This window comes from Acidobacteriota bacterium (assembly GCA_016716905.1).
Classification (GTDB): domain Bacteria; phylum Acidobacteriota; class Vicinamibacteria; order Vicinamibacterales; family SCN-69-37; genus SYFT01.
Genome location: JADJUS010000022.1, coordinates 229,829 through 287,499 on the forward strand (window position 1 = coordinate 229,829; position 57,671 = coordinate 287,499).

The 57,671-nt window shown below is 65.0% G+C and carries 44 protein-coding genes (2 of these 44 running past the window's edge); 18 read left to right on the forward strand and 26 right to left on the reverse strand.

The window, feature by feature from the left end; translation table 11 throughout:
* A protein-coding gene (locus IPL75_17210; protein MBK9241936.1) for a hypothetical protein crosses the window boundary here: on the forward strand, window positions 1-48 show its end. Its footprint begins 1,686 nt before the window's first position; the window shows 48 of its 1,734 coding nt (coding positions 1,687-1,734); its start codon lies beyond the left edge, outside the window; the stop codon is at window positions 46-48.
* 67 nt (window positions 49-115) lie between these two features.
* A complete protein-coding gene (locus IPL75_17215; GenBank protein MBK9241937.1) occupies window positions 116-550 on the forward strand; it encodes a heme-binding protein in 435 nt (144 codons plus the stop codon).
* Between the two features lie 8 nt (window positions 551-558).
* Here the strand turns inward: IPL75_17215 and IPL75_17220 are convergent, their stop codons facing one another.
* The 13 genes from IPL75_17220 to IPL75_17280 all read right to left on the reverse strand — a co-directional run bounded on the left by IPL75_17220 (window position 559) and on the right by IPL75_17280 (window position 19,617).
* Window positions 559-1,821, reverse strand: a complete 1,263-nt coding sequence (locus IPL75_17220; protein ID MBK9241938.1) for a M20/M25/M40 family metallo-hydrolase — start codon at window positions 1,819-1,821, stop codon at window positions 559-561.
* Between the two features lie 35 nt (window positions 1,822-1,856).
* A complete protein-coding gene (locus IPL75_17225) occupies window positions 1,857-3,104 on the reverse strand; it encodes an O-antigen ligase family protein (protein MBK9241939.1) in 1,248 nt (415 codons plus the stop codon).
* The gene (locus IPL75_17230; protein MBK9241940.1) at window positions 3,101-4,303 is read right to left on the reverse strand and encodes a glycosyltransferase; all 1,203 of its coding nucleotides are present in this window, start codon (window positions 4,301-4,303) and stop codon (window positions 3,101-3,103) included. Before IPL75_17230 ends, IPL75_17225 begins: the two co-directional genes overlap by 4 nt.
* On the reverse strand, window positions 4,294-5,211 hold the full coding sequence (locus IPL75_17235; GenBank protein ID MBK9241941.1) for an FkbM family methyltransferase: 918 nt from the start codon (window positions 5,209-5,211) through the stop codon (window positions 4,294-4,296). The genes IPL75_17230 and IPL75_17235 overlap by 10 nt, the downstream gene beginning before the upstream one ends.
* On the reverse strand, window positions 5,208-6,272 hold the full coding sequence (locus tag IPL75_17240) for a glycosyltransferase family 1 protein (GenBank protein MBK9241942.1): 1,065 nt from the start codon (window positions 6,270-6,272) through the stop codon (window positions 5,208-5,210). Before IPL75_17240 ends, IPL75_17235 begins: the two co-directional genes overlap by 4 nt.
* Complete coding sequence (locus IPL75_17245; protein ID MBK9241943.1) at window positions 6,269-7,735, reverse strand: hypothetical protein; 1,467 nt, start codon at window positions 7,733-7,735, stop codon at window positions 6,269-6,271. Before IPL75_17245 ends, IPL75_17240 begins: the two co-directional genes overlap by 4 nt.
* Window positions 7,732-8,880, reverse strand: coding sequence for a glycosyltransferase family 4 protein (locus tag IPL75_17250; protein ID MBK9241944.1), 1,149 nt, complete (start codon window positions 8,878-8,880; stop codon window positions 7,732-7,734). Before IPL75_17250 ends, IPL75_17245 begins: the two co-directional genes overlap by 4 nt.
* Entirely contained in the window at window positions 8,868-10,124 is a 1,257-nt protein-coding gene (locus IPL75_17255; GenBank protein ID MBK9241945.1) for a hypothetical protein, read from the reverse strand. The genes IPL75_17250 and IPL75_17255 overlap by 13 nt, the downstream gene beginning before the upstream one ends.
* Window positions 10,121-12,022 (reverse strand): asparagine synthase (glutamine-hydrolyzing), encoded by a 1,902-nt coding sequence (gene asnB / locus IPL75_17260; GenBank protein ID MBK9241946.1) that lies wholly within the window; start codon window positions 12,020-12,022, stop codon window positions 10,121-10,123. The genes IPL75_17255 and asnB overlap by 4 nt, the downstream gene beginning before the upstream one ends.
* A 19-nt stretch (window positions 12,023-12,041) precedes the next feature.
* On the reverse strand, window positions 12,042-13,040 hold the full coding sequence (locus IPL75_17265; GenBank protein MBK9241947.1) for an FkbM family methyltransferase: 999 nt from the start codon (window positions 13,038-13,040) through the stop codon (window positions 12,042-12,044).
* A 4-nt stretch (window positions 13,041-13,044) separates the two neighbouring features.
* The gene (locus tag IPL75_17270) at window positions 13,045-15,420 is read right to left on the reverse strand and encodes a radical SAM protein (GenBank protein ID MBK9241948.1); all 2,376 of its coding nucleotides are present in this window, start codon (window positions 15,418-15,420) and stop codon (window positions 13,045-13,047) included.
* 124 nt (window positions 15,421-15,544) lie between these two features.
* Entirely contained in the window at window positions 15,545-16,996 is a 1,452-nt protein-coding gene (locus IPL75_17275) for a DUF1501 domain-containing protein (protein MBK9241949.1), read from the reverse strand.
* Window positions 16,993-19,617, reverse strand: a complete 2,625-nt coding sequence (locus tag IPL75_17280) for a PSD1 domain-containing protein (protein ID MBK9241950.1) — start codon at window positions 19,615-19,617, stop codon at window positions 16,993-16,995. Before IPL75_17280 ends, IPL75_17275 begins: the two co-directional genes overlap by 4 nt.
* An 85-nt stretch (window positions 19,618-19,702) precedes the next feature.
* Between IPL75_17280 and IPL75_17285 the strand changes: the two genes are divergently transcribed.
* Window positions 19,703-20,155: a c-type cytochrome gene (locus tag IPL75_17285; GenBank protein MBK9241951.1), complete on the forward strand. Its 453-nt coding sequence runs from the start codon at window positions 19,703-19,705 to the stop codon at window positions 20,153-20,155.
* A gap of 61 nt (window positions 20,156-20,216) precedes the next feature.
* Window positions 20,217-20,711 carry an SRPBCC domain-containing protein gene (locus IPL75_17290; protein ID MBK9241952.1) on the forward strand — a complete coding sequence of 165 codons (495 nt, stop codon included), beginning with the start codon at window positions 20,217-20,219 and terminating at the stop codon, window positions 20,709-20,711.
* Here the strand turns inward: IPL75_17290 and IPL75_17295 are convergent.
* Both IPL75_17295 and pyk read right to left on the reverse strand, forming a co-directional pair.
* Entirely contained in the window at window positions 20,700-21,857 is a 1,158-nt protein-coding gene (locus IPL75_17295) for a Na+/H+ antiporter NhaA (GenBank protein MBK9241953.1), read from the reverse strand. The genes IPL75_17290 and IPL75_17295 overlap by 12 nt on opposite strands.
* A 4-nt stretch (window positions 21,858-21,861) precedes the next feature.
* Window positions 21,862-23,271, reverse strand: coding sequence for a pyruvate kinase (gene pyk / locus IPL75_17300; protein ID MBK9241954.1), 1,410 nt, complete (start codon window positions 23,269-23,271; stop codon window positions 21,862-21,864).
* A gap of 72 nt (window positions 23,272-23,343) precedes the next feature.
* On the opposite strand from pyk, the gene IPL75_17305 reads away from it, so the two are divergent.
* Entirely contained in the window at window positions 23,344-24,066 is a 723-nt protein-coding gene (locus tag IPL75_17305; protein MBK9241955.1) for a thioredoxin domain-containing protein, read from the forward strand.
* A gap of 111 nt (window positions 24,067-24,177) precedes the next feature.
* Here IPL75_17305 and IPL75_17310 read toward each other — a convergent pair whose 3' ends face one another.
* The 4 genes from IPL75_17310 to IPL75_17325 form a co-directional block, all read right to left on the reverse strand.
* Window positions 24,178-24,717 carry a PorT family protein gene (locus IPL75_17310; protein ID MBK9241956.1) on the reverse strand — a complete coding sequence of 180 codons (540 nt, stop codon included), beginning with the start codon at window positions 24,715-24,717 and terminating at the stop codon, window positions 24,178-24,180.
* 54 nt (window positions 24,718-24,771) lie between these two features.
* Window positions 24,772-27,375: an ABC transporter permease gene (locus IPL75_17315; GenBank protein MBK9241957.1), complete on the reverse strand. Its 2,604-nt coding sequence runs from the start codon at window positions 27,373-27,375 to the stop codon at window positions 24,772-24,774.
* Window positions 27,372-27,704, reverse strand: coding sequence for a helix-turn-helix transcriptional regulator (locus IPL75_17320; GenBank protein MBK9241958.1), 333 nt, complete (start codon window positions 27,702-27,704; stop codon window positions 27,372-27,374). Before IPL75_17320 ends, IPL75_17315 begins: the two co-directional genes overlap by 4 nt.
* A gap of 67 nt (window positions 27,705-27,771) precedes the next feature.
* A complete protein-coding gene (locus IPL75_17325; protein ID MBK9241959.1) occupies window positions 27,772-30,255 on the reverse strand; it encodes an AMP-binding protein in 2,484 nt (827 codons plus the stop codon).
* A 44-nt stretch (window positions 30,256-30,299) separates the two neighbouring features.
* Here IPL75_17325 and IPL75_17330 point away from each other — a divergent pair, with 44 nt between their 5' ends.
* The 8 genes from IPL75_17330 to IPL75_17365 are packed head-to-tail and all read left to right on the forward strand — an operon-like array spanning window position 30,300 to window position 38,124.
* Window positions 30,300-31,334, forward strand: coding sequence for an SMP-30/gluconolactonase/LRE family protein (locus IPL75_17330; protein ID MBK9241960.1), 1,035 nt, complete (start codon window positions 30,300-30,302; stop codon window positions 31,332-31,334).
* Window positions 31,328-32,281: a Gfo/Idh/MocA family oxidoreductase gene (locus IPL75_17335; protein MBK9241961.1), complete on the forward strand. Its 954-nt coding sequence runs from the start codon at window positions 31,328-31,330 to the stop codon at window positions 32,279-32,281. The genes IPL75_17330 and IPL75_17335 overlap by 7 nt, the downstream gene beginning before the upstream one ends.
* Window positions 32,278-33,393, forward strand: coding sequence for a DegT/DnrJ/EryC1/StrS family aminotransferase (locus IPL75_17340; protein MBK9241962.1), 1,116 nt, complete (start codon window positions 32,278-32,280; stop codon window positions 33,391-33,393). The genes IPL75_17335 and IPL75_17340 overlap by 4 nt, the downstream gene beginning before the upstream one ends.
* Entirely contained in the window at window positions 33,371-34,378 is a 1,008-nt protein-coding gene (locus IPL75_17345) for an SDR family NAD(P)-dependent oxidoreductase (protein MBK9241963.1), read from the forward strand. The genes IPL75_17340 and IPL75_17345 overlap by 23 nt, the downstream gene beginning before the upstream one ends.
* Window positions 34,375-35,211 (forward strand): phytanoyl-CoA dioxygenase family protein, encoded by an 837-nt coding sequence (locus tag IPL75_17350; protein ID MBK9241964.1) that lies wholly within the window; start codon window positions 34,375-34,377, stop codon window positions 35,209-35,211. Before IPL75_17345 ends, IPL75_17350 begins: the two co-directional genes overlap by 4 nt.
* Before the next feature lie 14 nt (window positions 35,212-35,225).
* Window positions 35,226-36,242 carry a GNAT family N-acetyltransferase gene (locus tag IPL75_17355; GenBank protein MBK9241965.1) on the forward strand — a complete coding sequence of 339 codons (1,017 nt, stop codon included), beginning with the start codon at window positions 35,226-35,228 and terminating at the stop codon, window positions 36,240-36,242.
* Entirely contained in the window at window positions 36,239-37,171 is a 933-nt protein-coding gene (locus IPL75_17360; GenBank protein MBK9241966.1) for an NAD-dependent epimerase/dehydratase family protein, read from the forward strand. The genes IPL75_17355 and IPL75_17360 overlap by 4 nt, the downstream gene beginning before the upstream one ends.
* Entirely contained in the window at window positions 37,168-38,124 is a 957-nt protein-coding gene (locus IPL75_17365; protein MBK9241967.1) for a glycosyltransferase family 2 protein, read from the forward strand. Before IPL75_17360 ends, IPL75_17365 begins: the two co-directional genes overlap by 4 nt.
* On the opposite strand, the gene IPL75_17370 is transcribed toward IPL75_17365, so the two are convergent.
* Entirely contained in the window at window positions 38,121-40,088 is a 1,968-nt protein-coding gene (locus IPL75_17370) for a hypothetical protein (protein MBK9241968.1), read from the reverse strand. The genes IPL75_17365 and IPL75_17370 overlap by 4 nt on opposite strands.
* Before the next feature lie 76 nt (window positions 40,089-40,164).
* Here IPL75_17370 and IPL75_17375 point away from each other — a divergent pair, with 76 nt between their 5' ends.
* Window positions 40,165-45,972, forward strand: coding sequence for a hypothetical protein (locus tag IPL75_17375; GenBank protein MBK9241969.1), 5,808 nt, complete (start codon window positions 40,165-40,167; stop codon window positions 45,970-45,972).
* A 152-nt stretch (window positions 45,973-46,124) separates the two neighbouring features.
* Window positions 46,125-48,461, forward strand: a complete 2,337-nt coding sequence (pbpC, locus tag IPL75_17380; GenBank protein ID MBK9241970.1) for a penicillin-binding protein 1C — start codon at window positions 46,125-46,127, stop codon at window positions 48,459-48,461.
* 314 nt (window positions 48,462-48,775) lie between these two features.
* Here the strand turns inward: pbpC and IPL75_17385 are convergent, their stop codons facing one another.
* Window positions 48,776-49,879, reverse strand: a complete 1,104-nt coding sequence (locus IPL75_17385; GenBank protein ID MBK9241971.1) for a zinc-binding dehydrogenase — start codon at window positions 49,877-49,879, stop codon at window positions 48,776-48,778.
* Window positions 49,880-49,914: 35 nt separating this feature from the next.
* On the opposite strand from IPL75_17385, the gene IPL75_17390 reads away from it, so the two are divergent.
* Both IPL75_17390 and IPL75_17395 read left to right on the forward strand, forming a co-directional pair.
* Complete coding sequence (locus tag IPL75_17390) at window positions 49,915-51,255, forward strand: amidase (GenBank protein MBK9241972.1); 1,341 nt, start codon at window positions 49,915-49,917, stop codon at window positions 51,253-51,255.
* Window positions 51,237-51,656, forward strand: a complete 420-nt coding sequence (locus tag IPL75_17395; GenBank protein ID MBK9241973.1) for a rhodanese-like domain-containing protein — start codon at window positions 51,237-51,239, stop codon at window positions 51,654-51,656. The genes IPL75_17390 and IPL75_17395 overlap by 19 nt, the downstream gene beginning before the upstream one ends.
* Before the next feature lie 69 nt (window positions 51,657-51,725).
* Here the strand turns inward: IPL75_17395 and IPL75_17400 are convergent, their stop codons facing one another.
* A complete protein-coding gene (locus IPL75_17400) occupies window positions 51,726-51,938 on the reverse strand; it encodes a hypothetical protein (GenBank protein MBK9241974.1) in 213 nt (70 codons plus the stop codon).
* Window positions 51,939-51,944: 6 nt separating this feature from the next.
* Window positions 51,945-52,976 (reverse strand): zinc-binding dehydrogenase, encoded by a 1,032-nt coding sequence (locus tag IPL75_17405; protein ID MBK9241975.1) that lies wholly within the window; start codon window positions 52,974-52,976, stop codon window positions 51,945-51,947.
* Window positions 52,977-53,074: 98 nt separating this feature from the next.
* Here IPL75_17405 and IPL75_17410 point away from each other — a divergent pair, with 98 nt between their 5' ends.
* A complete protein-coding gene (locus IPL75_17410) occupies window positions 53,075-54,715 on the forward strand; it encodes a hypothetical protein (protein MBK9241976.1) in 1,641 nt (546 codons plus the stop codon).
* Here the strand turns inward: IPL75_17410 and IPL75_17415 are convergent.
* The 3 genes in view from IPL75_17415 to IPL75_17425 are tightly spaced (at most 10 nt apart) and all read right to left on the reverse strand, a layout consistent with a single transcriptional unit that may run on beyond the window.
* Entirely contained in the window at window positions 54,690-56,366 is a 1,677-nt protein-coding gene (locus IPL75_17415; GenBank protein MBK9241977.1) for a hypothetical protein, read from the reverse strand. The two genes, IPL75_17410 and IPL75_17415, sit on opposite strands and share 26 nt — an antisense overlap.
* Before the next feature lie 10 nt (window positions 56,367-56,376).
* Window positions 56,377-57,414, reverse strand: a complete 1,038-nt coding sequence (locus IPL75_17420) for a hypothetical protein (protein MBK9241978.1) — start codon at window positions 57,412-57,414, stop codon at window positions 56,377-56,379.
* Window positions 57,414-57,671, reverse strand: the end of a protein-coding gene (locus IPL75_17425) for a carbamoyltransferase (protein ID MBK9241979.1). The gene runs 1,491 nt beyond the window's last position; 258 of the gene's 1,749 nt are visible here — the last part of the coding sequence; the start codon falls outside the window, past its right edge; the stop codon is at window positions 57,414-57,416. Before IPL75_17425 ends, IPL75_17420 begins: the two co-directional genes overlap by 1 nt.

Consider the following 57,671-nt stretch of genomic DNA (forward strand, 5'->3'; position numbering starts at 1 on the left):
CTTGGTCCGCGGCTCGCTGCACGAGACAGCGGGACATCCGCCGGCTGAACACGCCCGGGAATCTGCTAGGCTTTCGGCCATGTTGCGAACCCTGATGATGTGTGGAGGCCTCTTGATGTTGGCGATTCCGCTGGCTGCGCAAACCCAGCTGCCCACCAAACGTGTGCTGACGCTGGAAGCGGCGCGACGCGTGGTGGCGGCGGCCGAAGCCGAGGCCCGCAAGAACAACTGGGCCGTATCGATCGCGGTGCTCGACGACAGCGGACACATGATCCTGTTCCAACGCATGGACGGCGCCAAGCTCGTGGCCACCGACATTGCGATACGCAAGGCGCGCACGGCCGTCTACTTCCAGGGCCCGACCAAGGATTTGGAGGCCGAAGTGGCCGGTGGCCGAACGGCCCTGCTGCCCATCGAGGGCTTCATGCCGCTCGAAGGCGGCGTGCCGTTGATGTCAGGCGGCCAACTGGTCGGCGCGGTCGGCGTGAGCGGAGTCAGTGGCGCGCAAGACGCGCAGTGTGCGCTCGCGGGCGCCGCGACAATCAAATAGGAACGCCCCTACCGCGCGAGCGCGAGTATCGTTGCGAGCGCGATCTCGATTCCGCGAAGGCTCGGGACCTTGTCGACCGCGATCCACTCGTCAAGCGCGTGTGCACGGCCGCCGCGGCCACCTGAATCCACGGTGATCGCGGGGATGCCGAGGCTGATGGGGATGTTGGAGTCGGTGCTGCTCCAGCTGAATGTCGGCCGCCCGCCCGCCGCCCGGATCGACGCCGCGGCGGTCTGGACGATCGGCGAGTCTATCGGTGTCTCTCCTGACGGCCGATCGCCGATCAACTTCAGTTCGGCCGTCACCGGGCCCTGGGCCGTGGAACGGGCCGCGTTTTCTTCGCGCACGGCGTCGGCAATCAGTGCCATCAGGCTTTCATCAAGCTTCTGCAGTTCTGCGCGTGACTCCGAACGCATGTCGAGTTCCATCCATGACTCGAAGGGAATCGAGTTCACTGATGTGCCGCCGCCGACCACGCCGACGCTGTACGTCGTTTTGGGTTTCTCGGGCACGGTCAGTTTGCCAAAACGCTGCATCGCACCGGCCATCGCGAATGCGGGGCTCACGAGTCCAAACGCCCCATAACTGTGTCCGCCCGGTCCCTTGAAGATGACGCGATACCGGCGGCTGCCGACGCCGCCGTGAGTAATGTTGGCCCCCCCACCGGCGCCGTCCACGGAAATGAACATCTTGATGCGATCCTTGTACTTGCCCTTGTTGAACAAGTACTTCACACCGCGCAAGTCGCCCTGGCCCTCTTCACCCACATTGCCGATAAACAGGAGGTCACTCTCCGTACGGATGCCCGCCTCGTTCATGGCGCGGATCATCGCCAGCAGCACCGCCAGCGAACGGGTGTCGTCGCCGATGCCAGGCGCAGACAGCCGATCGCCGTCACGCTTGACCTTCACGTCGGTGCCCTCCGGGAACACAGTGTCGAGGTGTGCCGCAATAGCGATGAGCGGCGCCGTGTCTCGCCCCGCACCGGCGCCCCGGCGCAACCCCATCACGTTGCCTTCTTCGTCCTGCTCAAGATCGGTCAAGCCGGACGCGCGCAGCATCTCAAGGTAGGCAGCAGCACGCGCGGTTTCCTTGAAGGGGGGCGCGGGAATCTCGGTCAGCGTGATGATCTCTGCCACCAGTCGATCGTGATCGCGATCGAGCACGGCCATCGCCTTCTTGAAGCCATCGCTCGATCGAACCGTGGCGATGGTGGCATCAAACGGACTGGTCTGCGCCGTGACGGCCGCGCTGAGCAGGCCCACGGCCATGGCAATTCTTTGCAGTCGTGACAACATGCCGACGATCATACGGCTATTGCGCCAGGCTTCTGCAGGCGCCAGGCGGCCAGCACAAGGCCACAGGCGAGCCACTGAAAGATGCCCACCTTGGCGCCAAGCGCAACGGCATCCAGCAGTCCGAAAATGTGCACCGACAGCAGGGACAACCCGGCGGCGATCCCGACAGACCGCACCCAGCCGTCTCCCCCGATGGTGACGGCCATGTCGTAGGCGCGCCGCAGGATGAAGGCCGTCACCGCCACGTACGCGGCCAGCCCAATCAGGCCAACATCGAGTGCTGTCTGCAGAAACATATTGTGCGCATGCGGACGGCCGACGATGAGGTCAGGCCAGACTGGCACGGGTGAGTACCCACTGTGCCGGAAGTAGTCGAATCCGATGCCGGTCCAAGGTGATGTTCGCAGGGCGTCAAACCCCTGCGCCCAGATGTCCAATCGTGTCTGCACCGATGCCATCAACTCGACGACCCGGGGATGGTCGCCCCAGAAGGCGTAGGTCACAGCCGGCATCACAAGGAAAACGGCAGCGGCCGCCGACCACCATGCCGCCGGCTTCAGGAATCGGCGCGTCATCAGCCAGGCGATGAACGCCGCCGCCAACCAGACCGATCTGGATTGCATGATGACGACCACGGCCAGCGTCCACAACGCCGCCAGGAGCCCAACGACCTGCAGTGGCACGCGCAAACCACTTCCTGCGAGTCGCGAGCCGGCGACCGCAGCCGCCACCGGCAGCACCATCATCGCCACCGCAGCCAGAGGGTTCCGATTGACCGACGTGCGGGAATGCAGGCCGCTCATCGGCAGTGCTGGTGGCTCTGTCACTGGGGACGCCTTCCCGAAGATGGTCTTCGCTGTGTGCACCGGCAACGCGCTGCGGACTCCGATGGCCACGACAACCGCACCGCACGCGACAAACGCAAAGGCGGCCAGCGCGAAACGCTCGCGCGTCCGGCACCAGACCGCCACCGTGCCCATCGCGAAGAGCCCGAGCGCAAGGCCGGCGAAGTGGTTGATGGTCTCGGGTTGTTCGGCGACGTCGATTCCGGCGAAGATCGCGGCCACAACGAGCACGGCCACGTACCACGGAAGGCGGCCGAAGTCGCTCACAAGGCCGACGGCACCCAGCATCACCACCGCCGCGAACACGGCGACCGTTGCCAGAGCGGAAGGTCCCAGCGCTGCGGGAAACGCCAGCACGGGAGCCGCCACCAGCAATAGCGCTGCCGCACCCCATCCCACGCCGCGGATCATTGCGGTACGAGGTCCCGGAACAGGCTGTAGGCCCGGGCTATGGCGCCGGCTCTGTCAACGCGGGCGGAGGCATAGGCCATGGATCGCTCCGCGTACACATCATGGTCGGCCGGCAGGCGCGCACTCAGCGCTTCGATGGCCATGCCGAACGCCGACATCGAACTGAGCGGAAGACTCCAGCCGACCTCATGTGTTTCCACATCGCTCCAGGGCGTCTGATCGCTGATGAGGACGGGCACGCCCGCCGCAAGCGACTCGAAGATCACGTGCCCGAAGTTCTCTCCGCGAGTCGGAAAGAAGAACAAGTCGTGTCTGGCGAGTGTGCGTTTCACCTGATCGGGAGGCACCTCGCCCTTGTAGACGGCTCGTATATTCGAGGGCAGCCGCACCAGCAACCGCTCGCACTCTGCCCAGTAGGCCACATCCTCGATCGGTCCAAAAATCGCGAACTCCACGGGCACCTTCACGCCGGCCAATACGCGAAGCGCAAAGTCGAGGTTCTTCTTCGGGGAAATCCGCGACAGGAAACACAGGCGCAACGGTCCGGGCACCCGGCGCTCAATCGGGGCGCGCACTTCGGGCGACACCTCCTCTGTGAGGTCAGAAGCCACACGCACTTCGTCCCTGCGTACAGTCTTCACGATCTGCACAATTTCTTCTTTTTCCAATTCATTTGAGGCCTGCCACGTGATGTCCCGATACAGGCCACTCACGCGCGCCAGTTGGAGAAATGCCGACTTCTTCGCCGCCTTGAGTCCGAGAGCGCCGGTGGACAGTTCGCCCTGGGGCGCGAGCAGCGTGGGCACCGTCGGGACGAGGCCGAGTTTTCGTGCCGCCAGGACCTTCAGGGTAAATATGGGGTCGAAAAAACTATTGAGGTAGATCACTTGCGGCGAGATCCTCGCCACCTCACGTGAAAGCCGCCGAACCGTCGCGGCCCGGCGCGACAGGTACAGCACTTCCGCTCCGTGCAGGACCTGCCAGCTGCCGTGGCGGACCGATGGGTAGGGGGGATCGCTCGCGAGATCGCGGTCCAGGGTAATGATGCGGAAATCCACCTGGGTCCCGAGCGCCTGCACCAGATTGACCAGCGAACGGACCGGTCCGCCACCGCGGAACCCCGGAGGGTAACAACGGCTGAAGGCCAATACTCGGAGCCGCGGCGGGTCGCCGTTTCCCGGCCCCATTCCTACAGCCATACGCGACCCACTTTGAGCGGCGGCGATGACTTCAACAGACGCTCCGCCAGCGGAATGTCGCGCACAAACACGGTGTTGTTGGATTTGGACCTGGCGTCGCCCAGCGGCGTCAGCGTCCTCGAAAACGGCTCATAGCCACAGGCCTCAAATCCGTGTCCGGCCATCGTCTTGAGAATAGCGTGTTCGCCAAGGCCGTAGCGTGCGACGCTTCCGTTCAACTCCATGATTACGGAGTGTAATGTCGGCTGACTCAGCGTTGCGTTAGCGCCGGCCAGCACAAACGTCTCGAATCCCTCAACGTCGATCTTCAGTACGGCCGGGCGCCGATTCGCCAGCACCGCGTCCAGAGGCAGGACCTTGACCTGGACGGCTCCGTCACGCGGTTCACCCTCCGGCACCACATGATTCGTGCAGTTTTCATCGGACGTGAACCACAGCTCGCCCTCGGCGTCCGACGCGCCGACGTTCAGCGCCTCGACCCTGCCAGACAGCCGGTTGATGCTGAGCGTGTCGAGGAGCCGCGCGAATGTGGACGGCACCGGTTCCAGGCAGCACCCGCGCGCCCCCTTCGCGGCGCAGGCCAGAATCGTATACGCACCCACATTGGCGCCGACATCGACAAACAGATCATCTGGCGTGATGACGTGCAGCAGATACGCCATCTCGGCGAATTCATGCAGGCCGCAGTAGATATTTCCGGTCAGGCCGTCCTCCCCGGAGTGGACGATCATTCGCGAGCCGTTCACCCAGGGGTACACCACCGGCCCCGAAACCAGGCGGCTGCCCACCTGCCATCTCACGAATTCGACCAGCGCCCGTACTTTTCGGCCGCGGTTGAGCGGGTGTTCGACGATGAATCCGAGCGTCTCGGCAAGCTTGCCGATCACAAGGGCGGGGCTGCGGTTCATGACCCGGTGTCCCACGCGCGGCGAGCGGCTGCGATCTGCTCAATCACCTGACGCGCCCTGGCGGGAATCGAGTACGCCGGCACGGCTCTCGCGTGTGCCCGCCTGGCCATGTCGGCGCGTTCACCGGCGCGGGGCAAATAGTGACGTACGACCTCCGCCAGTTCGTCTGCGTCGTCCCACATCGGGACCTCGGTTTGCTCGTCGTAGACGGTCTGCGCGTAGGGAGTCCGCCGGTGCAGAAAGAAGCAGCCCATTGCCGCCAGTTCGTAGGTGCGGATTGTATCTTCGTCGCCGGGTTGGCGCACACCCCGGATGACGACGTCGTGATGCACGGGCGCAATGACAATGCGGCCGCGGCGTAGCCATTCGCCATAGGCGCGCCCGGTCAGCGCCGGTGCCACCTCCCATCCTGGCTCAGATCCGTCACGGCGTTCGCGCCAGCCACTGCCGACGATGCCGACCTTCAGGCGCAGGTCTTGACAGAGGCCGGCGAGTTGCTGCATCACGACCTGGTACTGATGGCGCCACGTCGCGGCCAGCACGAGATCGAAATCGGGATCGCCTGGGGGATCCGGCCAGAAGTGCAGGGCCGGATCGTAACCGTGCGGCACGCAGACACAGGGATTGTCGTAGCCGTAGATGGACTTCCATCCCGCAGGGTGGAACGGCTTGGTCGACACCACGAGATCGTATTCGCCCATGCTGGACTTCAACACCGCGCCGAACGCGTGTGGCGAGTAGTCCGGGAACACATTAGCGGTAAAGACACCCATCCGTCGAATGTGGCGAACGAACTCGGCGCACACGCCGCCGCCTCTGTACACCAGGAGGCAGTCAGGCCGGCGAGCGGCGATCTTGGCCAGAATCGCCGCCTCCAACTCTGTGCGGTGCCACGGTCTCAGCAGGCGATTCGTGCCCCGGACGACGAGCGACTTGCCGACTGGGAAGTAGTGATCTTCTCCCAGGTCATCCAGGCGGATATCTGGAAAGACGGCCATCGCCTCGCGCATGGAACGCGCGGTGGAGCCCTGCCAGGAGTCCCCGACAAACAGGATGTTCACGACACCGCCCTCTCACGGGATCGATAACGAGCCCGGTTCTCGGCGACCGACAGCATCAACATCGCCGCCAGCAGCGGATAGAGAATGAAGACGAATACTCCCAGGTACTCCGTGATGAAGTCACCGTCAATTCGAAACGCGATAAACATGCCGAGCAAAGACAGCGGCATCAGCAGGGGCGCCTGGTGCGCGTGGATGGCGCGGGCGATGGCCGACGTCTGTGCCACGATCCAGCCGCAGAGGGCGCTCGCGAGCCAGAGTCCCCACCAGCCGGCGTGATAGTAGCCACTGACAAAGATTCCTGGAGCCGTCGATGAACCGTCGCTGCCGGTGATCTTCCTGTGGAGTTCGCCATGCATCGCCGTGATCTGGGGCTTGTCTGGTGCCAGGACTCTCGGCACAAACAGCCAGGGGATCAGGGCCAGGCCATTGCCGCCTCGACCCCCATCGCGCAGATCGATGCTGGCAGCCTGGGTGGGCACGTAGCAGAGCCGGCTCCAATAGTCATATTCACGAGCGCCCGGCTCGTCGCGAGTACTGGCCCAGCCCTGGCGGAGGTAGGTGAGGCGATCGCCCAGAGTCGAACTACTGCCGGCCGAGAGTACGGCGACGCGTCCGCGACTCACCAGGCCTCCAAGGAACAGGTAGGCCAGAACCAGCGCCGACAGGCCAATGGGCAGTACGCGACGCGAGCCGAATCGAAGCGCCAGCCCCGCGGTCAGCACGGCAAGCGGCAGGAGTGCCTCTGTTTTCATCAACTGCAGGGCGCCGACCAACACCAGCAACACGGTCTGTGCCACCGCCAGCAGGCGGAACATGCGCTCGTGTGGACCGCGCGCCGATGCCGACAGGAGAATGGCCACAAGCGACAACTGGCCGATGATTCGTACACTGCCTGGGATCCCGCCCTCACGAAGGCCAATGTCAAAGGGGATGCGATAAAAGGTCGCCGCCGCGCCCAGAATCAGGAACGTCGCAATCACTGCCGTCGCTGAGAGGCGGCCCATCCTTGCGGCAACCCTGCCGGTCTGGGCACCAAGCCAGCGCCCGCGCGCGAACACCGATATCAGCAGCGCCATGCCGAAACCAAGCCCGTTCATGGCATCCACGCGCAGGGCATCTCCGGCACCAATGCGATAGAGGTTGAGGGCGTTGCGGACTTCCTCCTGCGGCCCGACAGCCAGCAAGGCGGCGCCAAACACAAAGTAGAGACAATACGCACCGAGAAACACAACACGATGGTCGGTCAACACCACCGAAAAACTCCGCCGAAACACGCTGAGCAGTATGGGTAGCGCGCACAGGAATGCGACCGCGCACCAGAGCCCATGGATCCACCATTCCTCAGGCTCGACTCGAGGCGCGAAAAACGCCGCCGCCGCGCCCAACACGAGGAACACCACTGAGAGGCGCAGCCACCGGCGCGGGGAAATGCCTGTCTCGGTCCTGGCTCGGGCCCTCACGCCTCGCCTCCAACTACTCGGTCAAGCTCGCGGGCGTATCGGTCACCATACGCGGCCCAGGACAGCTGGTCCCGCCGTGGCCCTAACAATCGGCGTGGCCCCGTCAGGTTCATGGCGCTGTTGAGCATCGCACGAATTGCGGCAGCAAGAACGTCGGCGTCGTCGCTCGGCACCACCGTGACCCACTCGGGCAGGTCCAGAAGGTCGCGGAGATCGGCCCCGCCCGTGCGGTCGGTGCACACCACAGGCACGCCGCACGCCAGGGCCTGCGCCTGGACGAGGGAGAGTCCCTCCTGGCGCGATGCCGACACAAAGACGTGGGCCTGTGCGTACTGCGCGGGGAGGCTGTCCTGAGGCACCGCATCCACATGGGTGAACCCGGGCTCCAGCGGCAACGGGGCATCACCCACGGCTCCGACGTGCCGCAGATGCACGCCGTCGAGTTTGCGCCACGCCGCCAGAAGCAGATCCACTCCCTTCTGATATGACCAGAGCCCCACGAACAAGATGGTCGGCGGACGGTCCTGCGGCGCCGGCGTCGGCCCAAACATGGCCACATCAACGCCGTAGGGATTGCAGAACAGCCGTTCGGCTGGAAATCCCTCATCGACGAAACTCTGCTTCGCATGCGCCGACGGCACGACCACCCGATCTGCCAGCGCATATCCCGCGCACTCGCGCGCGACGTCCGACTCGGGCACCGTACGCGCAGCGAACCCACGGCGCAGAAGGTCGTCGAGAATCGCTTTTTGGGAGAGAATGTGGCGGCTGCCGCGTTCGATGAACACCTTCGCGCCATAGGCTGCGCGAGCCTTGCGGGCACTCTGAACCGCGAGCCCCGACATCCCGATGAACACGTCACACGGCTCCAGCCGTCGCGCGATCAGCCGGTCGGTCGCCTCCAGCAGGCTGCGACTCGAGGCCGCCGCCAGCCGCGCACCGCCATATCGCTGCGCGGCCAGCATTGGCAGGAGCCACGGCAACAATCCACGGTGGGCGCGCGCCGGCAACCCGTATCGGCGGGTCTGGCGTGTCGTCATGGCACACCAGAACGACACGTCGTGGCCGAGCCGATCCAACTCTCGAGCGAGATCAAGGACATGAAACCGTCCCACCGTGGCGATCGCCACTTTCAGCGGGCGCATGTCGCCTCCATGCCCGCTGCCCGTCGCAGGACGCGCTCCAGCGTGCCGGCCTGCGCAGTCCAGGTCAGTTGTTGGAGTCGCTCCGGGTCGGCCACCGGCACTGCCCCGCCGTTCCACACCCGAGCCAGGGCCGCGCGCACCTGCGACTCGTCGGCACAGACCAGCAATGTCCCGCCCGCGAGTTCCGCCAGCTTCAAAGACTCGGCGCGTTCTCCGGGAAAACTGAGGATGGGGCGTTGGCAGGCCAGCAACTCGACGACCTTGTGGTGGAACGTCGCCGGCGACCACAGGTACGCATTCAACGCCGACTCGCCGCACAACGCGGCGAACTCCGGCAAGGGCAGCTGGTTCCTGATGTCGAGATGTACAACGGACTCCAGACCTGTCACTGCGGCCTCGACCAGCGCTGCGTCTGATCCGGCGTAGCCGAGCGTGATGCGTTGCCGTTCTGAAGAGGGCAGGCTCTGCACCCAATCGGAAAATGCGCGAACGAACCGCGAGAGATTCTCAGCGGCGTATGTGGCTCCGACCAGTGTGACGCGAAAACGCCCGGAGTGCTGAGGCCGCGGCCGCATGAACTCCGGGGCAACTCCGCTGTACACGACTGAAGGCCGCGCCGGGAACCAGCGTGCCATCGCTCCGGCGTGGAACTCCGCATTGGACGTGCCGGCCGACATGTCGCGAAACCGCCGCGCCACGAGCGTCTTCAGCCCACGGGGTATCCACTCATCCCACGAATCCTTCATATCGGCCACCCACTTGCAGCGTGCCAGCCGGGCCAACCGCTGGGCGATCAGCCAGCAGTCCGTGTTACCAAACATTCCCCAGACGATCTGGGGCTGGAAGACTGAGGCGATCGTGGGCAGGAATGGCGCGGCGCCTGCACTGAAGTCAGTGAACATCCCGGAATGACGCACATACGACCAGACGACCAATGACTTGCGGTGCAGCGATCCCGTGCGAGGTGATCGCACGCGGTTCAGTGCCGCAAAGGGCGTCGGCGTCACGGCAATCACCAGAGGCGTCCGCCAATCGTGCGCGTTGATGTGATCCTGCAGCTGGCTCGGGTCCGGCGACCCTGGACCGCGATCATCCTGCTCACAGACCAGGATCACCTGGTGTCCGCGCACTGCGAGCTCCTGAGCGAAGTGCCAGGCTCGCATGCCTGAGACATGCGGCACCGACGGATGCACATGGTTGACCACCACCACCCGCATCAGCGCGTCGCCGGCCGTGTTGTTCACGAAAGCCCCCGCTTGCGGGTGTCAGCGAGCGGCTGCAGGAAGTGCTGACGCCATTGTTCGATGATGAAGGGCTGCCAGACCACCCAACTCAGCGACGGCTCTCCGGCGCGCACCCGTGCAAGCGCTCTGCCCCACCACTGCGGCAACCACGGCGATCCCACGCGGCCACACGCCGCGTCGAGTGATTCCCGCACACGATCCGCAAACGCCGGGGCCTGGAACCACAGGTCCTGCGGCGGCCGGAATCCCTGCTTGTTCCATCGGGTGCGAATCGACTCCGGGAGAATGCCGCACATCGATTCGCGAAGCAGGCGCTTGGTCTGCACCTCACCCATCAGCAGGTGAGGAGGCAGCCGAAATACAAACTCCGCGATCCGGTGGTCGCAGAACGGAAGGCGCACTTCCCGGGAGTGGGCCATCGAATTGCGATCACCGTAGCGCAGCAGCGTGGTCAGGAACCTCCCGAAACTCTCCTGCAGCAGGACGCTTCCCAACGGATCAAATCCGTCGCGACGCGGGGCGTCGTTCTCGCGCGCCACGCGTTGTGCCGCGCCAGGCCGCAACCCGTACAACAGGCTGGTGCCTGTGGAGGTGTGATTGGACAACCAATGCCGGAGCGTGAATGGCAGCCTGTCGCGCAGGCCGCGCCCGGCGGGAGCCAACGCGAGCGGATACCGCTGGCGAATCAACGGAAGCTCACGATGGAGGCGGTCGATGTCGCCGCACTCCCGCAGCGCCTCCAGGTACACCGCAAAATACTGCTCGTACCCACCCAATGATTCGTCGGCGCCCTGGCCGTCCAGCAGCACCGTCACACCCTGCGCCCTGGCAAGATCGAACACACACCACTGCGCGAACTGGCTGGAACTGCTCACCGGCAGTTCGTTGAGCCACATGAACCGCGGGAGTTCTTCAAGAAAGCGATCCACCGTTGGCGTCACGGTGTGACTCGTGACTCCGGCCGCGTCAATGATTTGCTGTGCGTACGTCCACTCATCCGCAGACGTGCCAGGAAACCGGCCGGTAAATGTGTTGTACGGGGCGTCCTCCCCCAACAGGTTCCGCACGATGCAGACAATGGCCGAGGAGTCCAGGCCCCCGGACAAACAGGACCCGACCGGTACATCACTGCGCAGGCGGAGCCGGACTGAGTCAATCAGGAGATCGCGAAACTCGGCGAACACTTCCCGCTCATCTGTCACGATTCGTGCGGCACCAGGCTTCACCTGCCAGTAGGTCCAGACCCGCTGCTGCAGCGTGTGGACATCGACCAGCATCGCCTCACCAGGCAGCAACTGCTGCACATCATTGAACACCGTCTGCCGATCCGCATCCAGCCCCGTGCTGGCGTTGTACGCCGCCCGCAGCAGTCGCCACTCATCGATGTCCATGGACAGCGCGGGGTGCTGCAGCACGGCCTTGTACTCGGACGCGAACACGAAACAGTCGCGACCCCATCCAAAGAGAAAAGGCTTCTCGCCATACCGATCGCGAGCGCAGAACAGCATGCCGGTGGTGCTGTCGTACAACGCAAACGCGAACATGCCGTTAAACCGGCTGAGGCAGTCGGTCCCCCACTGGCGGTACGCCTCCAGGATGACCTCGGTGTCGGACTGCGTCCGAAACGTCGCTCCCAACCGCTGGAGTTCTGCGCGCACTTCCAGGAAGTTATAGATTTCGCCGTTGTGGGTCAGGTGCAGGCGACGGGTGGCATCTGCCATCGGCTGCGCGCCGGCCGGCGACAAATCCAGAATCGAGAGCCGACGATGTCCGAGCACCAGTGTGCGTTGGGATGTGACCGGACCTGTCCACAGGCCCGAACCATCCGGGCCGCGATGGCCCATGACCTGCAACATGTTGCGCACCACGGCCTCGGACGCACCCGGTTGGCCGATCACGCCCGCAATCCCGCACATGTCAGTCGGGCCGTGGGAACTGAAAGCGACCGGCCCACGCGCGCAGGAGTGGCACGAGTCCCCGGACCTGCGCCCGGAGTGCGCCTCTCACCACGCGACTGCCCACAGTGGCAGACCATTGTCTGAGCTCCGCGTCAATGTCGAAGCCGTGCGTCTCGCGGACCCAGGCGGCCCACTCGGGGTTGCCCGCGAGCACGGTGCGCGCGTGATCAAAAAAGCCGAGCGCGGCGCTGAGCACCACGAGCCGCATCGCCTGCTCGGGGCCTTCCAGGCGGCCCGCCGTCTTGAGCAGCACAAGGTCACACTGAGCCACCTGCCCCTTCGAGTACTGCATGTCGCTGCGGACCCGATAGGGGTGCGCCGGCAGGTTGCGGCGCCTCCAGCGGTGAAAGTCCTGGAGGTCCATGACCTCGAATCCCGCCTCGGCAAGAAACTGCGCCACCGCCCACACCAGGGGCTGATCAATCCGTTGCGGCAGGAACGAACACTCCACTTTCAGCGCCACACACTCGCGCAGCAACGTGTGGCCGGCCTTCAGGATGTCGAGCTCTGCGCCTTCAACGTCCACCTTGAGGTAATCCACACGTTCGAGCCTGCCTGTGCTGCGAAGCTCGTCCAGCGTGCAGGTCTCAACCGGTAGCACCGTGCGAACGGCATGCAGGCTCGGGTTGTCGAATCGCTCGATCATGGCCGGGTTGTGCCGCAGCAGCGACGCCCCAGTCATGTCCTCAGGCACGTACAAATTCTGAATCCCTGACGCGCCGCCTACCGCACTTGGTATGACGGTGAACTGGCGCCACCGGGAGTCACCCGCCCGCGCAAGTTGATCCGCGGCGTGCTGCTCGGGCTCGAAGCAGTAGATGCTGGACGCCCAGGCGATGGCCAGCAGTTCCGGATCGGCACCGCCGCGCGCGCCCAGGTCCACGATACACGGCGACAATGTCTCGATCAGTGTCCCGATGGCGCTGTGTGCAAGGTCTGGCATGCCGGTGTGTGCCACGTCGTCAGCTCCTGGTGGCTTCGTCAAGCGTGGTCACCCGGCTCGGGTCGCCACCGCGCGTCCATCGATGGTCCCGGATGCTGCGATACATGCCGCAGGACTGGCACACGTTGGGAAACGCGCCCCGATTCATGCCGTCAATCAGTGCGCGCCACCGTGGGTTGCCCGACGAGAGGATGTCTTCCAGCGGCTCGGTCTTCGTGTCCCCCAGAAAGAGGCCGGAATCGTAACCCCGGCAGCCGCAGCCGACCACTTCGCCGGTCGAGGTCACCATCGTGGACTGAAACATATGAATGCAGGCGCCCTGATGGTACAGGCTTTCGCCCGGCGTCAGTGCGATGTCGAGCCCCACCACATGATCATCTGTGATGAGCCCTCCCCAGTTGTCGTACTCGGTGGCAGTTCCGACCGACGCGCGGTGGTCGCGAACCAGCCGCTGCACCACGTCGTACAGCGGGCCGGTCCAGCGGGTCGGGTCGAATGAGCTGCCCTCACGAACGTCAATGATGATCGCGGGAGCCGCCGGCCACTCGTGCAACGCATCGGCCAGCCACCCCAGATTGCGCACAAGCCTGCGAAACTGCTGTGGCGGCTTCGCGGTGATCGCGGCAAACCGCTCTTCGGTGGCTCCGTAGAGGCTGATGTGCAGCTCCCGTAACTTCGTGAAGGTCTTGAGCCGCATGATGGCTTCCAGGTCCGGCGTCACAAAATTGGTATAGAACGCGACCTGCCGGACGCTCGACTGTTGCACCGCTTCGAGCTTCCGGAAGATGCCTTTGTCCATGAAGACGTCGCCGGTCATCGGCGTCAACCAGAGTCGCTCGATTCCCACTCGGTCGGCCGCATCAAGCAGTGCCTGGAAGGTATCTCCAGTCAGCTCCGTGCGCGGGCGGACTTCCAGTGGATAGGCACAAAAACGACAGGCCAGATTGCAGCGGCTCGTGGGTTCGACAAACAGCTGTTTCCATGGCACCGGAACAAAGCTGCGGCCCATCAACTGATTCCACGAGATGATCAGCCGCCAGCCGAGCTGGCGCCGCGCGGCCGCGGCCAGCCGGCGCACACCCGCACTGTCGGCGACCACGAATTGCAGGAGGAACACCACGGACCCGATCAACAGGGCCGACGCGTACCCCGCCGCGTGATAGCCGGGCACCAGCACGGTAAAGCTGATCAACAGCGCAGCGAGGTACGGTACGTGCAGCCACAGTTGCCGCCACATGCGCGCTGACCCCACCAGTTCATGCACGTACACATTGGCGACGACCGTGGGAATTGTGGAAAGCGCAATCAGGCAGAAGGCCATTCGCCCCCGCGCGAAGGCCTCACCATACATTGCCATGATCAGCCCGGACGCCACGACCATCGCGAGCGCCCCGGCCGAGGCGGTCAGGGCATTCGTCACGGCAAGCTTGCGGCGAAGCCGTCGCGTCCCTGCGGCGTCCCCCGCCACCGATAACCGGCCGAACGCGGGGACCGCGACGCCGCCGATCGACGCTGCGAGCAGCAACATGGGGCCGCGCCACTGCAAACCGGTGCTCACAATAGCAACCTCGTCGAAGCCACTCTGCTGCCTCGACAACATGAAGAGGCCACCCCACGTCACGCCGCCGAGCACCAGATTCAACACTGTGGACGGCAGGGCGAAATCGCCAATCAGCTGCCGAAACGACGCCGGCGCCCCATGGTGGGGAATGCCGGCATCGAGACGGCTGCGCCGGATCACACGGTGAAGGATCAACCCCTTGAGAACCACGCCGGCAAGGATGGCAATCAGGACCCCGTCCAGGCCAAAGGTCCGTGCCGCCGGATAGATGCCCAGGAGCACGGCGAGAGTGACGCCAATCTTGATCTTGGAAAGCTCGGCAAATTTCTCAAACCCCTGCGCCACTCCGTCCTGCACGCCGCTGACTATGGTGGCGGCGACAAACAGAATCATGACGATGACCGCGGCCTGATACCCGGTCGAGCCGACGAGTGCCTCCGCAAGGGTGCGGCTGAACGGCAGGGCCGCTGCCACGAGCATCACCGAAATCACCCACGCGAACCTGCCGACCAGCGAGATGACACCAGCGACTTTCTGCTTCTCAGACTCACGGTAGCGCGAGACAAACACCGTCGCCGTCAGTCCCATCTGGAACCCGGCGGTGGACGCCACAAAACCGACAGCGCCGAACAACAGCCCATACACGCCGTATTCGGTGATGCCGAGAGCCCGTGAGATCAGCACCGCCTGGGCCATGGCGCCCACACGCTCGAATCCCCCCAGGGCTGCCACCCACAGGGTGTTCTTCCGGAATTCAGATTGGGTCAAGGAGTGGACCCACTGCCGTGCCTGAGCCATCAGGCGGCCGGGGCGATGCGCGGCGACCTCAGCCATGCGCACCTACAGCCATCTCACGCCTTCTCCACGCCCCGGTACACGTCACTTGAATACATCCGAGACCACAGGCGCGCCGAAGAACTCGGGTCCCCGAGAAATTGTATCCGATGCCCTCGGGCGGCTAGGCCAGAATCTCCCGAATCACCTTGCCGTGCACGTCGGTCAACCGCATGTCGCGGCCGTTGAACCGGTAGGTGAGTTTCTCGTAGTCGAGTCCGAGCAGGTGCAGGATGGTGGCGTGGAGTTCGTACACCGACTTCGCGTTCTCCACCGCCTGGTAGCCGTAGTGGTCGGTCGCGCCAACCACCGTGCCGCCCTTCACGCCACCGCCGGCCAGCCACACGCTGAAGCCCTTGTTGTTGTGGTCGCGGCCATCCATCCGCTCTGAAATCGGCAACCGCCCGAACTCGCCGTGCCAGACGATGAGCGTGTCCTCAAACATGCCACGGCTCTTGAGGTCCTTGATCAGCCCGGCCAGCGGCTTGTCGGTCTCGGCGCAGTGCAGCCCGTGGTTGCCCTTCAAGTCCCAATGCGCGTCCCAGCTCGGCTCGAAGTTGCCGCCGCCGGAAAAAATCTGCACATACCGCACGCCGCGTTCCACCATGCGGCGGGCCATCAACGCCTGGCGGCCGAAGTAGTCGGTGGGTTCAACCCCAATGCCGTAGAGGTTCCGGGTGGCAGCCGATTCCTGCCCCAGGTCAATCGCTTCCGGCGCGTGCGTCTGCATACGGAACGCCAGCTCGTACGAAAACACACGTGCCGACAACTCGCTGTCGAGCGGATGCAGGTCGCCATGTCTTTCGTTCAACTCGGCCAGCATGCGCAGCCACCGCTGCTGCTCTTCCGGCGTGCGGCCCGCCGGAGGTTTGAGGTCCACGATCGGCGACCCCTTATCGCGGATCTGGGTGCCTTGATACGCCGCGGGCAGGTAGCCATTGGACCAGTTCGGCGGCCCGTTGATGGGCCCGCCGCGATGATCGGTAAAGACGATGAACCCCGGGAGGTTCTGGTTTTCGCTACCCAGGCCGTAGGTCACCCAGCTGCCCACGCTCGGGCTGCCCGCCAGGATCGTGCCGGTGTTCATCTGGAACAACGCGGGGCCGTGCGCCGGACTGACGCCGTACATCGATCGAATCAGCGCGATGTCGTCCACATGCTGCGCCATGTGGGGAAACAACTCGGACACTTCCATGCCGGACTGGCCGTATTTCTTGAACGTCCACGGCGACGGCATCAATCCGCCCGGATTGCCCATCACCGTCCGCACCTCGCCCACATCCTTCATCGTCTCGCCCTGCCACTTCACGAGATCGGGCTTGGGGTCCCAGGTGTCGATATGGCTGACGCCGCCGTAACAGAAGATCGAGATGACGGCCTTGGCCTTCGCAGGAAGCGGCGCCGGTTTGGGCGTGAGGGGATTGCGCGCCTGGGCACCCACCACGTTTTGCGAGAGCAGGTCCGCGAAGGCGAGACCGGCAATGCCCCCACCGAGCCGCCCGAGCAGTTCACGCCGCGTGTACTGCAGCTTCTCGAAATGCCCGCAGCCGTGATGGTGGTGATGGTGGTGCTTCATGGCCGGTACAGGAATTCGTTGAGATTGAGCAGGACGTGACAGAACTCGGCCAGCCCCTTCGGGCTCTCCGCGATGAACGCCGCGCCGCGTTTCAGGTCGATCGCGTCCGCCGGGCGGCCCAGCGCGAGCCACACGGCGCGCTTCACCTGCGCCGCCGGGTCTGAGCCCGCCTCGCGAGCGACACGCTCGGCGAATTTCTCTGCCTGAAAGAGCACCATCTGGTTGTTCATCAGGATCAGGGCCTGAGGCGCAATGGTGGTGCGGTTGCGGCGGTCGATGGAATTGATCAGGTTCGGCTGATCAAACGTCTCGAACATGGGATACCGGATGCTGCGCTTCGAAAACACATACAGGCTCCGGCGCCACGTGGCAGGGTCGCTGTCGGGCTTGCCCTTCCAATCGCGGTTTGAACTCTTTTCGAACAGGTCCGGATCGATGAACGGGAAGATCGACGGTCCACCGATCGCCGGATCGAGCGTGCCGGCGGCCGACAGGATGCTGTCGCGGATCACTTCGGCTTCGAGCCGCACCCGCGGCATGCGCCAGAACATCCGATTCTCGGGATCGACGCTGTAGTTGGCCGTCGTATCGCTGGCCGCCATGCGGTACGTCATCGACGTGAGCATCAGGCGATGCATCGCCTTCATGCTCCAGCCCTGGCCCATGAACTCGGCCGCCAGCCAGTCCAGCAACTGCGGATGAGACGGCGCCTCGCCCATTTTTCCAAAGCTGCTCGGTGTGCGGACGATGCCTTCGCCGAAATGGTGTTGCCAGAGGCGATTGACCATCACGCGCGCGGTCAGGGGATTGTCTTTTGATACCAGCCACTCGGCAAACCCGCGGCGGCGCCAGCTCGATTTGGCGTCTGGAGGCGGCTCAGGGAAGGTCCACTCATCGCGCCTGGCCACCGACAACACACCAGGCGTCATCGCGGACCCAGGCGCATCCGGGCTGCCGCGGTGAAGGAAAAATACCGACGCGGGTACCCGGCCCCGTTCGCCGATGGCCCGTGCGGTGGGCAGGCGTCGCGGCTTCTGATCGTCGAGCGCGTCAATCTCGGCCTTGACCGCCGCGTGTTTCGCCTGCACGTCGGCGGGCATCAGGGCGACCACATCCTTCTCGGTGATGAGCTTGCGAAGCGACGTGATCCCGACGGTGTCTTCGATCTGTTTGGCGTTGAGTCGCTGCCCTTCGGTGCGCTGGTCGGCGGGGGTCTTCCACGCCTCCTGCATGTAGGGCGACAGCTTCGCGATTTCGCGGTCGATCAGAATCTGATGATAGGGCTTCTCGATGGCCGTCTTCGCCGCGCGCAGCGGCTTCTGCAACGCCTCGATGCGCTGCGTCTCGGCGCGGTTGGCCGCCACCTCGTGGGCCGGGACGAGGGGATGCTCCACATTGGTCGTGGGATAAAAAATCGACTGGATGCGGTAGTAGTCCTTCTGCGGAATGGGATCGAACTTGTGGTTGTGGCAACGTGCACAACCCACGGTCATCCCCATGAACGTCAGCGAGGTCGTGGTCACGAGGTCGTCCACCGCGTCAAGCCGATTGCCGCCGCCCTCCGGCCCCAGGCGAAGATACCCGGTGGCGATCATCGCCTCGTCGGAACCGGGCGCATATTCGTCTCCTGCCAACTGCTCCTTGACGAACGTGTCGTAGGGCTTGTCACTGTTGAACGCGTTCACCACGTAGTCGCGATACCGGTACATCTCGGCACGGTCGGTATCGAACTCATAGCCGCCCGAGTCTGCGTACCGGACGAGGTCCATCCAGTGACGCGCCCAGCGCTCGCCGTAGTGGGGAGAGGCGAGCAAGCGGTCGACCAGCGCGGGCCACGCGTTCGGAGACGAGTCGTTGACGAAGGCGTCCGATTCGGCCGGTGTCGGGGGCAGGCCCAGCACGTCCAGATACGCTCGTCGAACGAGGGTGCGTTTGTCGGCGGCCGACACGGGGGTCAGGCCCTTGCGCGACATCGCATCAAGAATGAAGGCGTCGATGGGGTTGGCAGACCAGCCCTCTCGCGTGACCACCGGGACCGCGGGCCGCGCGACCGGCGTAAACGCCCAGTACTGCCGCTCACTTTCCGTGATCGGGCGCTCTTCACGCTTGCGAAGCTCCTCGAGGTCTGTGCCGCCCCCGCCGCTGGCGCCGGGCACGGTCGCCCACGAGGCACCCGCTTCGATCCACAGGCGGATGGTGCGTCGCTGCGCTTCGCTCAAGGGCGGGGCGTCTTCAGGCATCTGCAGATCGCCGTCGTGCATGATGGCCTTGTAGAGCAGGCTCGCGGCAGGCTGGTGGGCCACCACGGCGCGTCCGGACCGCCCACCTTTTTGCAGGCCCGCCTCCGTCCGCAGATCGAGTCCGCCGTCTTTGGCCTCTCCGTGGCACTCGATACAGGTCTTCTGCACGAGCTGGAAGACTTCTGTCGCCAGTTGATCAGGCGTGCGCGTATCCTGCGGCGCTTCCTGCCACGGGACACGCGGCAGGGCCGCGCGTTCCGCACGCGCCGTCACCACCACACCCCAGGCGAGCGCCGTCGCAAGGCCTGCGGCCGTCACGGCGGCCGAACCACACATCCGTCGTCTCAGCATCAACACCTGCCCCTGGCTACGAGTGCTCAAATGGTCGCTCAGCCCCGGCCGGCAGTCAATGACCACATCGCCCACGTTGCGCCGTGATTCGTGGCGTCAGTATATGATCCGGCCCATGTCGCAGACGCCTCGTACCTCGCTCGTGTTGTCACTCGCCGGACTCGCAATCATGGCCACCGCCATCTCTGCCAAAACCGTCGTGACGCCTCCCGCCCAGGCCGCCCGCTGGACCATTCCCACCGGTGGCGCTGCGGAAACAAACCCGCTGCCGATCAACGCGGCCACGCTCGCCGGGGGCAAGAAGTTGTTTGCCGCCAAGTGTGAACGCTGCCACGGACCTGCGGGCAAGGGCGATGGTCCGGACGCTGATGCGAAGTACGCGGCGGAGATGGACCTGACCAACGTGGCGCGCGCGCCGCGTAATTCCGACGGCACGGTGTTCTACAAGATCTGGAACGGGCGCTCGAACCCGAAGATGCCCGCCTTCTCGGAAGACACCTCCAAGGAACAGGTCTGGGCCATCGTCGCCTACGCACAGTCGTTGAGGAAACCACCGTCGGGGTCCTGAAGTCCCGGGGTCCTGGAGTCCCAGTTCCCCAGCTCCTAATTTCCTAAGTTCCTCATTTCCAATGTCCTCTTCCGATCCCGCGGGCCGGTTTGAACAGCGACTCTTCATCGCTGCCAAGCCGGCTGACGTGTTCGCATGTTTTTTCGATCATGCCGCGCTGCAGGTCTGGTGGCAGGTGACTCACGCGGTGGTCACGCCGGTGCCGTTTGGCGTGTATGCCATCGAGTGGGCGCCGACCAATTATCGCGACGACCTGCTGGGGCCGCTCGGTGGCGTCTTCCACGGGACAGTGGTGGACGTGCGTCCGGGCCAGCAGTTTCTCGTCGCCGACTGCTGGTGGGTGCCGCCCGAGGGGGACGCGCTTGGGCCGATGGCGCTGCACGTCAGTTGCCAGCCTGAAGGTACGGGATGCCGATTGGTGGTGCGTCAGGACGGCTACGAACCGTCGCCGCGCTGGCGGCGATACTATGCGGTCGCGTCGCGCGGATGGCAACTCTCACTGACCGCACTTCGGCGCCGGGCCGAAGAGCGGCACTCGGCGCACTCAGCCCGCTGACGGGGCGGCGGTGCCCACCTTGAGGGCCTTCGCCAGGCCGACGGCGATGGGGGCGGCCAGAAAACTCAACAGGGCCCCCATCTTGGCTTGATCGAGGTGCGGCGACGTGATCGGAAACGCCGCGGTGGTGAAAAACAGCGCGACGGTGAAGCCAATGCCGGCGGCCACTCCAATCACGACCATCGATCGTTTTTCCAGACCGGCGGCCCTGGGAAAGCCGACGGCGCCTGCAATCATCGCAAACGCGAAGATACCGATCGGCTTGCCGAAAAGCAGGCTGCCCAACACCATCCACGTCACCTCACCCACCGACGAAAGTGGCACTCCGGCATTGACGAGCCCGAACAGCAGCAGGACAAACTGCACCGGTGTCTGCCACCAATGTTCGAACTCGTTCATGGTGTCGTGCCGCTTCCCTTCCTTCGGGGCAAACAAACCGAGGTCGAACTTCGCGTGCGGCATGAACGGCACGATCGGCACCAGCGCCAGAGCGGGGTGCAGTCCGCCCACATAGAGCCCAATCCACGACATCACACCCGGGCCCATCACATAGACCCAGAAGTTGCCGACACGGAAACGGCGCAGGACCCAGGCCAGGACGATCGCGCCCGACAGCCAAAGTCCGAGCCATCCGAGAGCGAGAGGGGCACTCGGGTAAAACACTGCGAGGATCACCAACCCCATCGCGTCGTCTGCAATCGCCAGCAGCAAGAGAAATGGGATCGCCGGGTGGCCTGTTGGAAAGATCATCCTCGCCACGAGGTAGGAAAATGCAATGTCGGTGGCGCAGGGGATGGCCCAGCCGCGCACCACCTCCATGTCGTTGACGGCGTAGGCCGACAGCACGTACAGGGTGGCCGGCATCGCCATGCCCCCGATCGCCGCGAAGACGGGAACCGCCGCCTGCTTGGGCGACGCCAATGGCCCGCCAGGCAACATGGCCTCCACCACTTCCTTGGTGGCCAGCGCAAAAAAGAACACCATGCCGACGTCGTTGACGCCGAAGTGCAACAGATGCGCGAACGACTCGTAGGCTGGGTAATTCAGGTTGGCCCAGACAAGCGCAATCAGGCTGCCGCCAATGAGCAGCAGTGAATTGTCCAGGATGAACTGAATGACCCCGTTCTGAGTTGGCTGCTGTGTCATTCGCTCACATCCGCTCGACGACGAGAAAGTTATCGGCCTCTTGACCCAGCCCGGCGTGCATGGCCACAAACACGAGGGTCTCGCCCACAGGCACAAGCGCCCGGGCCAGCAACATTTCACGGACGGCCGGGAGTGTGGCGGCCGGCGTCAGCATCGGGGTCACACCCCACACCAGCTCGAGCCTCGCGGCGGTCTGCGGGTTCGGTGTGGCCGCGATGATCCGGGATGCCGGGCGCAGCGCCGCCAGCACGCGGGGCGTCATGCCCTTCTTGGTGACGGCCACGATCGCCGTGGCGCCGGCGCGTCGGGCCAGAGTCACCGCCGCTTCGCACAGGGCCAGGCCATGGCGGCTTGAGATCACCGCGCCGGGCGGCACCACAATCCCGCCGTGCCCGCCGGCCAGGGCCATGTCACGTTCGGCCTGCTCAATGATGGCGGCGAGCGTTGCCACCACGCGCACCGGATGGCGGCCGACGGCGGTTTCTCCCGACAGCATGATGGCGTCTGCGCCCTCGTCCACGGCATGTGTCGCGTCGGTCACTTCCGCCCGCGTGGGACGCGATGAGAGTCGCATCGACTCCAGGACTTCCGTCGCCACGATCACCGGCACGCCGCGCCGCCGCGCGGCCAGCAGGATGCGCCGCTGGACGGCAGGCACGCGCTCGAGCGGCATCTCAATGCCGAGGTCGCCGCGCGCGATCATGACGGCGTCGCTGATGGCCACGATCTCGTCAATCCGTTCCACGGCCGAGGGCCGCTCGATCTTCGCGATGATCGGCATGTCGGCCGCCCCTGCGGCCGCCGCCGCCGCTCGCGCCTGCACCACATCGTCTGGCGACTGCACGAAGCTGAGCGCCACCGCATCGACGCCCATGGCGATGCCCGCCAGCAGATCGTCGCGGTCCTTGGGTGTCAGCGAGGGCGTCTGCATGACGGCGCCGGGCGCGGTGATCCCCTTGCGGCTTTCCAGCACACCGCCTTCGACGACCCTGGCCACCAATCGCCCTGGTTCAACGGCGGTCACCACCAGTTCGAGCCGGCCGTCGTCGAGCAACAGGCGCTGGCCCGGCGCGACAGATGAGAACAATGGCGCAAAGGCCGTGGGGATCCGGTCTGGCCCCCCCTCGTCGTCGCCGAGCGTCATCAGCACCTCGGTGCCGGCTGTGAGCATGATCGGCGAGGCGAGACGACCCGTCCGGATCTTTGGACCGGACAGGTCCTGGAACACCAGCATGTTGCGTCCCACGGCCTGTGCCTCTGCGCGAACCGCGCGGCACACCGCCGCGTGTTCTTCGGCCGTGCCGTGAGAGAAATTCAGGCGGCACACATCCGCACCCGCGGCAATCATGGCGCCGATCACTGCGCCGTCGATGGTGGCCGGGCCGAGCGTGGCGATGATCTTGGTGCGTCTCATGTGGAAAGTGTCAGAGCAGCGTACAATCCCCGAAGCGAGACGGGCAAGGGCCGGGGAGACATTATTGTGAAGATGCGATTGATGGGAGCGGTGCTGGCGGCTCTGGTGCTGACGGCGGCGCCTGCGTGCGCTCAGACGTCGGAGATCGAGGCGCTGCGAAGAGAGTTGGCGGCGGTCAAAGAGGACCTGGCCAATTTGCGCGCCACGCTTGGCCGTCCGCGGCCCGAAGTGGATCTGACCGGTGCGCCAACCAAAGGCAACCCGGATGCCCAGGTCGCGCTCGTGGAGTTCTCAGACTACGAGTGCCCGTTCTGCATCCGGCACTTCCGCGAGACGATGCCGATGATCGAAAAGAACTACATCGCCACGGGGAAAATTCTGTATGCCTTCCGCGACTTCCCCATCGACGCGCTGCACCCGCAGGCGGTGAAGGCGCATGAAGCGGCACAGTGCGGCCTGGAACAGGGCAAGTTCTGGGAGATGCACAACACGCTCTTTGGCGCGCCCGCGCAGCATTCCGTGGAAGGGCTCGAGGCGACGGCGACTCAGGCCGGAGTGAACCTCGCGCCGTTCCGCGAGTGTATTGCCAGCGGCCGCACGACTGACGGCATCAGAAAGACTGCAGACCTTGCGGCCAGCTTTGGCGCCAATGGCACGCCGGCGTTTTTTATCGGCGTCTTTGACAAGGCCACCAATCAGGTCAAGGTCACCCGTGCGATCAGCGGGGCCATTCCGTTTGCGCAGTTCGCGCAGGCGCTCGAGGCGGCGCTGGCGCAGGCCGCTGTGAAGCGCTAACACGCCGGGTCTGAAGACCCGGCCTCCATCCGGACACCTACTCGCCGGGTCTGAAGACCCGGCCTCCATCCGGAAGGAGGCCGGGTCTTCAGACCCGGCTACACGAATGCACTAAAAGTGCAGGCCGGCCATGAGCGACCAGACGCGGTGTTTGTAGGCCGTCGTGCCCTTGCTGAATTCCGTCAGGCCCGCGGTATATCGCGCTTCCACCAGCAGCCGTGAGAACGTCACACCGGCCCCGGCGACCAGCCCGACATCGGTGCGCTTCAGGTCGTCTGTGAAGCCTTCATCGCGCACGTAGATGCCCACTGAAGGCCCTACCAGGCCGTACACACTTGCACCGGCCTTGGACGAACTGCCGATTCGTAGCAGGAGCGGCACCTGGACGTAATCCGCTTTGGCCGTCCCGAATGAAAACTTGGTGCCCTGCATGGAGAAGACGACTTCGGGCTGAATCGCAAATACCGAGCCCAGGCCGACCGTCATGAAAACGCCTGCGATCGCACCGATACGTCGTCCGGGATCTTCGTCAGATCCGGAGACCCTGGCGAAGTTCACGCCGGCCTTGATTCCACCGCCGACCTGCGCCCACGCGGCGGTCGACGACGTGAGTACCACCACCATCATGCCCACGACAAATAGTTTCTTCATGAGGCCAGTCTACGGCGGTCGGCCCGCTCGGCGGTGTTCTGAACAAGACACCGGTCAGTCTGCGCGCAATGCGTCCTGCGGCCGAATCCGCAGGGCACGGCGCAAGGGGACCCACGTGGCCACCAGGCCGGCCGCCATCAGCACGCCCATGACCAGCGGAAGCGTCCACGCTCCTCCATCACCGAGTCGCGAAACGAGGAGCGACCGGCCTTCGAGCGAGGCCAACGCCAGCGCGGCCCCGATGACACCCCCTGCGCCGATTTGCGCGGCAGCACGCCCACCAATCGCGGTGATGACCTGGCCGGATCGGGCGCCGAGCGCCGTGCGAATGCCAATCTCACGAGTGCGACGAGACACGATGAGCGACATCATCGAATACACGCCGGCCAGGGCGAGCACGAGCGTCACCACGCCCAGCCCCACCAGCACCGTTGAGAAGTTGGCGAAGAACGCGCGGTCGTCCAGGTTCACATCCTCGAGGCGCTCCGCGCGGTACGGTACGAGGTCGGGGTCTCGCTCCCTGAGCGCGCGTCGCACCGGCTCGCTATAGCGGAGCGGCTCCCCTTTCACGCGCATCGCGAGAAACACGACGTTGGTGTCCACCGTCAGCGGCACGTAGTAGCCGCCGCTGAGCGCGGGATCGCCGACGCTCAAGCCGAGGTCAGGCACCACGCCAACCACTTCACGCCACGGTCCCGCAGCGTTGTCGGTCACCACGCGGAAGCGGCGACCCAGGGGGGCGCCACCAAACGCGTCGCGGGCAAACGGCTCATTCACGATGGCGACCGGAGGGGCGCCCGGGCGGCCGTCGTTCTCAGCAAATGATCGACCCGCGCGTACCGACGTCCCAAGCGCGTCAAAGAACGATGCTGACACCGCGGCCGATGGCGCCAGCATGGCCGGGACAGTCCTCGTACCGGGAAGCGCTTCAACCTCGACGAGGCTCAGTGATGGACTGTGGCGTGGCAACGCGGTGGCCGCACCCACACTGATCACGCCGGGAACCAGGGCGACAATTCGCTCAACATCACCGGCCGTGAGGGGCGCACGGCGCGATCCATCCGCAGCCGCGCGCACGGCGTTGACGCCAACGCCCATCGTCAACACATTGGCCGGCAGGTCGAGCTGCACGTCGGTGTAATCGCGAAAGGCCTGGGCCACAACGAGCGCACCGTGCAACATCACCACCGAGACGGCGATTTGCGACACGACGATGGCGCCCGAGAGCCGGCCGAATTTCACGTCGCTGGACCTGCCGTCACCGGCCTGGAGTCCCTGCAGCACGTCTCGTCGCGTGGCCTTCATCGCCGGCCAGGCGCCGGCAATCGCCGACGCCAACAGCGTCACGGCTGCGACGAGGCCCGCCGTGACCGGCCCTCCCGCAAAGTCCACCCAGTACGGGATTTCATCCATCGTGTTGAACCGGCGAAGCACGACTTGCGCACTGAGGCTGCCGACCAGGGCGGCAATCGTGCCCAGCACCAGCACCTCGGTCATCACCTGGGCCACGAGCCTCGCCCGCGACGCACCCAACGCCGCCCGCAGCGCGAACTCCCTCGAGCGGGCAAACGAGCGCGCCAGAATGAGATTGCCGACATTCGCTGCGATCACGATCAGGACCGCGCAGACGGCGATGACGATGACAGTGGCCAGCACTGGCGCGATCTCGCCCAGGTCTGTGTACGAGCGTGCTTCCAGACTCACCGTTTCATTGCCGCGCAGCGGACGTACCTGTGACGACACACCATTCAGCTGCGTCGTCAACTGCTCCATGGATGACCCAGGCACGCGCACGCCAAACAGGCGGGCATCACCGTCGGGCACCGCGTCGCCGTGCTGAAAGCGCTCATCGAGGGGAAGCCACACATCAGGGGAATTCGGAAAGCCGAATGCGGACGGCATCACGCCCACCACCGTATGTGCAGTCCCCGCGACATCAATCGTCGCGCCAACGGCAGGTGCACCGTTCAACGTCCGGCGCCAGACGGCTTCAGACAGGAGCGCGACACGCGGTGCCCCGGGAACCGCGTCTTGAGACGTCAGGAGCCGACCGGACAACGGTGCGGCCGCGAGGAAGGCAAACGATGAGGGTGTCATCGCGGTCAGTGAGAGCTCTTCAACAGACCCGGTGGGCAGCGCCACACTCTCGCGCCCTCCCGTGGCCGCCCCCACGTGGGCAAGAGACGGCAACGACGTCAGCCGCGCGTAGCTTGCAGCCTCCAGTCGCACCGGAGTGCGATCACGTTGGGCCAGCGCTTCAATGCGCACGAACCTGTCGCCGCCGTCGAACGGCAACTGGCTGAACAGCATGGCCTCCATGGTGGCGAATCCCACAGTGGCGAGGCCGATGCCCACGGCCAACGCAACGATGGTCGTCACCGCAGTGAGCGGTTGGCGCACCAGCAGGCGCACGCCAAGACGCAGATCCGCAAACGTCACGAAATACTGCGGCGGCCGGCCGGGCGAAGGCGCCAGGCGATGCCAGACAAACGCCGCGGCGATGATCGCCGCATCAACAAGGGATCGGCACCATGCCGCTGTTGCGCCCGAGGTCCGGCGGGCACGGTGCGCCTCTTCCAGATCCCCGAGGGCATCCTCACGCCTCGAACTCGGGGCCGCCAACCGAATGAGGAGGCGTGCCAGCAGAGGCGCCTTCATCGCTGCTCCAGCTGCGAGGCGAGTCCGGTCCACATGCGCTGGAATGCCTGGCGGGACTCGCGTACCGCCACCTTGCCGGCCGGCTGCACCTGAACCAGGCGCCGCGCCTTTCCGCCGCGCTCGGGAAGCGACTCGCCGAGGCGTGTGGTGATCAGCCCCTTTTCTTCGAGTCGCTGCAGGGTCACGTAAACGGCCGCGCGGTGTATCTCGCGACCGGTGCGTTCACGAATCGCGTCCACGATGGCGACGGCGTAGGCCTTGTCCTCCCCCAATCGCATGCAGGCCAGCAGCACCAGCAGCTCAAACTCGCCCAGACCGTCCTTGCCCATGAAGACGCCTCCCGCCTGCGTAGAAAGGTGACAATGTCACCATAATACGCCCGCGCCGGGGAAAGGTTCACCCACTCGGCGACGAGTGGCGCGTCATGAGTGTGGCCACTTCCATGACGGCGGGCTCACGAAGCAGTCCCTGCAGCGAATCGGCCACCGTGACGCACTCTACCGGCCCTGCAACAAACCTCTGCCAGCCCAGGAGCGGTGCCGGGTACCGGCCTGCGCGCGGATCGGTCGGCGCGACGATGAGGACACGCCCGCGATAGGCGCGGGACTGATAGGCGCGGACGGACGCGCGGTTGGCCATGGCCTGCGCAGCGTCTTCACGACGGTCGCGCTGGAGCCGCGCATAACGCTGCCGGACATACGTGGCTGGCGACGAGCTCCGCAGTAGATTGCGTACGTGAAAGCCCGCCCGACGGAATGCGTGGGTCAGACGAATCCAGGCGCGCCTCTGGACAGACTGATCACGCATCCATTGAGGATGGAAGCTCTCGATCAATGTCAGATGTGATGCCGGCTGTCCCTCGTCAGCCAGTTGGCAGGCCATCTCGTAGGCAACGAATCCACCGAAACAGTGGCCCATGAGGTGATACGGCCCCGTCGGCTGGTGCGCTTTGAGCGCTTGGAGATACCGGGTGGCCAGCGACTCGATACTGAACTCCCCTCCAACGGGCGGCTCGAACGCGAGCATCGGCCGGTCGAGGTGTTGCGCCAGGCCGGCGAATTCAAGCAGCAGCCCGCCATGGCCGGCCACACAGTAGAGTGGCGGCTGCGACCCGTCGCTCCTGAGGGGTATCAACCCGGGAGTGATTCGTGGCACGCCTGCTCGTGCAATCCCCCCGATGGCGTCAGCCATTCCGGCAATCGTCGGAGTCGTGCGGAATGTCACGAACGGGATCTGAATACCGAACCGGCCGGTGACACGCACCGCCACCTCGGCTGCGGCCAGCGAGTCGCCTCCGAGCGACGCGAACTCGTCGTGGACGCCGAATGCCGGCGCGCGCAGCACGTCGGACCAGATCTCGTGCAGCGCGGTTTCCACGTCGCTGCGCGGGGGTGTGGCCGCGATCCCTGCCCGCTTGTCCTCTATCGCACCAACCCCAAGGGCGGCCGCCAGGCCGATTCGCTGGATCTTGCCCGTCGACCCTCTGGGCACCTCGCTGACGATTCGGACGATGCGGGGGACTTTGAAATCAGAGAGGCGCGCGGCCGCAAATTCGATCACATCGTTCGTGGTCAGCGTGGCGCCGGCCCGGGCGACCACGGCCACGCCAACATCCTCACCCAGGCGCGCGTGTGGCACGGCGAAGGCCACGGCCTGTTGAATGTCGGGATGTTCAAGCAGCGCCTCGTCGATCTCCCGTGGCGCAATCTTCTCGCCGCCACGATTGATCAACTCCTTGATGCGGCCCGTCAGGAAGAGGTATCCGTCTTCGTCGATGTAGCCCTGATCTCCGGTACGAAACCAACCGTCGTCCGAAAACGCGGCCGCGTTGGCCTCGGGGTTTGAGGCGTACCCCGCAGTGACGTTCCTTCCGCGAATCTGAACTTCGCCCCCAGCAATCCTGATCTCCGGCCCGGCTGCCTTCCCCACCGAACCCGGCTTGCGAATGGCCGGCGGCACCGGATTCGACGCCATCTGGTGCGCGGCTTCCGTCATGCCGTACGACTCAAGCACCGGCACACCAAAGGCCTGCTCAAGCGCGGCCATGACGGATGGAGGCAAAGCAGCCGAGGAAGACCGGATGAAGCGAAGACGATGTCGTGGCCCGGTGCACCGCGCCAGGATGGCCTGATGCATCGTGGGGACCGCCGTGTACCAGGTCGCCTGACGATGCTCGAGCCAATCGAAGAACGGCTGCATCTGGAGACCGGGCGCACAGACCACCGCGGCCCCGGCCGAGAGTGACGACAACACGGCGCCGACGAGTCCGTGAATATGAAACAGCGGCATCACATTCAGGCACCGGTCGGCCGGTGTGAGATGCAGTGTGGCCGCAATGTTCCGGGCCGACGTGCAGAGATTGCGCTGCGTCAGCGGCACGAGCTTGGGCCGGGCCGTGGTGCCCGACGTGTGCAGCAGCAGGGCCACATCTTCGGGATGTGGCGCACCATCCGCAGACGCCGGACGACTTTCGGGCGTCTCAGCCGAGAGAGTCCCAGAGGCCGGGTCAAGCGTCAGTACATCGATACCGAGACGGCGGGCGATGCCGGTGGCCGGTGTACTGAGGCCGGCGGTCACTAACAAGGCCCCCGGCCGAAGGTCGTTCAGATAGAACTCGAGTTCGCGTGCCGAGTACGCCGGGTTCAGAGGCGCTGACGCCGAGGCCGCGGCGACAGTGAGAAACGCGACCGCCGCTTCCGGTCCGTTCGCGGTGAGCATGGCCACGCGATCCGCGACGCCAAGTCCACGACGGCGCAGGAAAGCGCGATTGTGGACGCCGAGCGAGGCGAGTCCGGCGTAAGTCACTGCCTGCCCATCCACCGAACAGAGCGCCGTCGCAGTGGGAACGGGGTGCTCAAACAGTTCGGTGAGGAGATCCATGGTCGTTTGGATGCAAGTTGAGGATACCCTGAGTGCGCACCGACATGAGGCAGGCACTTCGGCACTTCCCTGCAGATCTACTCCTCGCGGCGCGCCGTGTATTTGCGCGCGAGTTCGTCCAGGTTGAACGGATCTCGCCGGCGCTCGATCGCATTGTCGCTCCAGGGACCGTGCCCGAAAGAATCGCGGAGGGCTTCGGTTATACCGAAGGACCTGTCTGGATGCCCGAAGGTCACCTGCTGTTTGGCGATCTGCCGCACAACGTGATCCGTCGATGGACGCCGCCAGGCCGCGTGGAGGTGATTCGCCTGAGGAGCGGATACGCCGATGCCGATATTCCGCCCGGCCGCGCCATGGGGTCCAACGGTATGACACGAGACGCGGAGGGCCGGCTGACGATTTGTGAGCCCGGCAATCGGCGGGTGACCCGGCTCGAACCCGACGGCCGCCTGACGATTCTCGCGGATCGATTCGAAGGCAAACGCCTGAACAGTCCCAATGATCTGGTCTACCGGTCCGATGGCTCGTTGTATTTCACCGATCCACCTCATGGCCTGTTGCACGAGGACCGGGACCAGCTGAAGGAACTGCCCTTCAACGGCGTCTATCGGTATGCCGACGGGCGCCTTCAGGTGCTCAGCACAGACCTGCGGCGGCCAAACGGCATCGCGTTCTCGCCCGGCGAGGAGTACCTCTATGTCTCAAATTCCGACCCTCGCAGAAAAATCTGGATGCGCTACGACGTGCGCCCGGACGGGTCGATCACCAACGGCCGTGTTTTCCTGGATCTGAACGCTCGCTATGGCCAGCCGCCCGATGGCCTCAAGGTTGACCAGGAAGGCCACGTGTACTGCACCTGTCCCGGCGGTCTCTGCGTGGTGAGCCCGCAAGGGGTAGTGCTCGGTTTTATCCGCACCAAATACGAGCCGTCCAATTGTGCCTGGGGCGATGATGGCCGCACGCTGTACATGACCGCGGTGCGATGCCTCTATAGAATCCGCCTGCAAATTCCCGGCGCCCCGTGGCCGTCCATCCCGCGTGTTATTCTCCACGACCAGAGGAACGACGAGACTTGGTAAGCATCGGGTTGATTGGGTACGGGTACTGGGGACCCAACCTTGCGCGAAATATTGGGGCGTCAAAAACGTGCCGGCTGGCCGCAATCGCCGACCCAGCTCCGCTGTGCCTCGCCGCGGCGGGTCGCACGCATCCCGGTGTCACTCTGCTGCCGAACGGCGGCGACCTCATCGCAGACCCATACATCGATGCGGTGGTTGTCGCCACACCAGCGCAGTCGCATTTCGAACTCGCGATGGCCGCGCTCCGCGCCGGGAAACATGTGCTGGTCGAGAAACCGCTCGCCAGAACCTCCGACCAGGCGCTGGCCCTCATTGAGGAAAGCCAGCGTCGGGGCCTCGTCCTGATGGTGGATCACACCTACGTGTTTTCGCCCGCCATCGGCAAAATCGCCGAGACCGTTCAATCCGGCGGACTGGGCGACCTCCAGCGATGGGACTCCGCGCGACTCAATCTGGGGTTGGTCCGCAACGACGTCAACGTGGTGTGGGACCTGGCGGCGCACGACTTCGGCATTCTCGACCACGTGCTGTCAGCGCCGCCGTCGGCACTAAGAGCTACTGGCGTAAGACCCGACGGGGCCGATGCCGAGCATCTGGCGGAGGTGACGCTCGACTTCCCCGGGGGTCTGATCGCGCACATCACCGTGAGCTGGATCTCTCCGATCAAAGTGCGCCGGACACTCATTACCGGCAGCCGCGGCACACTCGTGTACGACGATCAGCGGGCGGACGCGTTGACGATACATGAGCGCGCCGTTCCTCTTGATGCGGCCGAGCCGCTGTCGCGTGCGATCGATCACTTTGCCGGCTGTGTCTCCAGGCACGAACGTCCGATGGTGGACGGCGAGGCGGGCCTGCGCGTGATCAGGCTGCTTGAAGCGGCAGACCAGTCACTGCGCCGCAGCGGTCAAGTCGTGAGTCTCGACGCAGATCGGGTCGTCGTGTGATCCCCCTCGTCAATCTCGCAAAACAAAACGAAGCCGTCCGATCCCGGATCGAACCGCTGCTCCATGACATCGCCCGGTCCGGCGAGTTTGTCCTGGGACCACATGTCGCCGCGTTCGAAGAGGCCTTCGCCGGCTATTGCGGTGGCCGGTTCGGCGTCGGCGTCAACTCCGGCACCAGCGCCCTTCACGTGGCCCTGCTCGCGGCCGGCGTGGGGCCGGGAGACGAGGTCATCACCACCGCCTTCACGTTCACGGCGACGGTGGCGGCCATCGGCTACACCGGCGCCAGACCCGTCCTGGTGGACATCGATCCGGACACGTTCACCATCAGTCCCGACGCCATTGCCGAGGCCATCACCCCGAAAACCAAGGCCGTTGTGCCGGTGCACCTCTACGGCCATCCCGCCGATATGGACCCGATCCTCGAACTCGCGCGGCGTCACGGCCTCTTTGTAATTGAGGATGCCGCGCAGGCGCACGGCGCGACCTACAAGGGCCGCCGTGTGGGCAGCCTCGGCGACGCAGGCTGTTTCAGCTTTTATCCCAGCAAGAATCTTGGCGCGTTTGGCGAGGCCGGCATGATGGTAACGAACCACCCCGACTGGGCGAGCCGTGCCCGGTCCATGCGCAGTTGGGGCGGCGAGAACGCGGGCATGACAGGCGCGCCAGGATTCAACTACCGGATGGACGCGTTTCAAGGCGCCGTCCTCGGGATCAAACTCCCGCACCTCGATCACTGGAACAGGTCGCGGCAGGACGCGGCCGATCGTTATCGAGCGGTTGCCTCCGGCGGCACACTGCGTTTGCCCGTCATCAGGAGCTGGGCCACGCACGTGTTTCACATCTTTGCCGTCCGCGCATCCGATCGGGAGGCCGCGATGGCGGCGTTTCATTCCTGCGGCATTGAGACGCGCGTCCACTATGCCACGCCGATCCACCTGATGAAGTCGTTTCGTGCGCTGGGCTACACGGAAGGCACGTTTCCTGAAGCGGAACAAGCGGCCCGCGAAGTGATTTCCATTCCTGTGCATCCTGAACTGGATGCCACCGACATCGCCACCATCTCGAACGCCCTGAAACTGGTCGCCCATGGCACACCCATCCTCTCCTGACGGAACATCCCTCGCAGGCTCCAGGGTCCTCATCACCGGGGGCGCCGGCTTGATCGGCTCACATGTCGCTGATCGGCTGGCCGCCGGGGGCGCGGGCGAGATTGTGATCTTCGACAACCTGAGCCGGGGCCGGCTCGAAAACCTCGCGCACGCGCGCGCCCAGGGCCACGTCTCACTGGTGCAGGGCGATATTCGGGACCGGGACGCGCTGGGCCGGGCCATGAAAGGGATCGACGTCGTCTTTCATCTGGCAGCGATCCGGCTGACGCAGTGTGCCGAGGAGCCACGGCTGGCGCTCGAGGTCATGGCCGACGGCACGTTCAACGTTTTGGAAGCCGCGGTGCGCGCGAAAGTCGCTCGTGTCGCGGCCGCATCGTCGGCGTCGATCTACGGGATGGCGGAACGGTTTCCTACCGCCGAGGATCACCACCCCTACAACAACACCACCATCTACGGGGCCACCAAAGTTTTTAATGAAGGACTGCTGGCCTCGTTTCGGGACATGTATGGGCTGAGCTACATCGCGCTGCGGCCCTTTAACGTGTACGGCCCACGGATGGACATCCATGGCGCGTACACCGAAGTCCTCGTGCGCTGGATGGAACGAATTGCCGGCGGCAAGCCGCCGATCATTTTTGGTGACGGCAGCCAGTCCATGGACTTCATCTATGTGGAAGATGTGGCCCGCGCGTTTGTGCTTGCCGCCACCAGTGACGCGGAGGGCGAGGTCTTCAACGTCGCCAGCGGAACGGAAACCACTCTGAAGGGTCTGGCTCAAGCCATGTTGCGCGTCATGGACTCGCACCTGGATATCGAATACGGCCCCGAGCGCAAACTGACCGCGATGCCGCGCCGCGTGGCGGACGTTCGCAAGGCGAAGTCTCACCTCGGGTTCGAAGCCGAGATCGGACTCGATGAAGGCTTGCGCCGCTTGCTGCTGTGGTGGCGTCAGGAACAAGAGCGCGCCGGGACGACCGTCGCATGACCGCAGCTGAGGCCGAGGCGGCGATCGCCGAACACGGGTGGGTGGCGATGGACCTGCCGGATCCGGCCCCCGTGTTCGCGGTGCGTGATCGACTGCTGTCGTGGCTCCGGGACACGATTCCCGCGCTCGCCTCGCTCGAGGAATATCACCAGCACGTCTCCGACACCCAGCACGTCGAATTGCTGCACGGCCTGTCACAGCAATACTGGGACCACGACCTCGGGCGAACGATCATCGCAGGCAATCTGGATCTCTTTCGGCATCTCGTGGGCCCCGACCTGCACGTCCAGCGCTACCCGTATGTGCGTGCCGTCCGCCCGGGAAATATCAGGGACGCCGCGCCCTTGCATCGCGACACGTATTACGGCGCCAGCCCGTTTGAAGTGTCGGCGGTGGTGCCCTTCACCGAGATGCACGCAAGCTGCGCGCTCCGCGTGATTTCCGGATCACACCTGGCACCCGACAGCGATTTTCCCTACACCGACACGGTCAGTCCGGATGTGGTCCCACGTTCCGCCAAACACCAACTCGGCTTCCCGTACGCTCCACGCTTGCTCGACCCGGCCCTAATGGACCGCGCCGAACCCGTGCCTCTTCGGGTGGGACAAGTGCTGCTGTTTCCCCTCTCACTCGTCCACGGGGGCGGTATCGGCGGCGGCACACACACGCGCTTCTCATCAGACATCCGCGTCGTCAATTCGTGGGCGCCCGTCTCAATGAGCCGGGGCGTGCATCCGGACTACTTCGTGCCGCTGTGTCAATCGGCCATCACAGACACCGCTCGCCGGTATCAACGGCAGCGCGACGAGGCGGCGGCCAGGGAATCAGAGTGATACACCAGGCGTTGGTGACGGATGAGGCATGGCACACACTGGCCCGAAGCCGCGGGGCCGGCCTGTTCCACTCGCCGCCGTGGCTCTGCGCCGTTTCGGATGCGTACGGCTTCGACATTCGCGCCAGTGTGATGCTCAACCCGGCCGGTACGCCAATCGCCGGCATCCCGTACTGCGAACTCGACGACCTTGCCGGCCGCCGAATCGTCAGCGTGCCCTTCTCCGACAGTTGCGACCCCTTGTTCTCATCGATCGACGAATGGCAGACGATGTTCGCGGCGCTGCAGACGAGAGGGCTTCCCATACACCTCCGCTGCCTGTTTGAACAGCGAGTGATCGCGGACGGCGCACTCACGGTGACCAAGCGGGCGCGCTGGCACAGACTGGCTCTCACCGGCTCACGTGACGCGATCTGGCAGGCCGTCGCCCCCGCCACGCGCCGCGCGATCCGCCGTGCCGAAGCCGCCGGCGTGGAGATCCGGCCAATGGCCGGCCACGCCGACAGGGACGCGTTCCACCGCATGCACGTCGCCCTGCGAAAAACAAAATATCGCCTGCTCGCGCAGCCCTTGCGCTTCTTTGAGGCCATTGAGCAACGGTTCCAGGCCATCGGCGGCTGGCACTCGCTGGCGGCCTGGCGCGACGAGCGCATGATCGCGGCCACCGTCTATCTGCGCTGGGGCGATGTGCTCTATTACAAGTTCAACACCTCGGCGCTTGATGGCCTCGATGTACGGCCCAACAACCTGCTTGTCTGGGAAGGCATCAAACTCGCGAAGGCACTCGGCTGCTCCGCGCTCGACCTTGGGCCAAGCGACGACGACCAGCCGGGACTGATACGTTTCAAGGCCGGCTTCGGGGCCGAAGGCTCAGAGCTTCGGTTCCTCAGGTGGACGCCGCCGGGCTGGCAACCGGATCGATTGGAGACCAGGAAGATGTTCGGCGAGATGACACAACACTTCACGGAAGCCGCGGTGCCCAACGACATCACGGCACGGGCTGGGACTCTGCTGTACAGGTTCTTTGCATGACAGCACTCGTTACAGGCGGCACGGGATTTCTGGGATCACACCTGGTGCGACGCCTGGTGCGCGATGGTTATGAGGTCCACGTGCTCGTCAGGAATCAGTCCAACTTCTGGCGGCTCCAGGACGTTCGCTCGCAGATCCAGTGTCACACGGGCGCGCTCGAAGATCCGGAGTCACTGCGCACCGTGATGGCGGCCGCACGGCCTGACTTCATTTTTCATCTTGCGTCGGCCACGGTGGTGGCCGGAAGCGCGGCGGCGTCAGAGGAACTGGTGCGCGTCAACCTTGGAGGGATCGTCAACCTCCTCGACGCATGCGCCGGCGTCAACTATTCGGCGTTTGTCACCGCCGGGGATTCATTTGAGTACGCCCCAAGCACGGCGCCACTGGTCGAAACCTCGTTCCCCCAACCGATCAATCTCCACGGCATCACCAAACTCGGCTCGACGCTGTACGCGCAGTCGATCGCAGCCACGCAGCACCGGCCGGTGGTGGCTCTGCGGCTCTTCTCCACGTACGGCCCATTCGACCACCCACGGCGCCTTGTGCCGCGGGTCATCGCGGGCGCGCTCTCGGGTCAGCCGCTGTCGCTCTCGCGGCCAGGTATCGTGCGCGACTGGGTCTTCGTGGACGACATGGTGGATCTGTTTGTCCAGGCTGCGCAGAATGCGGGTCGTCTCGCGGGCCGCGTGTTCAACGCCGGCTCCGGCATTGCGGTGGACCTTGGCGAGATTGTGGACACGGTGCTTCGCCTCACGGGGTCCAGCGCCCAACCGCAGTGGGGTGTCTTTCAGGCACCCGAACACGACGACCACCCGTGGGTGGCAGACACCACGCAGACATTTGAACAACTTGCGTGGCGTCCGACAACATCTCTTGAAGAGGGTCTGCAGGCCACGATCGAATGGACCAGGGGACGTCCGGCGACGTGAGTGCTCCGCTCGTCAGCGTCGTCATCACCAGCTGCAACACCGGCCGCTACCTGCCGGAGACGCTGGATTCGGCGCTCGCCCAGACCCACCGCCCCATCGAAGTCATCGTGGTGGATGACGGCTCCACTGATGACACGGCGCGCCGGGTCGAGCCCTATCTCGATCGGATCCGGTTCATCCAGCGTTCGCACGGCGGCCTGGCGGCCGCGCGCAACCAGGGCATTGCGGCGGCGCGGGGCGCATTCGTCGCCCTGCTGGACGCAGACGATTTGTGGGTGCCGGAAAAACTCTCGGTGCAGGTGGAGATCGCGCAGCGTCTACCGGCGTCCGGCATGGTGGCGTGTGACGGCGTGGAATTCGGCTCGCCCTCGAGCCGGCCGTATCTCCTCTCGGGCGCGGCCGCGGCCGCACTTCGACGAACACGATCGGGCGAAGTCACGGCCGACTTCCATCGCGCGTTCATTGACCACGTCGGCCTGCGTTGCCCGGCGCAGACCCTGATTCCACGCGCGGTCCTCGAACACATCGGGCCGTTCGGCGACTTCGACGCGCAGGACTACGACTATTACCTCCGCCTCAGCGCGCGGTATCCAGTCACCTTCCACGCGCACTCACTCGTGCGGTGGCGCGATCGCGAGGACAGCATGTCGGGGCGCCGGTCAAGGCGCGACCTGACCTGGACACGCCAGCGTCTGGTGGTGCTGCGGTCGCAGGCGCGCCTCCGCGCCCAGCGATATCCAGCGGCGCTCGAGCGGCAACTGATATTCTCGCGGGCCGAGGCCGCGTTCCACTACGCGGCACTGGGCAGCAAGCGGTATGCCTTCCGAGCGCTGCGGATGCTCCTCGCACGGCAACCCTGGCCACCAACCGCGCTGCCGTTTCTGGTCGCGACCATGACGCCTCACGCCGCCCGCCGCGTCCATTGGCTCTGGAGCCGTTACGGCCGAAGCTAGAACCTCTTGATGATGAGCGTGGGTCCCGGGGGATAGACCTTGACGCTCAGGTCCTTGAACGTTGTATTCACACCATCCCGGGCAGTCACGCGAAAGACATAGTCTCCAATTGCCGTCAGCCCGCTCACCGCAGACCCGACCTTGTTGGGCGTGGCAATCACCACGTTGGCGCCACCGGGTTGGCTGATCACGCTCCACGTGACAGTGGTGGAATTCCCATCGATATCAACCACGCCGCTTCGCAGCCCGGTGCTGCTGGCCGGCCACGTGATGACATCGGGCTCCCGCTGGTGAACGGAGTGAATGATCGGCGCGGCATTCACCGCGTGACTCCGGAGGAACACCTCGCGTGTGACCTTGTGGGGGCCGTCGGACACATCCACCGCAAACACGTATTCACCCGGCACGGTCAATCCGGACACCGACGTGGAGGCCCCCTGTGGCCCGGCAAACGTGACGGCCGCACCCTGTGGCGCGGTCAGCGTACGCCAGACAAAGGTCAGCGTGTCCCCGTCAGGATCAGTCGCAGAAGCCGACAGCGTGGTGCGCGTCTCTCCGGCCCACCCCTTCAAGAACCGCAGGGACGACTTCCAGTTCGTCACAACCGGCGACAGATTGGCGGCGGTACGCGGATACACCGTGAGGACCGTATTGGCCGGCAGTTCCACGGTCAGGGCCTGGCCGCTTGCCACCGTGCGTGGCGCCATTTCCTGGCTCTCAGACTGATAGACAGAGCGGCTTACACCATACAGCCCAGGCGCCAGGCCGTAGATCTCGGCGGTGGTGGGAACCGAGCCAGAGATCAGAACGGCGGTCGTCTGGTTCTGTCGTTCAAACGCCAGCGCGCGCACACTCGCCGTGTTGCTCGACGCGCCGATCCGCACGGCGCCAGGCCGGACGTACTTCATGATCTGGCGAAAGCTCCAGAAGCGCTCGTGCCGGGTGAATGAATGCCCGTCGGCATCCACCGAATAGAGCGCGCTACGATCGGGCTCGGCGCCAAATCCCACCATGGTGAACGACGCGCCCCAGCGCGACACGCCGCCAATCACCAGGTCGTCATACAGCCCTTGCACCGTGGCCAAAAGGCCGTCCTGCTCGGTCTGCCCCACGGGAATGCCCCGGGCCTGCGCCAGTTCCAGGATCGACGCGCGGTAAGGGTCGTCCACGCCGTACTTGTGGTACGTGATCATCCCGACATGCCGCCAGAAGTCGTTGTCATTGCGCAACGGGGCAATCTGCAGTTGCCACGCCATCCGGGGATCAAACGCCTCGGGGAACTGGATCCGTGTCGCGTAACCGGCCTGGGTCATCCGCTCGCCCAATGCCTTGACGATGGGGGCGATGAAGGCGGCATTGGCGTAGGTGGACGCGGCAAACTGCGGCTCGTTGATCACGGCGACTGAAGCCACGTCAATCGCGTGCTGCTCTTTCAGATATTTGACCGCCGTGAACAGGTACTCGGCCCATTCGGCCGGACTGTTCTGCAGCCAGGCCGGCGTGCCGTTGGGCCCGAAATTTCCCATCGAGAGGTAAATGTGAAAGCGCTCGCCGTTGGCCTCAACCCTGCGCTTCAGGGGAAGCAAGTCGCGTTGGGCCACCAGGTCGAGCCACGCGAAATTGAACCCCGCGGGATCCGCGACGAGCGGGTCGGCATTGTCGTTGACCGGCTCCCACAGGCGATCTGGCGGGTGGTGGTGCGACAGGATTCGGAGCGAATTGAACCCGAAGACATCGACCGCATCGTCATACAGCTGATCGAACAGCTTGACCGGGTACGGGTCGAGCATGGTGGACATCTGCTCACCGGTCGGTGATTGGTCGGCGCCCCACCCGAGGATGGTCTGGTGCCGGTCGGAGCGGTCCACCGTGATGACGACCCGCTCCACGAGGCGGTCGCCGGTGGCGGACGTGCCGGCCACACACATCAACAGCAGAATCCAGAACGAACTCCGGCGCGCCATACCGTCCCTCCTGAATAGCCCCTGTTTCATTGTATTTCGCTTCATCGGTCCTTCGTGCCTTCTTCTACACTGTCGTATGCGACGCCTTGCCTCTGTTTGCCTGTTGTTCTTCACGTTTGCTTTCGTCAGCCATGCGCAGAACACGCCGCTGACGGTTCTTGAAGCCGGGCCCACCGGACCGCTGGCGCAACTCACCGATGCCAACGAGGTGCGGATCATTTTTTCGGAACCCATGGTGGCCCTGGGGCGGGTGCCGTCCAACCCCCAGATTCCGTGGGTGACGATCACGCCCCGTGTCGTCGGCGCGTTCCGATGGTCTGGGACGACGATTCTGATCTTCACGCCGGATCCGGCCGCGCCGGTGCCGTATGCCACCAGGTTCACGGTCACGGTAGATGCCAATGCGACAAGCGCAGGCGGCCGCAGGCTGGGCACACCGTACCGATTCGAATTCACGACGCCGACGGTGCAGCTGACATCCGCGCGCTGGTATCGCAAGAACCAGCGCGCCAACAGTCCCGTGGTGATCGCCTTGCAATTCAACCAGCGGGTGCGTCCCGCGGATGTGCTGGCGCACGTGAAGGCACGGCACGAGGCGCACGAATGGGAGGCGCCTGCCTTCAACGAACGCGAACTGGCGCGAATGAAGTCAGGCGACCCTGCCGGACTCGCCGCGTTTCAGGCGAAGGTGGCGGCCACACGCCGCACCACGCAATCCATGGCCCCGGTCGCGCTGCGACTGGCGCCGGACTGGGACCGTCAGCGTTTTCCGCCCAGCGATTCCCTGGTGATGGTTGAGAGCGTGACGGTGCCGGCACCGGGTGCGTGGATCGCGATCACCGCCGATGCCTCCATGCCCAGCCCAGCGGGTCGGGAGGTGCGCGGTGAGCCGTCGATCAGTGTGGTGGAGCTTGACGACGCGTTTTTCGCGCGACCCATGCCGTGCACGGACGGCTGCGATCCGTCGGGGTGGAATCCCGTGCGGTTCACACGGCCGGTCGCCAGGCGAGCGTTCTCCGCCGGCCTGACGATTCGCGACATCACCGATCCGGCGCGTGAATCGCCTGTGACCAAACCAACGACTTCCACGCCGCCGGTCGACGCCGAATCCGAAGCCGATCGCGCGTACAACGTGGAAGATGGCGGGTTCGAGCGACAGGCGCCCGCCAGGACCTGGCGGCTGCGCCTGGACCCGACGCTCCGCTCCGAGGACGGCCAGACGCTGGGGTATACATGGATCGGTATCGTCGACAACCAGCACGAACAGGCGTTCGTCAGCTTCGGCGACGGCCATGGCGTGTGGGAAAAGAGCAGTGGGCCCATCCTGCCCTTCTCGTCGAGGAACTTTCGGTCGGTCACACAGTGGCTCTCTCGCGTGAGTCTCGACACGCTGATGCCCACACTCTACTCACTGCAGAACGACAATTTCAGGACGGCGCGGACCGGCCCGGGCACGGCGCGGAACCTGACCGTGAGACCCGACGCAATCCAGGCGCACGGCATCGACCTGACGCCGGTCCTGTCGGCCGGAGGTACGGGACTGGTGCACGCCACGGTCATGCCGGGCACGCCGATTGATCGCGTGGCCGGGCGATCGGATCCCGATGCCGTCAGGACCAACGACTCGCCGCGTTCGACGATCGTGCAGGCCACCAATCTCGGCCTGACGGTGAAGGACAGCCCGCAGAACACGCTGGTCTTTGTCACGAGTCTCGATACGGGTGCGCCCGTCGCACAGGCGCGCATCTCCATCGTCAACCTGAAGAACGTCCGGGTCTGGCAGGGGATGACAAACGCCGACGGCATTGCGATGGCTCCTGCCCTGCCGATACGCGACGCCAACGCCTGGGAGCTGCAGTTTATTGTCACCGCCGAGAAGGACGGCGATGTGGCGTACGTCGGATCGGACTGGAATGAAGGCATCCACCCCTGGGCCTTTGATCTGCAATACGCGATTGAAGAAGCTACGCCGTTGTTGCGTGGCTCGGTCTTCACCGATCGCGGCGTCTACAAGCCCGGCGAAGAGATCCACGTCAAGGCGATCGTCAGATCCGACACGCCGAATGGCATTCGCGCGTTGCCTGCGGGTACGGCCCTGAGCGTACGGACGCACGACAGCCGCGACCGCCTCGTGGACGAGCGCACGATTCGCCTGAACACCTGGAGCAGTGCTGAGTGGACCTGGGCCGTGCCGGCCGCCTCGGCGTTGGGAAACTACCGCGTCGAGGTGGAATGGCCGGAAGCCGGAGCACCTGCCGCTGTGGACGGGACGCGGCAGACCAACTACCTGCGCACGATTGGCGGGGATTTCCTGGTGGCTGCGTACCGCAAACCCGATTTCAGGGTGGATGCCACGCTCACCGCCGACGCACCCATTGCGGGCGCCACCTTGCGGGCGTCGGCCACCGCACAGTACCTGTTCGGCAGTGCACTTGCGTCTCGACCGATCCGGTGGACGGTGACCAGGCAGCCGGAATACGGCGTGCCGGCGAGCATTCGTAATCGGTACCCGGAGGAACGGTTCGACTTCGGCGCACCCGCGCGGAATCTGCCGAGCGATGTCACTGTGGCGGGCGACACCGCTGCGGTTGATGCTGCCGGCCTTTTCTCAACCACGGTCACGCTCGATCGCACGGCAGACCTGGCGTTGCGCTACACGTTTGAAGCGGAAGTCGAAGATGTCTCACGGCAGCGGATCGCCAATCGCGCCTCACTCGTGATCCATCCGGCGGCCTTTTACGTCGGCCTCGGTGTGCGCGACCGATTCGTCAACGCCAGCGACGGCGCGTCGGTGGCCGTGGTGGCCGCCGATGTGAATGGCCGCGCGGTCCCCGGCGCGCAGGTCACGGTCGCACTCATCCGCGAGCAATGGAATTCCGTGCGAACGGCGCAAGGTCAGGGATTCTACGAGTGGGAGACCACCCGCACCGAAGTTCCCGCAGGCTCGTGGACCGTCACGACCGGTGCCGAGCCGGTGAACCTGGCCATTCCGGTGCCCGAAGGCGGATCGTATGTGATCCGAGCCACAGCCCAGGACGCAGAAGGCCGGAGCACGCGGACCGAGAGTGCGTTCTACAGTCTGGGCAGCGGTTACACCGCCTGGCAACGCTTCGACCACAACCGGATCACGCTCACACCGGAACGACAGACATGGAAGGTGGGCGAACGCGCGCGCGTGATGATCGAATCGCCGTGGGATACCGCCACCGCGCTCTTGACCGTGGAGCGCGAGGGCGTGCGCAGTCATCAGCGATTCACGCTGACGTCCACCCAACAGACCGTGGAGATTCCCATCACCGAAGACGAGATTCCGAACATCTACGTCTCGGTATTGCTCATCCGGGGCCGCACCTCCAACGACTTCGGCCAGGATGGCAGTGACCCAGGCAAGCCCGCGTTCCGCCTTGGCTATACCCAACTCAAAGTCGAAGACGCGACCAAGCGGCTGTCCGTGGCCGTGTCTGCCGACCGCCCTGAGTATCGCCCGGCCAGCAGCGCCCGGGTCTCGGTGAAAGTGGCCGACGCGGCCTCGCGTGGCGTGGCGAGCGAAGTGACGTTGTGGGCGGTGGACTACGGCGTGCTCTCGCTCACCGGCTACCAGGCACCCGACGTGGCAAGCGCGGTGTATCAGGCGAAGGCGTTGCAGGTGATGACGGCCGACAGCCGGCAGCGCATCGTGTCGCGCCGCGTGCTGACGCCAAAGGGCGCGGACGCAGGCGGTGGTGGCGGTCTGGAAAATGTGCGGCAGGACTTTCGTCCTCTCGCGTTCTGGCTCGGCTCGGTGGTGACAAACGCGGACGGCACGGCCACCACCGAAGTGAAGCTGCCGGACTCGCTGACCACATACCGGATCCTGGCGGTGGCCGGCGATACCGCATCGCGGTTCGGCTCGGGCTCCGCCGAGATGAAAGTCAGCAAGCCCGTGACCATGCTCGGCGCGTTTCCGAGATTCCTGAGCCTGGGAGACACCGCCACCTTCGGCGCGGTGGTGACCAACACGTTGACCGCCGGCGGCGACGCCCGCGTCACGATTCGCAGCCTCGACCCGTCGATCGTGGAGGTCACGGGATCAGCGGCGCAAAATCTAACCCTGGCCGCCGGCGGCAGCGCGAACGTGCGCTTCGCGGCTGCGGCCCGTCGCGTCGGCCTGGCGCGACTGCAGATGACCGTGACGCTGGGAGCCAATACAGACGCCTTTGAGGCGACAGTGCCGGTGACCGCGCTCACGCGCCTTGAAACCAGCGCCGCCTTCGGCGACACCACCGATCGTTCAGCGATCCCATTTGAGGTGCCGGCCGGTGTGGCGCCAACCACGGGAAGCCTGTCGATCGATTGGGCATCCACCGCAATGGTCGGCCTCGGCACCGGCGCCCGGTACCTGGTGAACTACCCCTACGGGTGCGCCGAACAGAAGGCGTCCGCCGCGATGGCGTTCCTGCTGGCCGCAGACCTTGGGTCGGCATTTTCCCTGGGCGAGATCAACCCGGCCGACTACCGGGCGCGCGCCGTGCGGCTGCTGCAGGAACTCGCCACGTTTCAGGCCACGGACGGAGGCTTCAGCCTCTGGCCAGGCATGGGTTCCGACCCCTACCTGACGGGATACATCCTCCATGTCATGAAGGTCGGGCAGGATCTGGGCGTCGCACCAGAGGCGGCCGTGGTGGAACGCGCGCTCGACTACATGACGCAAGTACTGGCGCAACCGGCTCCGGCCCAGGTGCAGTGGATCCCGATCTGGGCCGCCTCGCAGGCCTTCGGCGTGAAGATGCTCGCCGAGTTCGGGCGCGATCAGGATTCGAACATCACCCGCCTGGTGGGCGTGGCCGACCGCATGCCGGTGTTCGCCTTGTCGTACCTGCTCGACGCGATGGCGGCGACAAAAGACCGGGGACCGCGTTATGTCGCCACACTCGCGCGTGTCTCCAACGCGCTGCGTGTGGAGGGCGACCAGACCCACGTGCAGGAGTTGAACGAGGACGCACTCGGCTGGATTTGGCACTCGAACATCAGGTCGACGGCCATCGTGCTGAGCGGCATGGCGCGGCGCCAGGACGCGCCGGTGATGGTCCCCGGCCTTGTGCGATGGCTCAACCTGGCGCGCAAGAATGGCCACTGGGGCAGCACCCAGAACAACGCCACCACGCTTGAAGCCATGGTGCGGTACTACCGCGCGTTTGAATCCGAAGTCCCCGACATGACCGCCACCGCGGCCATCGGCGAACGAACCGTGGGGACCGCAAGGTTCCAGGGTCGATCGCTTGTGGCCCAGGAGCTTCGACTGGCCATGCCCGACCTGCTGCGCCTGGCCGCGGCCGGCTCCACCACCCAACTCACGATGAGCAAGGCCGGCACCGGCCGGCTCTACTACGCCACCCGATTCCAGTACGCCCTCCAGCAGGCGTTACCGGCGCTTGACCAGGGCATCCGCGTGGAGCGCCGCTACGAGACGTTTGTGGAGAATGGCGACGGCCGCGTCGACACGTCGTTCAGCGCCGGCGATCTCGTCCGAGTCGTCCTGCGTGTGACGCTGCCGAAAGAACGTCGATACGTGGCGGTGACCGATCCGGTGCCCGCAGGCTTCGAGGCCGTGGACGGCTGGTTCCGCACAACGGCATCCGATCTGGCGCGCGAGTCGTCAGGGTCGGGCGACGACGGCGCAAGTTGGTGGCGGCGCTGGCAGCGTGGCGGATTCGACCATGTCCAGAAGTTCGACGACCGCGTCGTGATCTTCGCCACGCGGCTGAGCGACGGCACACACGAGTATTCGTACCTCGTGCGCGCCACCACGTCAGGCACCTTCACGGCACAAGGCACCTGGGCCGAGGAAATGTATGCGCCCGAGGTCAATGGGCGCAGCGCTCCGGCGACGGTGGTCATCAGGTGACCATGTCAATTAGGAACTGGGGAACTTAGGAAATGGGGAACTGGGGAACTGGGGAAATTAGGAACTGGGGAAATTGGGGACTGGGGAAGTTGCGTCGGCTGCTTCCCTACTTCGCTACTTCCCTACTTGTTTGCCTCCTCCTACTTTCCTGGTTGCGCCTGGGGGCGCTGCCCGACGCGTTCACTACGCCTGACGCTGGCGCGCCTTCGGTCACGCTGGTAGACCGTCATGGGGAGATGCTGTACGAAACGCGTTCGGGCACCGGCATGCGAGCGGCGCCGCTCGTGCCGGGGGCAATTCCCCCGGTCGTTGCTGCGGCGACACTGGCGGCAGAAGACCGGCGCTTCGCGTCCCACTGGGGCGTCGACCCGCTCTCCATCGTCCGCGCCGCAGTCGCGAATGTCCGCGCCTTGAGAGTGGTGCAGGGCGGCTCGACGATCACCCAGCAAGTGGTGTCGCTCGTCGAAGCTCGACACGGACGTCCGCAGGCGCGCACCATTGGACAGAAGATCCGCGAAGCGGTGATCGCATTCCGGCTGGAGCATCACTGGTCCAAGGATCAAATCCTCGCGCGATACCTGGAACTCGCACCGTACGGCAATCAGGTGGAAGGCATCACCCGCGCCAGCACGTTCTATTTCAACCGGCCAGTGTCGGACCTCACGCCGGCCCAGGCCGCGTATCTTGCCGCGCTGCCCCAGCAGCCCAGCCGCTTTAACCCGCGCCGCAACCTGGCGCGTGCCCTGCCGCGTCAGCAGCGCATCCTCGCCGCGATGGAGGACGCCGGGGCGCTGTCGGCCGTAGACGCGCGGATTGCGCGCGACGAACGCATCACGATTGAACGGCCCGCCCAGACGCTCATCGCCCCGCACTTCGTCCAGCGCGTCCTCGCGCTGTCCGCCAGCAGTTCCGCCAGTTCCGTCAGTTCCGTCAGTTCCGTCAGTTCCGCCAGTTCCGCCAGTCACATTGTCCGCACCTCGCTGGACGCGCCGCTGCAGCGCAGCATCCTTGGCATTGTGCGGGCGCATCGCGCGATGCTGAAGGTTCACGATGCCAATAACGTGGCCATCGCGGTGATCGACAACCGGACGGGTCAGTGGCTGGCGTGGGAAGGATCGGGCGACTACTTCGATGAGGACCATGGCGGCGCCATTGATGGCGTGGTGTCGCTGCGGCAGCCGGGTTCCGCGCTCAAGCCGTTCACCTACGCGGCCGCCTTCGAGGCGGGGTGGCATCCGGGCCGGGTGTTGCCGGACATTCCGAGCCAGTTCGCGACCGCGGAACCCGGCATCCTCTATCGGCCGCGAAATTATGATGGCCGGTTTCGTGGACCGCTCCGCGCCAGACTCGCGCTGGCCGGTTCTGAAAACGTACCGGCAGTGGCGCTGGCGTCAGCCATCGGCGTGCCGGCGGTCGCCAATGTGTTGCGCCGGTCCGGCCTCTCGACGCTCGACAAGACGGCGGCCCACTACGGCCTCGGCCTGACGCTTGGAAACGCGGAGGTCAGACTCGACGAACTGGTGGCGGCCTACGCGATGATCGCGCGCGGAGGCGTGGCGGTCACACCGACGTTCAGCGGAGATCAGCCGGTCGGCGAGGCCGTGCCCGCGCGCGTGCTCTCGAGCCGCGCGGCGTTCTGGATTGGCGACATCCTCTCGGACCGCGATGCGCGCGAGTACATCTTCGGTGAAGGCAGCAGTCTCGACTTCCCGTTCGCGGTCGCGGCGAAGACTGGAACGTCGCAGGCGTATCACGACAACTGGACCATTGGCTTCACCCGCGATGTCACCGTCGGCGTCTGGGTGGGCAACTTCGACCGCACGCCGCTGCGGCAGTCATCAGGCGTCACCGGCGCCGGCCCAATCTTCCGCGACGTGATGCTCGCCGCCGTCGAGCGCGTTCGCGGCTCGCTGCCGCTCTTTGACCCGGCGCCGCTCTCGGCGCCGCCCGATGACCTGCGCGAGGTCACCCTCTGTGCGCTATCCGGGATGGTCGCCGGCGCCGCCTGCCCCGTCCGCACGCGTGAGTTCCTTCCCGCAGCCGACGCGCCGCACGAGTGCCTCTGGCATCACGCGAGTGACCGTGGCCTGGTGACGGTGTGGCCGGCCGAGTACCGCGAATGGGCCAGATCACTCGGTGTGCCGACGCCAGATGCACCGCTGACGCCACTCCCCGGGTCAGCCCAGGTAAGCCAGACGTCGGTGGCGATGGCGCCGCGACCGCGCGCGGCCGCCGGCGCGCTGGCCATTCACCACCCGCCCGCAGGGGCAACCTACCTCATCGATCCCACTCTTCGCGCCGACTTCCAGACGCTGCCGCTTCGAGCCCGTGGCGCCACAGGACGGGTGGAGTGGTTTGTGAACGACGCACCCGTGGGCGTCTCGCTGGGGGAAGCGCCACTCGCGTGGCCACTCGCGCGCGGCTCCCACACTATCCAGGCGCGTGACGCCAACGGACGCTCAGCGTCCACCCGCATCATCGTCAAGTAAGAGCAAGTCCACCATGAAGTTCCATGAAGCTCCATGAAGGCTGTGACGCTGTCAGAAGCGCGGCGTTGGGTGCCGCCTTTTGGCGGCACTCACGATCGAAGGCGCGTCACGAACGAACACAGCGATGTGACAAAACGACCTCTGAGGTCATTACCGGCAATTTGCAGACGGTAATGACCTCAGAGGTCGTTTTGGTTCTCGGCTGCGTTCGTTCGTGACGCGCCTTCGATCGTGAGGCCCCGGCGGAGCCGGGCCCCCAACGCCGCGCCTTCATGGATCTTCATGTTCTTCATGGTGATAGCTCTAGTGCCAGCCTACCGCCACGGATCCACAAGTGCCTTTGGGATCACCATGGACTCGGCAACCGCGAGGGCGTCGTTGATTTGCCCGAGCCCGTAGGTGCGGGCACCGATCAGGTGCCATGGAATTTCGTGGTGGTAGCGCTCGAGCACCTGTAGGGCGCGCAGGAAGTGCCCCACCTGGCTACCCCAGCAGCCACGGATGTCCAGATGCTTGCGGTTGATATGTTCGTGCGCGTTGATCGTACTGTCGCCCGTGTTGGTGTAGTGACCGGCGATCACATAGGCGCCGCCGTTGCGCGCCATGCGCAGGCCTTCTTCGAACGCGCGAGCGGATCCGGCCGCTTCAATCACAACATCGGCTCCGCGGCCGCCGGTCAGCGCCAGCACTTCTTCAAGCCGCTGTTCGGGCGTCGTCGAGTCAATATTGATGACGACGTCGGCGCCCATCTGGCGTGAGAGGTCCAGACGGCTCTCCGGTGCGCCAATCACAATGACCTGGCCCGCGCCTGCCTTGCGTGCAAGGGCCGCCGCACTCATCCCGACCGCACCCGCGCCTTGGACAACCACCGTATCGCCCAGGACGATCTGTGAGCGTTCGATGATGTGCACGGCCGTCAGCAGTCCGCAGCCGCCGCCGATGTATGACTCGAACGACACGCCGTCAGGCAACTTGGCGACGACGACGCCCGGTTCGAGGTAGACCTTCTGCGCCCAGCCGCCAAACAGCCCTTCGGTCGCCGAATCGGTGATGCCATACACGCGGCGCGACGGACACCGCGTGGGTGTGCGATGCGCGGTGCACGCCAGGCAGCGGCCGCATGTGCGATGCACGTCAAAAAACGCCAGCCTGTCGCCTTCCCGTAGCACGCGCCCCTCGGGATCGGTCAATGTGCCCCTGACAGCGTCGAGGGTTCCGGTCGTCACATGACCGGGAATGATGGGGTACGGCACTCCGGACAGCCGGCCATGCCACAAGTGCACGTCCGTACCGCAGACTTCCGACATCGCGGTGCGTAACAGCGCGCCGCCCTCGGGCAACTCGGGTTCGATGAATTCACGGATTTCGACAGGCACGAGCGGTGCCGGCATGACGGCGGCAAGTACAGTACGTGGCATCGGGTACGATATCCTTCGCCGAAGAGCTTACCCTGATGACGTTGCCCGCCACCATGGTGGATGCCGCCGCTGCGCTTCGCGCCGGCCGGCTCACCGCCACCACACTCGTCGAACGCAGCCTCGAAGCCATCGCCCGGCATGACGGGGCCACGCACGCGTTCATTCGCATCGATGCGGAGGGCGCACATGCAGCCGCGCGAGCGGCTGACGAGGAACGTGCTCGCGGCATCGACCGGGGTCCGCTGCATGGCCTGCCGATTTCGCTCAAAGACCTGATCGACGTCTCGGGCCAGCCGACCACCGCGGGCTCGCGGGTGTTTGCCGATCGTCTGGCCACTGCCGACGCGCCCGTCACCGCGCGATTGCGCCAGGCAGGCGCGGTGCTCATTGGAAAGACGAACCTGCACGAATTCGCGCTTGGCACGACGAGCGAAGATTCGGCGTTCGGCCCGGTGCTCCATCCGGCCGATCACACACGGTCGGCGGGCGGCTCGAGCGGCGGCTCGGCGGTCGCCGTGGCCACCGGCATGGGCCTGGCCTCGGTTGGTACCGACACCGGTGGCTCAATCAGGATTCCGGCGGCGGTCTGTGGTGTGGTCGGACTCAAGCCGTCGCACGGCGAGGTGCCCGTAGACGGCGTGGTCCCCCTCAGCGTGACGTTCGACCATGTGGGTCCGTTGGCTCGGTCGGTGCAGGACGCGGCGTGGTTATGGTCGGTGTTGGCCGCCCGCCCGATCCATACCGTGCATCACGCCGAATTCAGGAGCCTGCGCCTCGGACTTCTCGGCGGATACTTCGCGCATCCGGTGGACCCGCTGGTGGCCACGGCGTTTGCCCGCGCGTGTGACCGCCTCCGCTCGGCTGGCGCTCACATCACGAACGTCACCGTCGACTCCGCGTCCGCCATTACTGAGGCGTACGTGAACATCGTGTTACCCGAAGGTGCTACGTGGCATGCGCCGTGGCTCGACAGCCGGAGCGGTGACTATTCGCCCACAGTGCATGGTCGCCTGATCAGTGGAAGACAGGTTTCCGCAGTGGACTACCTGAGGGCCCGCGCGACATGCGAGAGGCTCCGGCAAGAAGTGGACGCGTTGCTGTCCACCGTCGATGCCCTGATTCTGCCGACGATGCCGATTGTGGCTCCGGTCAGCGGCCAGACCGACGTCACGATTGACGGCACGGGCATGCCCGTGCGCATGGCGATGCTCAAACACACCCAATTGTTCAATATGACCGGACACCCGGCGATCACCCTGCCACTTGAAACCACGGGCTTGCCCGCGGGCTTTCAACTGGTGGGTCGCCTGGGCGCCACTTCGCGGCTGCTCGACATCGCCGCCGCTTGCGAGACCGTATGCCCGTTCCCCCGTTGACCGTCACGGCCGCACTCACCGCCCAGCAGGATGGCGCACTGTACATCGACGTCCGCTCGAGCGCGGAGTACGCGCAAGGGCATCCCACAGGCGCGATCAATGTTCCCCTGCTCGACGCCGACGAAGACACCGGCCAGGTGTTGCCCAACCCCGACTTCGTGCGGGTCATGAAAGCGAACTTCGCGCCCGACGCGCTCCTGCTCATCGGCTGCGAGACAGGCAGCCGTTCGGGTCGCGCCGCGCAGATGCTGGAAGTCTTCGGCTTTGTGAGTGCCGCATGCGTCGCGGGCGGATACGTCGGCTGGTGCGCGGCCGGCCACGCAGTTGAGATGACATCCCCCGAAGGCCGCACCTACGCTGATCTACTCGCAAGGGCCGAAGAGAACTTACACGAGGCGTGAAGGTCTGGAGGAGATCCACTTTCTGTGGTCCTTCAGTTCCTTCATGCCTCGTGTGTTTAAAGGTGTTGCCTAAAGGTACTTGAAGAGGCCCTTGAGGGCTTCGGCGATGACTGAGCCCAACGCCTGCATGGCCGGCCCGACATCACCTTCCGACATCTTGGACACGGCGTCGGCGACGGTCACGGGCGCCGTGAGAAGGAGCCAGACGGTGGCCGCCGCCATCGTGGCCGCGACAAGCCCGACGATCGCTACCAGGCTCACGCTCCAACGCCCAAGGGACATCGCCGGTTAGTCTACAACGAGCACGATCTTGCCGAATTGGTTCCCGGCAGCCAGCCGACGCTGGGCCTCGGCCGCCTCGCGCAGCGGATATGTCGAATCAACAACCGGCGCGTAACGCCCCTGGAAAAACGCCTCGGTGGCCGCCAGCAGTTCCGCTTTGGCTCCCATGTAGGAGCCCGCAAACGTCAACTGGCGCGCAAACAGGTGCCGCAAGTCGAGCGAGACCTCAAACCCGGTTGTCGCGCCGCACGTCACCAGACGGCCACCCCTGGCCAGGGAACGGACGCTCTGGTTCCACGTGGCAGCACCCACGTGTTCGATCACGATATTCACGCCTCGTCCCTCTGTAAGCGCCTTGACGCGCTTGGGCACATCCTCGCGGGTGGAGTCGATCACGTGATCGGCGCCAAGGGCGGTGGCCCGTGCGCACTTGTCTTCGCCACGGGCGGTGGCGAGGACTCGGGCCTGCGCCATCTTCGCAATCTGAATCGCGGCCTGTCCCACGCCGCTGCCGGCCGCGACAACCAGCACCGTGTCGTCAGCAGTCAGGTGGCCGCCGGCAAACAACATGTGCCAGGCGGTCAGAAAGGTCAGCGGAAAGGCCGCGGCACTGACGAAGTCGATACTGTCCGGAATCGGGATGATATTTTCTGCGGGAACGACGATCATCTCGGCGTATCCGCCTTCGGACTGGTACCCCAGCACGTCATAGCGGTCGCATTGATGATCGCGACTCGACAGGCATGCGGGGCAATGTCCACAACTCAGGCCCGGTTGCAGCATGACCCGCTGCCCGACCGCGAAGCCCGCCACGCCTTCGCCCACCTCGGCGACGGTGCCCGCCACGTCGGCGCCGGAGATGTGAGGAAGCGGCAGCGTGACGCGGTCCAGCCCACCGCGCTGCCAGAGATCCAGGTGATTAAGCGCGCACGCAGCGACGCGCACCCGCACGTGGCCCGGACGCGCCACCGGATCGGGAGCGTCCTCGTACACCAGCACCTCTGGCCCGCCGTGAGTGTGGAACCTGACTGCCTTCATGTCTGTTTACAATTTACTATCTTCCCGCCGGTCACCGCTTCCGCATCATCAGCTTGGCGTAGACTTCCCCTCGTCTTGTCTGCGAGCCGAACCAACCGATGAATCGTGGCGCAACGGGTCCGGTCGCACTGTGCTTCTTCGCCCTCACGGCACTGGCCTGCGCGCCCGTCTGGGCCGTGGACTACTTCGTCACGCAGGACGGCCCAGCCCACGCGTACAGCGCGTCGTTGATGCTCAGGCTGCTGGCCGGTGATGCGTCAACCGCTGCGCTCTTTGCCCTCAATCCGTGGACGTTGTCCAACTCGATCGGGCATTGGCTCCTGGTGCTCCTGCTGACGGTGGTCTCACCTTTTGCCGCAACGAAGGTGATGGTCACCCTGACGTATGCCGGTGTCGTCGCAGCGGTGGGATTCCTGCGTTTCACGACAGTGGGCCGCGACGGCCTGCTGACAAGCCTCCTGCTCGGTGCCGCCATCGGATTCAGCTGGCTCTGGCTGGGCGGACTCTACAACTTCCTCATTGGCGCGATCGGTCTCGCCGTGACGCTGGGCCTGTTTTGCCGCTGGACGGATCGACTCGGCCCCGGGCGCGTGTTCAGCCTGTCTGCGCTGCTCCTCCTCGTCTACATCAGCCACATCGTCACCTTCGGTGTGCTGGTGGTGGCGCTGGTTCTGGTGGCCGCACTCAGCGCACCACACGAACGACGACGGGCGTCGGTTGGCGTGATCGTCGCGCTGGTGCCCGTCGTTTTGGTGGCGCTGCTCTACGGTTCGGCCTCTGGCGCGCCGCCCAATGGCGAACCCATGTTCCCGGTCTGGAGGCGCCTGTCCGATCCCTGGTCGATCGTCAGTTGGCTCTCTCACATCCGCACGGCGGATCCCTTCTTCATTCTCAGTCGCCGTGCACTCCCCTTCTCGACTGCCACGTCAGGTGCCTTCGCGGTGTTCACGCCTCTTCTGTGGCTGCTGACCGCGGCCGCGCTGCTGGCATGGGGCACGGTGTCGCGTCCACGGCTTCCGCTTCTTATGGTGTTTGCGTTGTGCGCCCTGGGCGCCGCGTTTGGCCCGGATGATTTCGGCACCAGCCATGGAACGCTGCTGCGCGAGAGGCTCGCGTTCCTCGCCGCCCTACTCTTCGTGCCTCTCTACCGAACCGATGGGGGCAAGAACGTGACTCGCGCCTTGGCACATCTGTGCCTGGCCGGGCTCATCCTGTTTCAGACGACGGCCCTTTGGGAGTACGCGCGCCACACCAATCGCGACGCCACCGAGTTCCTGGCCATCGGGGGCGCGCTCGAGGGGCAGACATCGATCGCGTCGGTGGTGGTGCTTGAGAATGGCCTGAGGTTTCCTTCAAATCCGACGGCCGGGCTCAGCAATTTTCTTGGCATCGGGCGCCCTGTCGTGGTCCTGGACAACTATCAAATCGGCTACAGCCTGTTTCCAGTCGTGGCACAGAGCCCCGACTACCGGCGGTTCGTGTTCGACCTCACGAGTGTCAACGTGCTCGACCAGGCGGACCCGCCGTCTGTCTGGGACGCCAACGTGTCAAAGCTCGGCGCGTTTTTCGCGGCCAACCACTCGAAGATCGAGACCATCCTGGTGTGGAGGCGAAACGCGCAGGTGGAAGCCGTGCTGCAACAATGGTACGAAGCCGAACCGTTCTTCGAGCACGGACGAGGCCGGCTGTACCGGAGGCGGCCGGAATCCGGTGCTACCGGGGGCGCGGCCGTACGCTGAACAGACGAACCAGCGCAAGTCCAACGATCACCACGAACGCCACGCGGAACATGTTCGGCAACAGCAAACCGAACGACCCCTCCAGGTTGACGTTCACGAGCATCAGCGAAAACAGCGCGGCGCGTTCGCCTCGGCCTGCCGAGGCGGACGTGAGCAGCGCCACACTCAGCGCACCCAGCACGCAACCAAACAGGGCCATGCCGAGGGGCATTCCGAACGGCCCCACATTTCGAATCAGGTCCACCGGCGGCGTCGTGGCGTACGAGTTACCGCCATAGTCAAAGTAGAGCAACGAATACGCTCGCGCATCACTCACCTTGGGTTTACCGGGCCATAGCGCTCGCGGGACAAACCCCGTCCAGGTCATCGTCCACATGTTGGCGATGCCGTACTTCGCTTCGAGGTGCTGCAACGTGGGATAGCGAGCGATGGTGACGGACGCATCACTGAGGATATTCAGCCGCTGACCGGCGAGTACCAGCAATCTGGTCACCGGGGTCGCATTGGGATTGCGAAACAACGTCGTCGCGGTCTGGGCGGCGACCTCAAGGTGGCGCTCCAGCGAGGGGGGCGGCAGCGCGGTCGGCCGTGGCGGCGGTGCCGCTTTCGGGGTTCGTCTCGGTGCTGGTGCTGCGGGCGTGACCGCCACCGGAGGCGCGGCAGCAGGTGCAATGGGGCTGGCAGGTGCCGGGGGCGTGGCAGGCACTGGGGGCGTCGCCGGCGCCGTCGAGGGAGCGGCCGCAGCGTCCTTTACTGCCGCCCCAAACGAACCCGCTTCGCCGCCTCTGAGTTGCCTGAACAGAGAGCCATAGGTCATTCCAATGCCGAGGGCCACAAACGCGAGCGCCACGGCCGCAACTCCCTGAACCACCGTCAGTCGTCCTCGCGCGAACCTATAGGCCAGAAGCGCGTGCAGGTACGACAACAACAGCGCGCCCCGATTCCCCAGAATCACCATCGAGGCCACAACGACCAGCAGCGGCACCACCAGAGCCACCACTGGAGGACGTTTCTGTTGCGGTGAAAACCAGCGATACCAGAACAGAAAATGCCCCAACGCCATCAGGAGGCCTGCGTACGACACCGCTGCGTCGAGCGGACCAGGCGGGCGGGGCACCGCGAATCCCACAATGCCGGCGCGGAACGCGCCATAGTTCGCCGCCAGGCCGATCGCGATCACCGCGAGAATGGCCACGAGCGGAATCGTGCCTTCCTTCGGAGGCGCCGGCAGCCATCGCTCAAGGCGCGCTCCAAGGGCGCGCGCCCCCTGCCATTGGCACCCGAGCCGCAGCGCCATGTACCCGATGCCGATGTACGAAAGGGCGAGTGCGCAGGAGGCCACCGGGTCGGCCACAATCGACGGGTAAGGGTAGAGGACGACGCCGGTCGCCAGCAGCGCGCCGCCGACGACGAAGGCCGGAGCGTAGTGCATCCAGCTCAAGAACGTGAGCGGCTCGAACAAGTCGACGGAGCGGGGACGACGAAATGTCCAGGCCACCACGAGCGCGAACGTCGCCACCCAGGGGACAAGCGTCGTCGGATGCGTCGCGGCCACCCATTGAGTGGCGGTTCCAGAAGCGAGCGTGAGCAGCACGAGCGTGAGAGCCGTGGCCGTATGAGATCCGCCTGAGCCGCTATTTGCCGTGATCAAAGGTCACCTTTCAAGTCTGTCGGGTTCGCCGGATGCAGAAGGTCTGATTGTCTTCTTTGACGCCGACGACGGAAAAATATAATTCGTCGGCGCTCGCGTTGGCGTACGGAAAGTGCACCGTGCCGAACTGAAAGAGGCTTCCATGCCAGACGTCTTTTCGAAACGTCGCCATCTCGACGCACCCGTCCTCGGGCGAGATTCTCCAGATCGCGGCAGCCTGCGCCTTCAAGGCGGAGCCATTTTCGGCGGTTGTCGTGAAGAACAGGTCCCTGCCAACCTGTTTCGAGAAATACACCGTGCCATTCACTTCAGTCAGACTCGTTCGCTCGAATGTCCTCCGGTCCACCCGGTAGATGTGGTTTGAGCGAAACTCGGCGTCCATGCCGTAATACATTGAGGCCTCGTCAAACACCACGCTGACCGCGCGCCATGTCTCGTCGCCTTCGCCGACTGTGTGCACGGTCCGGAATCCGTCCTCGGTTCGCAGGATCCGGCACTCCCTGTGGTTGTCTCCGGTCAGGCACACCAGGGCTCCGGTAAACGTGTCGAAATACACGCCGTGGATATGGCGGATCGCACCAGCCGGAAACGTATAGGCGACCTCAAGGGCGGCGGCGCCTGCACGGTAGCGATACATCCGCACCTCGCTGCGTGTGTCGTTCATCACGTACTCGCCGAAGTACAGGTCGCCGACGCCGTCGATGGCGCACGCGGCCCGCAGCACACGGCACGGCCGCTGCAATCCAGCCAACTCGACCCATTTGCCATCACGGACAACGCCCACCGATCGGTCGAATGTGACGAACAACTCGCTTCCGAGTGGAACCACATTCGTGACCATGAACCTGAGAAGTCTTTGGCCAAGCCGAACCCCAGATACGGCCTGCTTCCATGCCGGCGCGGGGATGACAGCGACTGTGGTGAACGGCAGTCTCAAGTCAGCCGAATGGTAGAGGACGTTCCGTCGAGAAAGATAGTAGCCGCCCTCCCCGGCCCACTCGACGGTGTATCCGCGAAGCTCAGGGATGGCTTCGATCGTCCAGCTCATCAGAAGACGCCCTCCTGCGGGCGCTTCCTGCACACAAAGGAACCAATGACCAGGACGTCCATCTTCGTCCGGAGGAAACACTCAATGGCCTCGGACGGCTGGCACACGATGGGTTCGTTCTCGTTGAAACTTGTATTGAGGATCACCGGAATGCCCGAGCGCGCTTCGAATGCCTTGATCAGGTCGTAATACAACGGGTTCTCGTCACGCGCTACCGTCTGCAGCCGTCCGGTATGGTCAACGTGAGTCACGGCTGA

Excerpts from the sequence above, each read along its gene's own strand:
- IPL75_17215 (MBK9241937.1), top strand. The coding sequence starts at position 116 with ATGTTGGCGATTCCGCTGGCTGCGCAAACCCAGCTGCCCACCAAACGT.
- IPL75_17220 (MBK9241938.1), bottom strand. The coding sequence starts at position 1,821 with ATGGCCGTGGGCCTGCTCAGCGCGGCCGTCACGGCGCAGACCAGTCCG.
- IPL75_17225 (MBK9241939.1), bottom strand. The coding sequence starts at position 3,104 with ATGATCCGCGGCGTGGGATGGGGTGCGGCAGCGCTATTGCTGGTGGCG.
- IPL75_17230 (MBK9241940.1), bottom strand. The coding sequence starts at position 4,303 with ATGGCTGTAGGAATGGGGCCGGGAAACGGCGACCCGCCGCGGCTCCGA.
- IPL75_17235 (MBK9241941.1), bottom strand. The coding sequence starts at position 5,211 with ATGAACCGCAGCCCCGCCCTTGTGATCGGCAAGCTTGCCGAGACGCTC.
- IPL75_17250 (MBK9241944.1), bottom strand. The coding sequence starts at position 8,880 with ATGCGCCCGCTGAAAGTGGCGATCGCCACGGTGGGACGGTTTCATGTC.
- IPL75_17270 (MBK9241948.1), bottom strand. The coding sequence starts at position 15,420 with ATGGCTGAGGTCGCCGCGCATCGCCCCGGCCGCCTGATGGCTCAGGCA.
- IPL75_17275 (MBK9241949.1), bottom strand. The coding sequence starts at position 16,996 with ATGAAGCACCACCATCACCACCATCACGGCTGCGGGCATTTCGAGAAG.
- IPL75_17285 (MBK9241951.1), top strand. The coding sequence starts at position 19,703 with ATGTCGCAGACGCCTCGTACCTCGCTCGTGTTGTCACTCGCCGGACTC.
- IPL75_17290 (MBK9241952.1), top strand. The coding sequence starts at position 20,217 with ATGTCCTCTTCCGATCCCGCGGGCCGGTTTGAACAGCGACTCTTCATC.
- IPL75_17295 (MBK9241953.1), bottom strand. The coding sequence starts at position 21,857 with ATGACACAGCAGCCAACTCAGAACGGGGTCATTCAGTTCATCCTGGAC.
- pyk (MBK9241954.1), bottom strand. The coding sequence starts at position 23,271 with ATGAGACGCACCAAGATCATCGCCACGCTCGGCCCGGCCACCATCGAC.
- IPL75_17305 (MBK9241955.1), top strand. The coding sequence starts at position 23,344 with ATGCGATTGATGGGAGCGGTGCTGGCGGCTCTGGTGCTGACGGCGGCG.
- IPL75_17310 (MBK9241956.1), bottom strand. The coding sequence starts at position 24,717 with ATGAAGAAACTATTTGTCGTGGGCATGATGGTGGTGGTACTCACGTCG.
- IPL75_17315 (MBK9241957.1), bottom strand. The coding sequence starts at position 27,375 with ATGAAGGCGCCTCTGCTGGCACGCCTCCTCATTCGGTTGGCGGCCCCG.
- IPL75_17320 (MBK9241958.1), bottom strand. The coding sequence starts at position 27,704 with ATGGGCAAGGACGGTCTGGGCGAGTTTGAGCTGCTGGTGCTGCTGGCC.
- IPL75_17325 (MBK9241959.1), bottom strand. The coding sequence starts at position 30,255 with ATGGATCTCCTCACCGAACTGTTTGAGCACCCCGTTCCCACTGCGACG.
- IPL75_17330 (MBK9241960.1), top strand. The coding sequence starts at position 30,300 with ATGAGGCAGGCACTTCGGCACTTCCCTGCAGATCTACTCCTCGCGGCG.
- IPL75_17345 (MBK9241963.1), top strand. The coding sequence starts at position 33,371 with ATGGCACACCCATCCTCTCCTGACGGAACATCCCTCGCAGGCTCCAGG.
- IPL75_17350 (MBK9241964.1), top strand. The coding sequence starts at position 34,375 with ATGACCGCAGCTGAGGCCGAGGCGGCGATCGCCGAACACGGGTGGGTG.
- IPL75_17360 (MBK9241966.1), top strand. The coding sequence starts at position 36,239 with ATGACAGCACTCGTTACAGGCGGCACGGGATTTCTGGGATCACACCTG.
- IPL75_17370 (MBK9241968.1), bottom strand. The coding sequence starts at position 40,088 with ATGGCGCGCCGGAGTTCGTTCTGGATTCTGCTGTTGATGTGTGTGGCC.
- IPL75_17375 (MBK9241969.1), top strand. The coding sequence starts at position 40,165 with ATGCGACGCCTTGCCTCTGTTTGCCTGTTGTTCTTCACGTTTGCTTTC.
- IPL75_17385 (MBK9241971.1), bottom strand. The coding sequence starts at position 49,879 with ATGCCACGTACTGTACTTGCCGCCGTCATGCCGGCACCGCTCGTGCCT.
- IPL75_17390 (MBK9241972.1), top strand. The coding sequence starts at position 49,915 with ATGACGTTGCCCGCCACCATGGTGGATGCCGCCGCTGCGCTTCGCGCC.
- IPL75_17395 (MBK9241973.1), top strand. The coding sequence starts at position 51,237 with ATGCCCGTTCCCCCGTTGACCGTCACGGCCGCACTCACCGCCCAGCAG.
- IPL75_17400 (MBK9241974.1), bottom strand. The coding sequence starts at position 51,938 with ATGTCCCTTGGGCGTTGGAGCGTGAGCCTGGTAGCGATCGTCGGGCTT.
- IPL75_17405 (MBK9241975.1), bottom strand. The coding sequence starts at position 52,976 with ATGAAGGCAGTCAGGTTCCACACTCACGGCGGGCCAGAGGTGCTGGTG.
- IPL75_17410 (MBK9241976.1), top strand. The coding sequence starts at position 53,075 with ATGAATCGTGGCGCAACGGGTCCGGTCGCACTGTGCTTCTTCGCCCTC.
- IPL75_17420 (MBK9241978.1), bottom strand. The coding sequence starts at position 57,414 with ATGAGCTGGACGATCGAAGCCATCCCTGAGCTTCGCGGATACACCGTC.